This is a genomic window from Amycolatopsis anabasis (assembly GCF_009765355.1).
Lineage (GTDB): Bacteria > Actinomycetota > Actinomycetes > Mycobacteriales > Pseudonocardiaceae > Amycolatopsis > Amycolatopsis anabasis.
Genome location: NZ_VTHK01000022.1, coordinates 1 through 56290, shown reverse-complemented (window position 1 = coordinate 56290; position 56290 = coordinate 1). Strand labels below are relative to the sequence as shown.

At 69.2% G+C, this 56290-nt stretch carries 53 protein-coding genes, 2 tRNA genes, 2 pseudogenes and 1 riboswitch (1 of these 58 cut by a window edge); of the genes and pseudogenes, 29 read left to right on the top strand and 28 right to left on the bottom strand.

Features of this window, described 5'->3' with window-relative positions; genetic code table 11:
* From FXO23_RS26880 to FXO23_RS26860, 5 genes are all read right to left on the bottom strand, one after another.
* A protein-coding gene (locus FXO23_RS26880; protein ID WP_158888221.1) for a pyridoxamine 5'-phosphate oxidase family protein crosses the window boundary here: on the bottom strand, window positions 1-299 show its 5' portion. It extends 202 nt beyond the left edge of the window; only the first 299 of its 501 coding nucleotides appear in the window; its start codon is at window positions 297-299; its stop codon lies beyond the left edge, outside the window.
* A 41-nt stretch (window positions 300-340) separates the two neighbouring features.
* Complete coding sequence (locus FXO23_RS26875; protein WP_158888220.1) at window positions 341-1867, bottom strand: type 1 periplasmic-binding domain-containing protein; 1527 nt, start codon at window positions 1865-1867, stop codon at window positions 341-343.
* Window positions 1868-1878: 11 nt separating this feature from the next.
* On the bottom strand, window positions 1879-3813 hold the full coding sequence (locus tag FXO23_RS26870) for a hypothetical protein (RefSeq protein ID WP_158888218.1): 1935 nt from the start codon (window positions 3811-3813) through the stop codon (window positions 1879-1881).
* Between the two features lie 303 nt (window positions 3814-4116).
* Window positions 4117-5100, bottom strand: coding sequence for an asparaginase (locus FXO23_RS26865; protein ID WP_158888217.1), 984 nt, complete (start codon window positions 5098-5100; stop codon window positions 4117-4119).
* A complete protein-coding gene (locus FXO23_RS26860) occupies window positions 5097-5897 on the bottom strand; it encodes an alpha/beta fold hydrolase (protein ID WP_158888215.1) in 801 nt (266 codons plus the stop codon). The genes FXO23_RS26865 and FXO23_RS26860 overlap by 4 nt, the downstream gene beginning before the upstream one ends.
* Before the next feature lie 591 nt (window positions 5898-6488).
* On the opposite strand from FXO23_RS26860, the gene FXO23_RS26855 reads away from it, so the two are divergent.
* Window positions 6489-7112: a hypothetical protein gene (locus tag FXO23_RS26855; RefSeq protein WP_158888214.1), complete on the top strand. Its 624-nt coding sequence runs from the start codon at window positions 6489-6491 to the stop codon at window positions 7110-7112.
* Between the two features lie 23 nt (window positions 7113-7135).
* Here FXO23_RS26855 and FXO23_RS26850 read toward each other — a convergent pair whose 3' ends face one another.
* Complete coding sequence (locus tag FXO23_RS26850) at window positions 7136-7522, bottom strand: pentapeptide repeat-containing protein (protein ID WP_158888213.1); 387 nt, start codon at window positions 7520-7522, stop codon at window positions 7136-7138.
* 738 nt (window positions 7523-8260) lie between these two features.
* Between FXO23_RS26850 and FXO23_RS26845 the strand changes: the two genes are divergently transcribed.
* The 3 genes and pseudogenes from FXO23_RS26845 (at window position 8261) to FXO23_RS26835 (ending at window position 9959) form a co-directional block, all read left to right on the top strand.
* Window positions 8261-8662: a nuclear transport factor 2 family protein gene (locus FXO23_RS26845; RefSeq protein WP_158888212.1), complete on the top strand. Its 402-nt coding sequence runs from the start codon at window positions 8261-8263 to the stop codon at window positions 8660-8662.
* 265 nt (window positions 8663-8927) lie between these two features.
* A pseudogene (locus FXO23_RS51750) lies at window positions 8928-9162 on the top strand (MFS transporter); the annotation flags it as partial.
* A 260-nt stretch (window positions 9163-9422) separates the two neighbouring features.
* Window positions 9423-9959, top strand: a complete 537-nt coding sequence (locus FXO23_RS26835) for a DUF402 domain-containing protein (RefSeq protein ID WP_158888211.1) — start codon at window positions 9423-9425, stop codon at window positions 9957-9959.
* Window positions 9960-10070: 111 nt separating this feature from the next.
* Here FXO23_RS26835 and FXO23_RS26830 read toward each other — a convergent pair whose 3' ends face one another.
* Both FXO23_RS26830 and FXO23_RS26825 read right to left on the bottom strand, forming a co-directional pair.
* Window positions 10071-10826, bottom strand: a complete 756-nt coding sequence (locus FXO23_RS26830) for an alkylmercury lyase family protein (RefSeq protein ID WP_158888210.1) — start codon at window positions 10824-10826, stop codon at window positions 10071-10073.
* A gap of 17 nt (window positions 10827-10843) precedes the next feature.
* On the bottom strand, window positions 10844-11653 hold the full coding sequence (locus tag FXO23_RS26825) for a phytanoyl-CoA dioxygenase family protein (RefSeq protein WP_158888209.1): 810 nt from the start codon (window positions 11651-11653) through the stop codon (window positions 10844-10846).
* 130 nt (window positions 11654-11783) lie between these two features.
* Here FXO23_RS26825 and FXO23_RS26820 point away from each other — a divergent pair, with 130 nt between their 5' ends.
* The 10 genes from FXO23_RS26820 (at window position 11784) to FXO23_RS26770 (ending at window position 20963) form a co-directional block, all read left to right on the top strand.
* Window positions 11784-12209: a MerR family transcriptional regulator gene (locus FXO23_RS26820; RefSeq protein WP_158888208.1), complete on the top strand. Its 426-nt coding sequence runs from the start codon at window positions 11784-11786 to the stop codon at window positions 12207-12209.
* On the top strand, window positions 12206-12469 hold the full coding sequence (locus FXO23_RS26815; protein WP_158888207.1) for an alkylmercury lyase: 264 nt from the start codon (window positions 12206-12208) through the stop codon (window positions 12467-12469). Before FXO23_RS26820 ends, FXO23_RS26815 begins: the two co-directional genes overlap by 4 nt.
* A 541-nt stretch (window positions 12470-13010) precedes the next feature.
* Entirely contained in the window at window positions 13011-13808 is a 798-nt protein-coding gene (locus FXO23_RS26810; RefSeq protein ID WP_158888206.1) for a class I SAM-dependent DNA methyltransferase, read from the top strand.
* A 584-nt stretch (window positions 13809-14392) separates the two neighbouring features.
* Window positions 14393-15622: a cytochrome P450 gene (locus FXO23_RS26805; protein WP_158888205.1), complete on the top strand. Its 1230-nt coding sequence runs from the start codon at window positions 14393-14395 to the stop codon at window positions 15620-15622.
* A 429-nt stretch (window positions 15623-16051) separates the two neighbouring features.
* A riboswitch (ZMP/ZTP riboswitch) is annotated at window positions 16052-16132 on the top strand.
* Window positions 16133-16156: 24 nt separating this feature from the next.
* A complete protein-coding gene (locus tag FXO23_RS52540) occupies window positions 16157-16492 on the top strand; it encodes a tetrahydrofolate dehydrogenase/cyclohydrolase catalytic domain-containing protein (RefSeq protein ID WP_343034515.1) in 336 nt (111 codons plus the stop codon).
* Window positions 16493-16529: 37 nt separating this feature from the next.
* The gene (locus FXO23_RS52535; RefSeq protein WP_343034516.1) at window positions 16530-17006 is read left to right on the top strand and encodes a hypothetical protein; all 477 of its coding nucleotides are present in this window, start codon (window positions 16530-16532) and stop codon (window positions 17004-17006) included.
* A 535-nt stretch (window positions 17007-17541) separates the two neighbouring features.
* Entirely contained in the window at window positions 17542-17949 is a 408-nt protein-coding gene (locus tag FXO23_RS26790; RefSeq protein ID WP_158888203.1) for a hypothetical protein, read from the top strand.
* A gap of 390 nt (window positions 17950-18339) precedes the next feature.
* On the top strand, window positions 18340-19701 hold the full coding sequence (locus FXO23_RS26785; RefSeq protein ID WP_158888202.1) for a hypothetical protein: 1362 nt from the start codon (window positions 18340-18342) through the stop codon (window positions 19699-19701).
* Window positions 19702-19733: 32 nt separating this feature from the next.
* The gene (locus tag FXO23_RS26780) at window positions 19734-20096 is read left to right on the top strand and encodes a DNA methyltransferase (protein WP_158888201.1); all 363 of its coding nucleotides are present in this window, start codon (window positions 19734-19736) and stop codon (window positions 20094-20096) included.
* A 696-nt stretch (window positions 20097-20792) separates the two neighbouring features.
* The gene (locus tag FXO23_RS26770; protein WP_158888200.1) at window positions 20793-20963 is read left to right on the top strand and encodes a hypothetical protein; all 171 of its coding nucleotides are present in this window, start codon (window positions 20793-20795) and stop codon (window positions 20961-20963) included.
* Between the two features lie 460 nt (window positions 20964-21423).
* Here FXO23_RS26770 and FXO23_RS26765 read toward each other — a convergent pair.
* Window positions 21424-21496 (bottom strand) — tRNA-Lys (locus FXO23_RS26765).
* Window positions 21497-21683: 187 nt separating this feature from the next.
* Between FXO23_RS26765 and FXO23_RS26760 the strand changes: the two genes are divergently transcribed.
* Window positions 21684-22907, top strand: a complete 1224-nt coding sequence (locus FXO23_RS26760; protein ID WP_158888199.1) for a L,D-transpeptidase — start codon at window positions 21684-21686, stop codon at window positions 22905-22907.
* Here the strand turns inward: FXO23_RS26760 and proP are convergent, their stop codons facing one another.
* From proP to orn, 3 genes are all read right to left on the bottom strand, one after another.
* A complete protein-coding gene (proP, locus tag FXO23_RS26755) occupies window positions 22908-24320 on the bottom strand; it encodes a glycine betaine/L-proline transporter ProP (RefSeq protein WP_158888198.1) in 1413 nt (470 codons plus the stop codon). It abuts the gene before it with no gap.
* Between the two features lie 177 nt (window positions 24321-24497).
* Window positions 24498-24570, bottom strand: a tRNA-His gene (locus FXO23_RS26750).
* A 74-nt stretch (window positions 24571-24644) separates the two neighbouring features.
* The gene (orn, locus tag FXO23_RS26745) at window positions 24645-25253 is read right to left on the bottom strand and encodes an oligoribonuclease (RefSeq protein WP_158888197.1); all 609 of its coding nucleotides are present in this window, start codon (window positions 25251-25253) and stop codon (window positions 24645-24647) included.
* A 97-nt stretch (window positions 25254-25350) separates the two neighbouring features.
* On the opposite strand from orn, the gene FXO23_RS26740 reads away from it, so the two are divergent.
* Window positions 25351-26874, top strand: coding sequence for a helicase HerA-like domain-containing protein (locus FXO23_RS26740; RefSeq protein ID WP_158888196.1), 1524 nt, complete (start codon window positions 25351-25353; stop codon window positions 26872-26874).
* Between the two features lie 71 nt (window positions 26875-26945).
* The gene (locus FXO23_RS26735; protein ID WP_158888195.1) at window positions 26946-27326 is read left to right on the top strand and encodes a DUF3224 domain-containing protein; all 381 of its coding nucleotides are present in this window, start codon (window positions 26946-26948) and stop codon (window positions 27324-27326) included.
* Window positions 27327-27375: 49 nt separating this feature from the next.
* Here the strand turns inward: FXO23_RS26735 and FXO23_RS26730 are convergent, their stop codons facing one another.
* The 4 genes from FXO23_RS26730 to FXO23_RS26715 form a co-directional block, all read right to left on the bottom strand.
* Complete coding sequence (locus FXO23_RS26730) at window positions 27376-28341, bottom strand: S1C family serine protease (protein ID WP_158888194.1); 966 nt, start codon at window positions 28339-28341, stop codon at window positions 27376-27378.
* 66 nt (window positions 28342-28407) lie between these two features.
* The gene (locus FXO23_RS26725) at window positions 28408-29142 is read right to left on the bottom strand and encodes an AraC family transcriptional regulator (RefSeq protein ID WP_179956880.1); all 735 of its coding nucleotides are present in this window, start codon (window positions 29140-29142) and stop codon (window positions 28408-28410) included.
* Entirely contained in the window at window positions 29120-30451 is a 1332-nt protein-coding gene (locus FXO23_RS26720) for a M20 family metallopeptidase (protein ID WP_158888193.1), read from the bottom strand. The genes FXO23_RS26725 and FXO23_RS26720 overlap by 23 nt, the downstream gene beginning before the upstream one ends.
* Window positions 30448-31314, bottom strand: coding sequence for a ribosomal RNA small subunit methyltransferase A (locus tag FXO23_RS26715; protein ID WP_246257857.1), 867 nt, complete (start codon window positions 31312-31314; stop codon window positions 30448-30450). The genes FXO23_RS26720 and FXO23_RS26715 overlap by 4 nt, the downstream gene beginning before the upstream one ends.
* Before the next feature lie 456 nt (window positions 31315-31770).
* Here FXO23_RS26715 and FXO23_RS51740 point away from each other — a divergent pair.
* The 3 genes and pseudogenes from FXO23_RS51740 to FXO23_RS26705 form a co-directional block, all read left to right on the top strand.
* Window positions 31771-31995, top strand: a pseudogene (locus tag FXO23_RS51740) (hypothetical protein); the annotation flags it as partial.
* A 29-nt stretch (window positions 31996-32024) separates the two neighbouring features.
* Window positions 32025-32747 (top strand): M50 family metallopeptidase, encoded by a 723-nt coding sequence (locus FXO23_RS26710; protein ID WP_158888192.1) that lies wholly within the window; start codon window positions 32025-32027, stop codon window positions 32745-32747.
* Window positions 32748-32801: 54 nt separating this feature from the next.
* On the top strand, window positions 32802-34049 hold the full coding sequence (locus FXO23_RS26705) for an aldehyde dehydrogenase family protein (RefSeq protein ID WP_158888191.1): 1248 nt from the start codon (window positions 32802-32804) through the stop codon (window positions 34047-34049).
* A 295-nt stretch (window positions 34050-34344) separates the two neighbouring features.
* Here FXO23_RS26705 and FXO23_RS26700 read toward each other — a convergent pair whose 3' ends face one another.
* The 8 genes from FXO23_RS26700 to ccrA form a co-directional block, all read right to left on the bottom strand.
* On the bottom strand, window positions 34345-34965 hold the full coding sequence (locus tag FXO23_RS26700; protein WP_158888190.1) for a DUF4190 domain-containing protein: 621 nt from the start codon (window positions 34963-34965) through the stop codon (window positions 34345-34347).
* 163 nt (window positions 34966-35128) lie between these two features.
* On the bottom strand, window positions 35129-35764 hold the full coding sequence (locus FXO23_RS26695) for an HD domain-containing protein (RefSeq protein ID WP_158888323.1): 636 nt from the start codon (window positions 35762-35764) through the stop codon (window positions 35129-35131).
* Between the two features lie 156 nt (window positions 35765-35920).
* Window positions 35921-36562, bottom strand: a complete 642-nt coding sequence (locus tag FXO23_RS26690; RefSeq protein ID WP_158888189.1) for a hypothetical protein — start codon at window positions 36560-36562, stop codon at window positions 35921-35923.
* Between the two features lie 5 nt (window positions 36563-36567).
* A complete protein-coding gene (locus FXO23_RS26685) occupies window positions 36568-37506 on the bottom strand; it encodes a hypothetical protein (protein WP_246257855.1) in 939 nt (312 codons plus the stop codon).
* Between the two features lie 232 nt (window positions 37507-37738).
* Window positions 37739-38884 (bottom strand): adenylate/guanylate cyclase domain-containing protein, encoded by a 1146-nt coding sequence (locus FXO23_RS26680; RefSeq protein WP_246257853.1) that lies wholly within the window; start codon window positions 38882-38884, stop codon window positions 37739-37741.
* 3 nt (window positions 38885-38887) lie between these two features.
* On the bottom strand, window positions 38888-39337 hold the full coding sequence (locus FXO23_RS26675; protein ID WP_158888187.1) for a universal stress protein: 450 nt from the start codon (window positions 39335-39337) through the stop codon (window positions 38888-38890).
* 52 nt (window positions 39338-39389) lie between these two features.
* Window positions 39390-40541: a coiled-coil domain-containing protein gene (locus tag FXO23_RS26670; RefSeq protein WP_158888186.1), complete on the bottom strand. Its 1152-nt coding sequence runs from the start codon at window positions 40539-40541 to the stop codon at window positions 39390-39392.
* Window positions 40542-40557: 16 nt separating this feature from the next.
* Window positions 40558-41904, bottom strand: a complete 1347-nt coding sequence (ccrA, locus tag FXO23_RS26665) for a crotonyl-CoA carboxylase/reductase (protein ID WP_158888185.1) — start codon at window positions 41902-41904, stop codon at window positions 40558-40560.
* Between the two features lie 200 nt (window positions 41905-42104).
* Between ccrA and FXO23_RS26660 the strand changes: the two genes are divergently transcribed.
* Together FXO23_RS26660 and FXO23_RS26655 are read left to right on the top strand one after the other, a co-directional pair.
* Window positions 42105-42476: an SPW repeat protein gene (locus tag FXO23_RS26660; protein ID WP_158888184.1), complete on the top strand. Its 372-nt coding sequence runs from the start codon at window positions 42105-42107 to the stop codon at window positions 42474-42476.
* A gap of 73 nt (window positions 42477-42549) precedes the next feature.
* Entirely contained in the window at window positions 42550-43137 is a 588-nt protein-coding gene (locus FXO23_RS26655) for a TetR/AcrR family transcriptional regulator (RefSeq protein WP_246257851.1), read from the top strand.
* Between the two features lie 6 nt (window positions 43138-43143).
* On the opposite strand, the gene FXO23_RS26650 is transcribed toward FXO23_RS26655, so the two are convergent.
* Both FXO23_RS26650 and FXO23_RS26645 read right to left on the bottom strand, forming a co-directional pair.
* Window positions 43144-43716 carry a hypothetical protein gene (locus FXO23_RS26650; protein ID WP_158888183.1) on the bottom strand — a complete coding sequence of 191 codons (573 nt, stop codon included), beginning with the start codon at window positions 43714-43716 and terminating at the stop codon, window positions 43144-43146.
* Window positions 43717-43741: 25 nt separating this feature from the next.
* On the bottom strand, window positions 43742-47233 hold the full coding sequence (locus tag FXO23_RS26645) for an ALF repeat-containing protein (RefSeq protein WP_158888182.1): 3492 nt from the start codon (window positions 47231-47233) through the stop codon (window positions 43742-43744).
* Between the two features lie 444 nt (window positions 47234-47677).
* Here FXO23_RS26645 and FXO23_RS26640 point away from each other — a divergent pair, with 444 nt between their 5' ends.
* Together FXO23_RS26640 and FXO23_RS26635 are read left to right on the top strand one after the other, a co-directional pair.
* Window positions 47678-48142: a hypothetical protein gene (locus FXO23_RS26640; protein ID WP_158888181.1), complete on the top strand. Its 465-nt coding sequence runs from the start codon at window positions 47678-47680 to the stop codon at window positions 48140-48142.
* The gene (locus FXO23_RS26635) at window positions 48139-50109 is read left to right on the top strand and encodes an FG-GAP-like repeat-containing protein (RefSeq protein ID WP_158888180.1); all 1971 of its coding nucleotides are present in this window, start codon (window positions 48139-48141) and stop codon (window positions 50107-50109) included. The genes FXO23_RS26640 and FXO23_RS26635 overlap by 4 nt, the downstream gene beginning before the upstream one ends.
* A 47-nt stretch (window positions 50110-50156) precedes the next feature.
* Here the strand turns inward: FXO23_RS26635 and mce are convergent, their stop codons facing one another.
* Window positions 50157-50600, bottom strand: a complete 444-nt coding sequence (mce, locus tag FXO23_RS26630) for a methylmalonyl-CoA epimerase (RefSeq protein ID WP_158888179.1) — start codon at window positions 50598-50600, stop codon at window positions 50157-50159.
* A gap of 143 nt (window positions 50601-50743) precedes the next feature.
* On the opposite strand from mce, the gene FXO23_RS26625 reads away from it, so the two are divergent.
* Both FXO23_RS26625 and meaB read left to right on the top strand, forming a co-directional pair.
* On the top strand, window positions 50744-51931 hold the full coding sequence (locus FXO23_RS26625) for an acetyl-CoA C-acetyltransferase (RefSeq protein WP_158888178.1): 1188 nt from the start codon (window positions 50744-50746) through the stop codon (window positions 51929-51931).
* Window positions 51931-52896 carry a methylmalonyl Co-A mutase-associated GTPase MeaB gene (meaB, locus tag FXO23_RS26620; RefSeq protein WP_158888177.1) on the top strand — a complete coding sequence of 322 codons (966 nt, stop codon included), beginning with the start codon at window positions 51931-51933 and terminating at the stop codon, window positions 52894-52896. The genes FXO23_RS26625 and meaB overlap by 1 nt, the downstream gene beginning before the upstream one ends.
* A gap of 167 nt (window positions 52897-53063) precedes the next feature.
* Here meaB and pdxR read toward each other — a convergent pair whose 3' ends face one another.
* Entirely contained in the window at window positions 53064-54449 is a 1386-nt protein-coding gene (gene pdxR / locus FXO23_RS26615) for a MocR-like pyridoxine biosynthesis transcription factor PdxR (RefSeq protein WP_158888176.1), read from the bottom strand.
* Window positions 54450-54494: 45 nt separating this feature from the next.
* On the opposite strand from pdxR, the gene FXO23_RS26610 reads away from it, so the two are divergent.
* From FXO23_RS26610 to FXO23_RS26600, 3 genes are read left to right on the top strand one after another with little or no spacing between them, the layout of a single operon-like run.
* Window positions 54495-54962 carry a carboxymuconolactone decarboxylase family protein gene (locus FXO23_RS26610; RefSeq protein WP_158888175.1) on the top strand — a complete coding sequence of 156 codons (468 nt, stop codon included), beginning with the start codon at window positions 54495-54497 and terminating at the stop codon, window positions 54960-54962.
* The gene (locus tag FXO23_RS26605; RefSeq protein WP_158888174.1) at window positions 54959-55423 is read left to right on the top strand and encodes a carboxymuconolactone decarboxylase family protein; all 465 of its coding nucleotides are present in this window, start codon (window positions 54959-54961) and stop codon (window positions 55421-55423) included. Before FXO23_RS26610 ends, FXO23_RS26605 begins: the two co-directional genes overlap by 4 nt.
* Window positions 55420-56157 (top strand): isocitrate lyase/PEP mutase family protein, encoded by a 738-nt coding sequence (locus FXO23_RS26600; protein ID WP_158888173.1) that lies wholly within the window; start codon window positions 55420-55422, stop codon window positions 56155-56157. Before FXO23_RS26605 ends, FXO23_RS26600 begins: the two co-directional genes overlap by 4 nt.
* Window positions 56158-56290 lie beyond the last annotated feature (133 nt).

Genomic DNA, 56290 nt, shown 5'->3' with positions numbered 1-56290 from the left:
CAGTGCGTCAGGCTCACCGCGGGCTGGCGCGCGATGTGCTTGAGCCGAGCGGCGCCGGAAACCGTGGGCACGTGGAAAGCGGCGTCGTAGAAGACAGCGTCCACCGGGGTCACCCGCGGCTCGTTCCGCGCTGAGACCGTCGCCAGCGCGATCGTCCGCGGCTTGTCCAGGTAGCGGATGAGCTGCCGCGCGGTGAGCGTGCGGTCCGGTATTTCGAACGACGCGCGCAGCTGTTTCCCGGCATTCTTCGCGCTGTCGTCCAGCAATGCCTGCAGTCGTTCAATCGATTCGTCACCCATGTGGTGACGCTAGAACCTCTATCTAACTGGAGGTCAATCGGTCAGTTCGGCACGCGGTACAACGGGCCGACCTGCCGGGACGTGCTGTCCGGTGGCTTCGGGTACGCCAGCACCGGCACCGGTTTGCCCACCGGTGTACCGGCCCCCGAAGGGCTCTTGCTGAAGCTGAGCGTGCCGCTGGCTCCGCCCACCGTGTAAAGGGTGTTGATGTTCAGCAACTGCGCGCGGACATCGGCGGCGGTGGGCGCGGACGCCGAACCCTGGGGCGCCGCGATGCGCACCGCGTGGGCCGCGGTCAGCACGGCGTCGTGCATCATGATCGCGCCGCCGTCGTCGAGGTGTTCCTTGGGGAACCCGGCGGCTTCGAACGCCTGCCGGAACCCGCGGAAGTTCTTCGGCGTCCCGTCGGCCTCCTCGTTCCGCAGCCAGCCCTCGACGTCGACGGTCGCCGCGGAGACGATCTTGAGGCGGGCGTCGGTCAGCTCCTGCTCCTTGCTCTTGAGCAGCCCGCCGAGTTCCAGCCCCGCGGTCAGGATGGTCAACGGGAGCGCTTGACACGTCCGGTTCTTGAGCGATTCGATGAAGGCCCCGAGGTCGACCTCCCGCCCCGCGTAGAGGACGGCCTGCAATCCGCTCGCCGCGGAGGCGCAGATATTGGCTCGCACGTTCGCGAAAAGGTTGGGATCGGCTATCTGGGACGGGATGGACTTCCCGGTGAACTGCTGGGTGGGAAAGGTGATGAGGTCCCGCATCTGCCGCCCGAAGGCGGCTTCCAGCGTCTGGGTGTAGAGGTCCGTTCCGGAGTCCGAATTGGAATCCCGGATCATGATCGCCGAGCGGATGTTCGCGCTGTCCACGTACCGGCGAAGCGCGTCGACGTAGTGCCGGTTGCTCGGCGATGCCTTGATCAGGCCGGGGATGTGTTCGTAGTCCAGGTCGTCCGCGGTGAGCACCGCGCCGACCATGGGGATGCCGCGCTGGGACAGCTGCTCGGCCATCCGGCGCGTCCGGTCGGTGCTGACGCCCAGGCCGACCACCGCGACCAGCGGATGGGGCTCCTGGCTCAGCTCGGTAAGCCGGTCGGCCACGCGCCGCCACTGGTCGTCGGTGTCGCCGCCGTTGGCCAGGAGCAACTGGATCGCCGGCTTCGGATCACCGGCGACGGACTCGGTGTTGACCCTGCGCAACGCGGTGTACGCGCCTTCCAGGCGGTTGCGGACCTGCAGCGGCGGCAACGCGCTGTCCGCGTCGGGGAGCAGCGGATCGAGAAGTGCCACGGTGACGTATCCGGGAGATTCCGCGCGGACCCGGGCGTTCTCGGTCTCGATCCGCTGCTGCACGGCCGCCAGTTCCGGGTGGAAGACGTAGGAACCGTCCGATACGCCTACGCATTCCCCGCCGACTTCGTCCACTCCGGACCCCAGCGAGCCGCACACCGAGGAAATCGTGACCACTCCCCACACTCCGCCCGCGATGAGGAGGACCGCCGCGGCGACCAGGGCGACCCGCCTCCGGCGACGGCGCTTGCGCAGGGTCGCGGTTTCGGGCGGGATGATCTCATCGCTCACGTGTTCCTCCATCAGTCCCACCACTCGGCCTCCCGGCGGTGCTTCCGGGACGCCTCCAGGAAAACGGCGTGCGGCCCCCCGGGGCAGAGCCGCGAGACATCGGAATAGTCGTCGGCGATCTGCAGGTGCAGATCGCGCCGCCGGCTGTCGGTGAACGGGTCCCCGGCGATCTGCAGCGCCGCGACCAGCCGGGCGATCGGGATGAGTTGCTGGTCCACCTCGGCCAGCCCCGCCAGGATCCGCACCTCGTCGATGGGTGCTTCCCCGCTCCGGTGCCGCCGCGGCGCCCCGGTGGTGGCCGATTCGAGCAGCCCGAACCAGGCGGTGCTGTCGATTTCGCCCAAGCGCTGGTGCAGGTGCAGGGTGACCGGGCCCAGCTCACCGTCGGCGAGGCGGTGGTGGAGCACGCCCGCCTCGTCGCCGGCGGCGTGGCAGAGATCGCGCAGCCGGGCGTGCACGTCCGACCAGGTCGGTGTCACCCCGGGTTCCCGCCGGGCGAGGCTGCGGACCAGCAGGCGGTGGAGCAGGGTGAGCCCGGCCGATCGTTGCACCGGCCACAGGATCGGGTCCAGGATCTGCTCGTAACCGGACTGACCGCTCACCAGCAGATCGCCCTGACCGGCCAGGGAAAGCGCCTGCCCCCGATCCCGCGCGGCGGCGCAGGTCATCAGGTCGCGCAGCGTCGCGCCGGAGACGTCGGCCAGCAGGCAATCGAGCAACTGGTCTTCCGTGGTCGCCTGGGATCGGGTGCCGGGCACCGGCTGGGCGAGAATCGCCTCGGGGGCGATCCACCGCTTCGGCGAGGACCGCGCCACGACGTCCAGGACCAGCCGGGTCGATGCGGGGTGGCCGACGGTGAGCCCGTACACGATCCGGGTCAGCCGCTGGTTGTCGCCCCACGGCAGGGCCAGATCGGTGACGGCCCGGCCCACCTCGTCCTCGGTGAGATCCGGCAGCCGGTACCGCAGCCACCAGGCGCGGGACCACTCCGGGCGCCGGGTGACCTGCCCGGCCCGGACGCTGTCGGCGCCGGCCTCCGCCTGCTCCGCCGCGGGGATGTCGTCCAGCAGCGCACCCCGGCTGGTCGCCACGACGGTGAGCGGATCGGCGTCGTCCTGGTCGCCCGCGGCGCGCTGGCGGCGAGCGCGGACGAGCTGGTTCAGGAAGCGGCGGCCGAGTTCGGTGTCGGCGTTGTCCAGCAGCGCCACGCAGTTCAGGGACCGCTCGTCGGCCCGCCGCCCGCGGCCGAACTCGGCCCGGAGGTCGGCGAGGAACGCCGCCCAGAGCAGCGCGTCGATGCGCTGCCGGTTGTCCTCGTCCTGGTAGTCCGTCGCCCAGCGGTTGAGGTCGACCAGCACGTCGATGGGATCGTTGCGCAGGCCCAGATCCCGGTGGCCGTACCAGTTCTGGAACGCCCCGAGCACCAGGCGCCGCCCCCGCGTGCGCCCGGTCACCCACTCGAACCCGAGCCCCAGCAGGCGGGTGGGCGGGTTGATCGTCACCCCGGCCCCGCCGCCCACGTCCAGCAGCACATTTCCGGCGGTCTCCACCAGCACCTCGCGGATGATGTCGAGACCGCGATGCCGCTTCAGCGCGTCCACCACCTGCCGGCAGGCGTGGGAATGGTCGGTGAGATCCAATTCCAGGCGCATCACGAGCTGCCCCACGATGAACCGGGGGAAATGGAGCGCGTTGTACCGCGGATACCTCCGGCTGAGATCGAATGCGATCGCGGAAAGCACCTGCGGCACGGACGCGTGCCGATTCGTCTCCAGATCCAGGCGCGCGTGCGGCACCCGTTGATCGAGCAGATCGACCAGCGCCGACAGCAGGGCCGTCTTTCCGGTGCCGCGGAAGCCCTCGACCACCAGGACCGGAGCGTGCCGGCTCCGTAGCGAACCGCCTCGCTCCTCCCGGGTCATGAGCTCGCGAACGAGTTCGATCACGCGCTTGAGTCCGTAGACCCGATCGCTACCAGCCGCCACGGGAGCCCGCACCTCCAGCGCGGGCCATTCCGCTGTTCGAGTTCGCCGAGTTACCCGTCGCCTCTCCAGATTTGGTCCGAAAGCCTAACCAAACCGGGGCCGCGGCGGAGCCGGTTCCAGGATATTTCCACTGGCGGGAAGTGTGGACTGGACGAATTACCCACACGAATCGTAGTAGGCGATGCGAAGAACTCGGTGTTCTTTCGCCTATTTGGCGGTAGCGCTCCCGTTCGGGAGCCCTCCCATTGCTATTGGGTAACTAAATCAACCGGCCCGCGCGAAGGCCGCCCGGATCGCGGCGTGGTCGTGGCCGGTGGCCAGCAGGTGGTGCAACAGGATGCGGGCTTTGACCGGGTCGAGGAAACCGGCGGAGATCAGGCCGCGGGCCAGCAGGTCGGATTCGGATCCGGGGAAGGCGTAGGTACCGCTCAGGATCGGCCCCGCGCCGGTGCGGGACGCCAGCACCACGGGCATCCGGGCGGCGAGCCGGGTGAGCGTGTCCACCACGCGAGCGGGGACGTGGCCGACACCGAACCCCGCGACGACCAGCCCGTCGCACCCATCACCTGCCGCTTTCAGGAGCGTGCCGGTGTCACCGAGCACCATGGTCACCAGCGCCACCTCGACCGCTCGCGGCCGATCCGCCGGGGGAACCGTGAACCGGGCGACCGGGCGGTTGAGCAGCCGCGGCCGCCCTTCGACGACGTACCCCAGCGGGCCGCCGTTGGCGGAGCGGAAGGTGTGTCCGCTGGTCGAGTGGGTCTTGCGGACCCGGGCCGCGGCGTGGATCTCGTCGGCGAACACCACCAGGGTGCCGAGTTCGCGGGCGTGCGGGCTGGCCGCCGTCCGGACCGCGGCCAGGATGTTGGCGGGGCCGTCGGCACCGGCCAGGGTGGGATCGCGCATCGCCCCGGTGACCACGATCGGCTCGGGCCGGGTGTGGACGAGGTCGAGCAGGTAGGCGGTTTCCTCGATGGTGTCGGTGCCCTGGGTGATCACCACCCCGTCCGCCCCGCCGCCGAGCCGCCGCTCGATTTCGGCGGCCAGCGCGGCGAGGTCGTCGAAGCCCAGGGACGCGCCGGGAACGCGGCGGAAGTCCTCGACTTCGACGGTGACATCGGCCTCGGCCAGTCCGGGGACCGCGGCGACGAGTTGCTCGGCCGACAGCGCCGGAACGACGCCCCCGGTCTCGGTGGCGGTCATCGCGATCGTGCCGCCGAGTCCGAACACGACGACTTTCGGTGTCATCGGGTGAAAAACCGTTCGAGCACGGAGGCGAGCACCGCCGGGTCGGCGACATGGGTCTGGCCTTCGATGATCCGGCGTTCGGCGTGCGGGACCGCGGCGGCGATCGCGTCCGCGGCTTCGTCGAAGAAGCCGGGGCGCAGGCCTTTCGTGTGCGGATCAGGGGTTCCGCCGGTCGCCACCAGCACCGGTCGCGCGAGGGTCGCCAGCCGGGCGGCCGGTGGGCGCCCGTCCCCCAGGCAGGCCGCGTCGTAGGCGAGGGTGGGCGCGAGCGCCTCCAGGCCGGACCAGAACGACGAGCCGCGCGCCCCGGCGATGTCCTCGTCGGCGGAACCCGCGAGCCGCATGAACAGTTCGAGCGCGTCCGCGCGGCGGTCGTCGGCGAGTGCCGCGGTCAACTGATCGACGTACTCCGCCCAGTGCTGAGCCGCTTCCTCGTCGCTCAGATACGGGACCTCGTACACCGCGATCCGATCGACGGCGAGCCCCGCGATGGCTGCCTCGAGCGCGAGCGCCCCGCCCGACGACGCGCCGAACAGATGTGCCGACCCACCGGCCTCGCCGATCAGCGCGTCGAGATCCTCGATCTCGCGCCGCACGGCATAGGGCGGGGTGTCCCCACTGCCACCGCGACCGCGCCGGGCGTAGTTGTACACGGTGAACCGCCCGGCCAACTCGGGAACCAGCGCCGCGTTCTCCGCGCCGTCGTCGAGGCCGCCACCCACCAGGATGACCGCGGGCCCGGAACCGCTGCGTTCATACGCTATCGACGTGCCATCCTGCGATCTCACGTGATCCATCGGGCTCCCCAGACAGGTTCGTTCGCCGTGGGCACCTACCTTAGGGGTGGTCCGCTTCTACCTCGCCCGGCTACGGGCAAAGTGGCGTGCCCAATGCGCTGATGCTCCGACCCCGCCTGAACCTCGATCCCGCTGATCCGGCGAATGGCAAGTGGTGTCAATATGCCGATTATGATCTCGATGGCCAGCGTGGTAGCCACCGCTTCGGCCCAATGTCGTCGCCGTGACTTGGGCCTGTACCGCCAAAAACTGGCAGGGGGACCGTGTGAGCGGCCCGCGCCGACCTCCGCCACGCACTTGCTCGCCGCCACCGGGCACCCCACCATCCGGCGCACCCGCCGCTCCGGGCTGCACTGGGATGGCGTTCGGGGAATTGATCGTGTAGCCGCTGGCTGAGTCGGTTGTGTAGGAGCCCGGTGGCGAGGCCCTGGTCTATACCCGCCAGGTCTCGGGTACCAACCAGGTTGATGGTCACTCGATGGTGTCGTTCGCCGCGCTGTGACCTGGCGGTCGCCGCTAGGTTCGCCGGGTCGTGCCGGGTTGCCGTTCGCTAGGAGTCTTTCGAACATGACGTTCAAGCCTCGCCGGGTTGTGGTCGCCGTCGTCGTTGTTTTCGCTGCCTTGATCGGGTTCGCCGCTCCGGCGTCCGGTGCTCAGGCATTGCCACCGCTGAAAATCAAGAACGGCCAGGTGGAGTTGTGCCAGCCCACACGGGTGCACAAGGCCTTCGAGGAGGCTGGGATCGCGCTGGAGGCGATCGCCCCGGCGAAGTTGACCACCACCGGGACCGGTCGTCCCTGCGTGCACATGACGGCACAGGGCAAGGTCAACCTCGATCTCACCGACGGACTGGCCACTATGGACGGCGGGTTCATGTTCACCCACCAGGCCAGTGGCGCCCAACTGCGTTTCACCCATGTCACGAGCCGTGCGACGGGCGATGCCTGTGTCGTCACGGCCATCGTGAATGATCAGCCCTCGCCGATCGAGATCCTGACCTTCGACCTCGCCGAGGCGTCGGTGTCGCCGGTGCCGGTCCCGCCCGGTGTCGAGGCGAGGGGACCGCTGCGCGGCACCGCTGACGCGGCGGCTGCCCTGCAGGAGGCCTTCGGGGCCAGTCCGATCGAGGACGGGGCGGTCCTGTTCGACGTGACCGGCCGGGTGGAACTGCTGTCCACGGCCGTGGGCGCGGCCACCGGGCTCCTCGAGAAATAGCGCAGGACCGACATGGTGCATGGCTATCTCCGGGTGTTGGCGAGATCGACTTCGGTGAGGTCGGCGTCATGAAGGTTGGTGTTGCGGAAGTCGGCGCCGGTGACGCTGGCGTCGCAGAGATCGGCGCTGTCGAGGTTGGCTCCGCTGAGGTTTGCCTCGCGCAGGTCGGCGTCGCGCAGGATCCCCATGTCGACTACGAGAAACAACTTCCGGGCGGGCATGTGTACCGGCAGGCGATCACCAAGCTCGACGAACACAATTTCAGAAAAGACTACTTCGTCACGAAGAACGCCCAAACCGTAGCCCATCAGCGCTGCGAATTCTATATGTTCAGCGCAGAACGGGGTGAGGCGATACTGGCAGAATGCAGATTCCAGAATTCTGGGATCAGCGCAAATGGATCGCTTCACCGCTACACTCGTGCACGATAATGGCATCGCGGTCGGCCGTGAGTGGAAACCTCGTCCGTCCGCACTCCCAGGACGAACACCTCACGGCTTGGAGGGTGCGATGGCGAAGGAACAAGGCTACTACCTGCGGTCACTCGCGCTGAGCAACAAGGACGTGACCAGGACCGACCGGCCGAGACACTTCACCTTGTGCAACAGGGAATGGGACCTTCTCGACGACGTGTTCGCACCGATCTACCGCCCCCTCAACCACTGTCTCCCCGGACTTTCTCGACCTGCGTGATCCCGGGAAGTTCGGTCGGCGCTCGATGCCTGGTGGGCGGTGATGTCGTTGCTGGTCTCGGTGATCAGTGCGTCGATCTCCGGGCCGAGTCCGCGGATGATGTCCGGGGTGCCCACGTCGTTGACGAACACGTACGGAGCTTTCGCACCGGGCTGGAGCAGGGGGCACGTGGTCGACACCCCCTTCGTGCGTGAACCAACCCACGATGTGGATGTCTTCCATTCCTCGGAGGTGCAGTACCTCTACAAAAGGAGACCAGTTCACCTATCCCACTCTTCGGCGAGCAGCGCGCCGTGACGTACTCCTGGTCCCCCGATACCGTGTAGCCGACGGCCATGCTCAAGGGCTCGGCACCGGCACAGATGGTGTCAGCGAGAGACCACCTCTCCGCCTTCTGACCTGGTTGTAGGCGCATGTGTCGCCGACCAGAACCGAACGAGTGGATAGGAGCGGGTATGACCGACGATGTGGCCGGCCAAGTGATCAAGGCTGAGCAGGATCGGATCCAATGTCTCCTCGACGTGGATCGCGGCGCCTACGACCGCTTGCACGCCGCGGAGTACCGGTTGTGCAACCCGACCGGCACCGTGTGGACGAAGGCCGAATACCTGGATCTCCTCACCACCGGGCGGGTCGCCTACCGGGAACTGGGGCTGACCGGCGACGTGGACGCCATCGTCGGCACCGACGTCGTCGTCCTCCGCTACCGGTGCGTTATCGAACTCACCGTCGACGGCGCGGACATCCCGCGGCACGATGCCTGGCACACCGACGTCTACACCAATGCCAGCGGCATGTGGCGTTGTGTCTGGTCGCAAGCCACCGGCATCATGGATCTTCCGTTGGCCGCACCCTGACCCAGCACCAGGCGCGGACCCGCCGGACTTGACGTTGTGACAAATGGCAGGAACCAGAAGCGTCTGGCCTTGTGAGGGCAGTTTCGGGCGACCGGAGAAGACAGCCAGGCGGTGTCGCAGTTTACTCAGCGCGTGCGTGGCGGCTATCCGCAGTGACGGTGGCACAGGATTTCGAGCCGCCTAACAATGGCCGGTTGCTTCTGGACGCAAAGCAGTGCCACGCCGTGGAGCGCGGGATCAACCGACTCAAACGCAACCGTGCATCAGACGCACCACCGTGCGGACCCGGACCGCGCTCGTCCTGCTGGCCATCGCCGTGACGACCGCGTTGCTCGGGGTGCTCACCTCGGCGGCCGCGTTGATCGCCGCGGTGGTGGTGGCGGGCATCGCGCGGGGTGTTCACCCTGCTGCAGGTCACCGCCGTCACCGACCGCTGGGGCGCGGTGCACTACGGCTGCCTCACCGGGCTGCTCTCGGCGCCGCTGCCCCTGCCGCGGGCGAGGTCGGCGTCGGACTCGGGGTCGAGCCGGCGGTGCAGCGCCGCGATCGTCCGATCACACAGGGAAATAACCGCACCAGGGTCAGCACGGCGTGATCCACACCCAACGCACCCGCGCCGTCGACGAGCCCCGGCTGCACCTGCGCGGCTATCACCGCACTGGTCGGCTACTCGTATCCGCGCTGAGCAGGGGCCGGGGACTCCCCGGCGGGTTGGAGAGCTGTTCCTTGACTGCCACGGCCGCCGCTACGATCCGGTGGTGTGACTGGGAAACAAGCTCTTCCGGCGCAAACGAGTCCCGAGCAGGTCACCGTGCTGCGCGGTGACCTGCCCTGCCCAGGTGTCCGGGTCGGTCGGGTCGCCGCCTACGAGTTCGACATTCCCGAGGGCAGGTATGTCCGGCCGGACGCTGGGCGCCGGCAGCGCGCCTTCCTGCTGCTCGACGAGTCGGCCCAGCTCAACCAGCCGGTGGTGTTCAAGCCGGAGCGGGCCGGGTGGTGGTACGTCGATCTGGTGGACATCCGCGAAGAGCGCGGCACCATCCACGTCGTCGACCACTACGTCGACTTCATCGTCGGCCCGCCCGGGCTTCCTTACCGGATACTGGATCTGCACGAGCTCGGTGCGGCGATGACCTCCGGAAAGCTGACACCCCACCAGGTGGCGCACGTCCTGGCCGCCACCCAAGCGTTCGCGGACCGGCACCTGCAGGGCAAGAACCACCACGGTCCCGAGTGGCCGGACTTCCCACCGGCCGCGCTCGCGCCCGTGCGTGACATCGCGATACCCAGCCCCTGACCGGGAGAATCGCTCCACCTCGGCGACGAGCGGAGGACACCGCGGTTCACCGCAGCGGCATCACCGTCGCACGCGGCGCGGGCGCCACGTCATCCGGCGCGAAACCCAACCTCAGGGGCTCAAATGGCCACTCAAGCGGTTGATCTTGTGCTTGCGATGTGGCGTGGGTTCGGTTCGGGTTCTGAGCAGGTCGCCGAAGCAGCGCACGCCCGCGGCGAGTGCCCGGTCCTGGTCGAGCACGCGGCCGGTGAGGTCGGGACGGTTTTCGGCCCAGGCCAAGGCGTTGCGGTGGCTGGTGAAGAAGTTGATGTAGCCGCAGCAGGTGCCGGCCGAAGTGGTTGCGCAGCAGTCTGTTCGCGAGCCGAGGTAGACCACCGCGTCGGCAGGCTGCCAGCGGGTGGTCGTGCCGTGGTCGGTCACATCGACGGTGATCGGCTCGCCGGTCTCGGCGTCTCGTGAGGTGATCACCGCGTCGGTGCCCAGCATCGTGGGGATGCCGAGTGCGTCGATCGCGCACATCGCGTAGGGCTGCGTCCCGCCGGGTAGCCGCACGCGGTGCGCGGTCGGTCGGGTGGAGAACGGGTAGGCGTAGGCGATCTCGCCGACCTCGTCGATGCCGATGAGGTCGGCGGCGGTGAGCGCGTCCAGGGTGGCCTCGAGCCCGGCGTCGCGATTGCCGACTTGTGTGGCGAGTTGGCGGCGGGTGGGTGCTGTGCCGGTGTCCGCGAACGTGCGCAGGATCGTGCGGTGCACGGCGCGGACGGAGTGGGGCAGCGTGGTGATCCGCTTGCTGGTCACCGATCCGAGGAGGTCGTCGATGCCGGTCTCCGGCTGGTCATCGGTTCCGGGTTCGGTGCTGGTGTTCATGGCGCCCTCCGGGATGTTCATCGGATGACGCGGGGATAACGCCGGTCGGGCAAGGCTTGCCCGGCTTCGAGGTCGAGCGGGTCGTGACCGGGTAGCGGGCGGTAGGTCGCGTCGGCGTCGGTGAAGGTGAGCAGGAAGGAAACCCGCGTGGTGTCGGTGGTGTTGGCCCCGGCGGCGTGTGCGGTGCGGCTGTGGTGGAGGGTGGCGTCGCCGGCCCGCAGCGGTACGGTGACCCGCGGCGTCCACTGGAGTTCGGGCCAATGGCGGATGAGGTAGCCGTCCGGATCCCGGTACTGCTCGGCCAGGTCGACCCGTTCGGGTCCGCCGCGGGCGTGGGAGCGGGGCAGGAAGGTCAGGCAGCCGCGCTCGGTGGGGACGTCGTCCAGGGCGATCCAGGTGTTGAAGGTGAGCCGGGAGTCGAGCAGGGCGAAGGTCAGATCGTCGTGCAGGCCGGTGGCGGCGGTCTCGTGCGGGTGCTTGACCAGGACTTCGCCGCCCCACACCCGTAGCGGCATGCCGGCGACGTGTTCGGCGAGGGCGCCGATGCGGGGGTGCAGGGCGAGTTCGCGCAGTGCGGGGTGGTGTTCCCAGGCGTCGGTGGTGGCCACGATGCCGGTGCCGAAGTCCTTGTCCTTGCGGCTGCGCTGCTTGATCGCCGCCAGCGCCGCGGCGCGGAACCGGGCCACTTCCGGCCCGGTGAGCAGACCCGGGACATGCGCGAACCCCTGCTCCCGGAACTCGGTGGCGATACGACGGGAGTCGGCGTCGAACTCGGCGACGCGGCTGCCGGGCTCGCGGCTCCGCGTGCGGTCAGTCGGGGTGCTCATGGGCTCGGTCCTCTCCTGGTCGATGAGCCGGTGCACCCCACCCTCGACCCGGTACCGCACTACCGAGTCAAGGCCCGGCCCCGCTGTCCGGCTTGACCCGGTAGCCGGGTACCGGGTTTACCGTCGCGGTATGCGCACCGCACAAGTCGCCAGGCAGGCCGGGGTGAACACCCAGACCCTGCGCTACTACGAACGTCGTGGACTGCTGCCCGACCCGGGCCGGACCGGTGCCGGTTACCGGGTCTACGGCCCGGACGCCGTGCGCGTCGTGCGGTTCGTCAAGCGCGCCCAGGAACTCGGCTTCACCCTCGCCGAGATCGAGGCCCTGCTGCACCTCGCCCACGGCGGCCCGGACAACTGCGACGCCACCCGGCAGATGGCCACTGAGAAGATCACCGAGTTGGACGGCAAGATCGCCAGCCTGCACGCCATGCGCGCCTCCCTCGCCCGGCTCGTCGACACCTGCACGCAACCCCGCGCGGACCGCGACTGCCCGCTGCTGCACAGCCTCGACCCCGCCCACGACACCACGCCCGGCGAGCAGGCGCGGACATGACCCCCACCGTCGAGCTATGGCACGTACCGGACTGCCCCCTGATCGACCGGGTCCGCGCCACCCTGCACGAGTGCCTGCGGCACACCGGAATCGAGATACCGGTCCACGAACGCCAAGGGGCATTCCCCTCACCCACGCTGGTGATCAACGGCATCGACGTCGCCACCGGCGGCCCGCCCAGCACCGGCACGTGCTGCCGGCTCGACCTGCCCACCCACGACCAGATCCACACCGCGCTCACCGCCACGCCGAGAACCTGATCAATAACAAGACTCGGGCGGCTCAGCTGCCCCTGGGCGGCCCGATCGTTGCCCTGACCATCGCCGCCGTCGCGATCGAAGAAGGCCGTGACGCCTGGCGTGGCGAGCACTGCTGCTGATCCCCCTCTGGAGGCGACAGGGAATCCTCCGCAACGACGGAAAGCCGGTCCCCGGCGCTGCCCACGGGCGGAATCATCGCAGCAGCCGCCCCAACGCCGGAGCAACAAAGACCCTATTCGTGTACAGAAGTCGACTTCTGTACACGGTTTCAGCCTGTTGGGTAGTCGCCGCATCCGAAAACCGCGCCGCCGCGCAGTGCCCCAACGACACGCCGGGATTGCCGCTGCCAACGGCTGGATCGGTCGGCGCGGGGCGATTCACTGGTGGGTGAACCAGTTGGTGGTCAGGGGTTCGGGTGGGGCGCTCGAAGCGGTGATGTGGGTGTGCTCTCTGAATGGGGCGCGGAAATGTGAAGTCCGTCATGAGGTCGATGCCGGGTGGTTGTTTTACCCGAGTGGTGCGCTGATGGAAGGAGTCGCTGATGACGGTGTCGCCCGGGATCGGGGATGAGGTTCTGGCGGGCTATGAGGAGTTCGCGGGATTCTATGATCGTGACAGCGCTGGCCGCTCGTTCGAGATGTATGGCCAGTGGTTTCATGAGCTGGCGGTGCGGTACGGCACCGGGGGTCGCCGGTTGCTGGATATGGGGTGTGCCACCGGGACGAACGCGTTGGGGTTCGCCGGGCTGGGCTACGAGGTGACCGGGTGTGACAACTCCCCGGCGATGCTGGCTCTGGCCTACGGCAAAGAGGGCGCTGGGGACGTGTTGTTCGTGGAGGCGGATCTGCGGGAGTTGCCGGATCTGGGCCGGTTCGATGTGTGCTGCGCGATGACCGACACGCTGGCGCACATGCTCACCGGCGAGGATCTGGCCGCGGTGTTCGCCGGGGTGGCCAGGTCGCTGGTGCCGGGTGGGGTGTTCGTGTTCGACCGGCTCAGCCAGCGCAGCGTCCGCCGGGCGATAGCGAACCCGATCGTGCTGGATCAGCAGGAGCAGTTCGTGGTCTGGCGCATAACGCCACAGGAGCGGGTGGGGGATGGGGCGGGTTTCGAGACTCGGATCGACCGGTTCGTCACCGATCCTGATGATGAGCAACGGTGGCGGCGGATGGTGCATCGGCTGCTGTGTCGGCACCACACCACTCCCGAGTTGGAGGACAAACTCGTCGCCGCGGGGCTGAACCTGATCGCCGTGCACGGGCTGCAACGCGGCAAGCTCCGCGAAGAGGCCGACGAGCAGGCCGACGACCACCTGCTCTACGTCGCACGCCACGCCTAGACAGTGCGTTCGCACGCTGCGGCCGGGCGCCGGACCCAGCGCGGGCCCCGATGTCCAGAAACGCGTCTGCCGGGTGTGCTCGTGTGCCCTTTACCTTGCAACGCCTACACGGGTCATAAACCGGTGCGGCCGTTGATCAATCATCCCCCCCTCGGTGACACTTTCACTGTCGCGACGAGAACGAAGAACGCGTCGGACAAAGTGCAGCCAAGCGACTCGTGTCATTCTCTCGCGACAATTCAAGGTTCTCCGCCGATTCAAGGAAAGGAGTTCGTCATGGCGAAGACCATCAAGGCAGCGACCAGGCGCCTGCTGCGCCTCGACCGTAACCAGGCCCCCGGCGTCTACATCCCCGTCTGGTACTGGTGAGCAAATGGCGGGTGGGAACTGGCGGCGTACTCCAGGTCCCACCCGCCGTGCTCGGCAAGGGAGGAATCCGCGTGGCTGAACCTTCGAAGTCGACCATTCCCGGGCCCCGGGGCGGGGTCCTGGTGGGGAACGCGGTGCGTTTCGAAACCGACCCTGTCGGTTTTCTGCGCGAGTGTCAGCAACGCTATGGGGATGTTTTCCGTTACAGCCCCCATGTGGTGATCACGCTCCATCCCGAGCACATTCACACGATCCTGGCCCGCACCAACCGTGACTCGTTTCCCGATCCGGACGTGCTGGAAAACCACCGGGCGCCCACCCGGGAACACACCGAGCAGTGGATCCAGGCCCGCGCCCTGGCTTGGCGGGCACTCAAACCCCGCGCCCTGGCCCCCCACCTGCCCGCGGTCGACCGTGCTCTCGATCAGCAACTCCACGCGCTGGCCGGACGTGATGTCGACGCCGGCGTGTTGCCTACCGTGTGCACGCACGCCGCCCTGCCCGCCTGTGTGCGCACACCATCCCCGGGCCTGGGGCCGGCGGTGGTCGCCGCGTCCAGCGCGATCATCGACGTCATCGGCCTGAGCCGACGCCTGCCCCGCTGGCTGCCCAGCCGCCGCCGACGCCGCGCCTACACCACCCGCGCCCATGCCCGCCAGCACCTGGACCAGTTCGCCGCCGACCACACACCACCCCCGCCCGGATGCCCGCACACCGTCGCCGACGAAGTCCTCGACCCCCACTGCCCCGCGACCCGCGCGGTGTCCGAACGAGCCCTGGCCACCACCCTGCTCGCCTCCGCCGTCGTTCCCGGAACGGCCCTGGCCTGGCTGCTCTACGAACTCGGCCAACGCCCCCACGAACTCGCCCACCTTCGCACCGAAGCCACCACCACCGGCCTTCCCACCGCCGTCGACACGCTCGCCCGCGGCGGCGACCTCGCTACCGCCCTACCCCGCACCCACGCCTGCACGCAGGAAGTGCTGCGGATGCACCCACCCACCTGGCTCATGTACCGGCAACTCACCACCGCCATCACCCTCGACGGCCACCACATCCCCGCCGGACACACCATCGCGTTCAGCCCCTACCACGTCCACCGCGACTCCCGCTGGTGGACCAATCCCCACGACTTCCACCCGCAACGCTGGCTGCGACCCCAACCACCCCACACCCCGCACGCCTACCTCCCCTTCGGCGCCGGCCCCCGCGTCTGCTTCGGCGCCCACCTCGGCGCCATCATCCTCACCCTCACCGCCGCCCGCATCGCCACCAGCTATCACCTCCACCTCATCGATCCCCACCGCGTCACCCCCCACTTCGGCGTCCCCTACCGACCCCGCAACCTCCACTTCCGCCTCGAACCCCGCACCACCACGTGCCGAACTCGTCCAGTCCCAACGGCAGCAGCGAACCGCGAACCCGACACACCAGTAATCACTTGATGCCACGACACCGGGACGGCGAACAGCGACCACGACTCTCGCACCGCACTGGATATCTCTCCGACTGGCGAGCTTGGCCGCCAGTCACACCCGGCCCATCTCCGCCGCGCCGAGCGCCGAAACCTACTGATCAACAACGCCGGAAACACCGATCACGGGATAGACCCCGTCGGCGTAGACGTGCTCACCGAAGTGGTCAACCGCACCGGGGGCGGGGTGGGCGAGGTTGGCTTCGAGCAGGCCTGAGCGCGGGCCTTGAGCATGTGGAATCGCCGTCACGGGGGTGCGGGGGTGTGATTGTGACGATGTGAACCGACCGCGGATTTTCGTGGGTTGTGACCGCGGTGGCCGGGATGCGGGGCCGTCCTAACGGGAGAGCCATCGTCGGCTGATTCCGGCGAGCGGGCATGAGCGGGCGTGCCGGTAGCATGGGTTTCGCACGACTGGCGTCGGGTGGGCGACCACCGGGGAGTGCACGTCGAGAAGACATCGTCCGCCTGGGTGTCCCTCATTCAACACGGGTGAGGAGCACGGATGCCCGCGCAGATCATGGACGGCACGTCCGTCGCCACGACGTTGCTGGCCGAGACAGCCCGGCGCGCTGGAGATTTCGCGCTGCGGACGGGCCGCCAGCCGGTGCTGGCGACCGTCTTGGTCGGCGACGACCCTGCCTCGCACACGTACGTCAGGATGAAGCGCGCTCGGTGTGTTCGCGTCGGTATCGAGTCCCGCCGCGTCGACCTGCCCGCGAACACAACCTCGGACGAGATTGCCAGCCGAGTCCGCATGCTCTCCGCCGATCCGTCGGTGGACGGCATCCTGCTCCAGCATTCCCTACCCCAACCATGTCGACGAGCGGGCCGCGTTTGAGGCAATCGCGCCGGAAAAGGACGTTGACGGGGTGACCATGCACAGTTTCGCGGGCATGGCCTTCGGCGAGCACGGCTTCCACGCGTGCACCCCGGGCGGGATCCTTCGCCTGCTGGATTTCTATGACGTTCCGCTCGCGGGGCGCCGAGCTGTGGTGATCGGGCGTAGCCCGATCCTGGGGAAACCGGTCGGCATGCTTCTGCTCGCCCGGGACGCGACGGTCACGTACTGCCATTCCAGGACGACCGACCTCGGCGACATCGTGGGTGAGGCGGACGTCGTGGTCGCTGCGGTGGGGCGCCCGGAGCTGGTACGAGGTGAGTGGATAAAGCCCGGCGCTGTCGTGCTCGACGCCGGCTACAACCCCGGCAACGTCGGCGACGTCGAATACGACGCCGCTCGGGAACGAGCGAGCCTCATCACGCCGGTGCCGGGTGGCGTGGGGCCGATGACCATCGCTGTGTTGCTGGCGCAGACCATCCAAGCCGCAGAAGCCCGTCAACCGATCCGATAGGCAATACATCCCTTTTGGTGCGACGGTTGGCTGCGTTTGGGCTTCGCACCGCCACCTTCCGGTGGTGGAAGCCGAGAAACTCGAAGCCCTGCCTGCCTCGCGTGAGGCATCTGAGCCAGGGCGGCGTGGTCGTGTTCGAGTGCGGCGAGCCGTACTTCCAGTGCGGTGATGCGGTCGTCCGGTGTGCGGGCTGGGGCATGGGTTCCTCCTCTGTGTTCAGGCCACCGCCGGCTGGGGAACACCGCGGCGCCGCGTCAAGCGCCGGGTCATCAGCGTGATGGCCGCGATATTCAGGACCGATTCGCTGTTCTGCATGAGGCGTTCATGGTCACGGACGTTCCTGCGCGTCCGCGGCAACCAGTTGATCGTCCTCTCTTTGTCGGTCCCAGAGGATCAAGCGTGGTCAAGAGAGTGATTGGTGTCGCTCACGCGGGGGGAATAGCTTCGCGAACGGTGCGAGATGGTGCCCTGACGGCTAACGCTGTCCTTGGTAGCCGTCCGGCTACCGCCCTGAAAAACGGAAAGGTTGCCACCGATGTCGAGTTTCACCACAATCCGCCGCGGTGTGATCGCCACTGCGGTCGCGGCTGTTCTCATGCTAAGCACCAGTGGAATCGCCACGGCTGCCCCAACGTCGGCGACACCGGCCAACCCGGCGACTGTGTTGTCCCAGGACGATTCCGCCCGGATCGCGCTGGCGTGGGAATACTACTTGACCCACGCACAGACTGAGCAAGCACATGCGGCGTATAAGCTCAGCAAGGATCACGTGTGCAAGTTCCTCAAGAAACACTTCGGAGTTCTGGCCAAGTTCGCCTGCGACACGATCTACAAAGCGGCCGCGGTACTGGCGAACCCGCCGGAGAGCAACGAGTGCCTTCGGGCGTCCAGCCACGGGTCGCCGCCGGGCTTCAAGTTCCAGTACCGCACGTGCAAGTCGTGAACGACCAGAACCTGACCTTCTGATCGCGACCGGCGCCGGACGCCCTCGAACCGGGGGCACGGATCCCACTGCTCTCCCGGCACCTCAGCACAAGGACGCCAGCACGAGGTTGCTCTCACAGCAGCCACCGCGTCCTCGCCGCTAGCTCTGCCGGAAGACCAGTACACGGACTGAACTCGTTCCGGAAGGGAGGCATCGTTTCCTCCCTTCCGGAACGACGCCACATCTGTGTGGGTGATCCCCACGCGAGGAAGGGGCGTGTCGCGCTCCCTCATCGGAATGAAGTCCTGCCTAGACCGTGTCCCGTTTCCCTACCCTCGTGAAGCAGAAGCCAGGACGGCTCACGTTCTGCCTGGACAAGCCACGTCACGCATGGAACGGAGAAATCCCATGACGATCGACAGTGACGTCTCCCTGTCGGCGGACGAATTGTTGTCCGCCGGTGTGGCGTGTCCCGACGCGGAACCCAGTGAGGCTGCCGCAGGAGAAGCCAAAGTCTGGTTTGACCCCAGATGGTGGGGGTTCCACATCTGGCTCAACAGGCATGCCGTCACGTTTCTGCTGGACAACATCGGCGAACTGAAGCCGATTCTGAAAAAGGCACTCAAGAGTCATCCGCGGACCAGCGGCATCGTCCAGCTATTCATCGCAACCCGGATATTGTGGGTCAAAGCTATTGACAAGGGGACCGGGATATTGTTCACCTCGCCGTGGCTGGTGCCCGGTGCCCTGGTCCCCACCGTGTGGAACGACGGCGAGGGACGGGAAACGCCTCCCGAAGCACCTGATCGGGACACGTCCCTGTGGTGGACCGTCTGGGAACAAGGCAAAGGCTGGAGCGAGGACATGCGGTTCCCCAGCCACCACAGCGTCGCCGCGCCCGCCCTGTCGGTCACGGACAACAACACCTTCCTGTGCCTGCACCGCGGCGACCACAACGACGAACACCTGTATCTGACCGTCTACAAAAACGGCGAATGGTCCACGGACGAGAAACTGCCCGAGGAACACTGCTCACCTGCCGGGCCGGGCATGGCCTGGCACCCCAAGCATGGCTTGTTCGCCATCTACGGCAGGAAAGTCGCATCCCATCCGCTCTACTGGACCAGACGCTCCGGCGATGGCCTGGTCGGCACATGGGATACCGCCCGCGAAACCGGGAACTCGGTCAGCCTGTTCCGCCCCGCCCTGGGCGTGGCAGGCGACACACTGGTATGCGTCTACACCAACACCGGGCAACCCATCCACGATCACCACCCAATCATGTGGATGGAGATGGATCTGAACGCGCCGCACTGGAAATGGACCACGCCACGGGAAATCCACCACAGCGCGATCTCTCAGCACTCCCCATCCCTCACCGTGGTCAACAACGGTGCGCTCGTCTGCGCCTGGCAAGACCACGACAAGGTGAGATACACAACCAAGAAACCTTCAGAAGACGCCTGGCATCCCCCGCAGGAAATCCCGGGCGCGACATCGAACCGAGGTCCCGCCATCGCCCACTGCGACAACGACGGCGCGAACTTCGCGTGTGTGACCCACACCGGCGAGAACAACCTGTCTCTGGTCACAGCCCACGTGCGGGACTTCACCGACCACTCAAGCCCGAGTTACCAATGGAACGCACCGCAACAGTTGCCGAACCACTCCAGTTCCGTCTCACCAGCCCTGACATTCGACAAATATCACCTGGAAGATGGTGGTACCCGAGCCCAGATCGTTTGCGTCCACCGCGGATACTCCCCCTGACGGTCACCGCTCGGGGGACTGTGCCGTGAGCGGTGTTTTCGGCCCGGCACGCCGGAGTGATTTCCGGCGGGAATACGTCGCGAACCAGGTTGTCGCCGGGGTGGTACATCGGGGGAAAGCACCATGGCTGCCTTGTTGGCCGTCAGCACATCGAAACGGCGGTCGCGGCGGATCGAGTCCGAACAGGACACCGAGCAGTCGGTACGGTCGAGATCGCACGCCGCTGTGTCCGGCTGGGCTGTTCCCGGGGTGGTGTGGTGCTGGACCCGTTCTCCGGTAGCGGCACCACTGGGCTTGCCGCGCGTGAGCATGGATGCTCGTTCATCGGGATCGACCTCGATCCGGCCTGCCACGAGCAGGCTCTGCGCCGTCTCGGCGAGGCGAGATTGTCATGACAATCGGGCCTGCGGGTCCCGCGACGCTGACTTTGGCCGAGGCCGCGAACCTGCCCGCGGTGGTGGATCTGATGACGGCGGCGCGGGCGCTCGGGATCCGGAGGACCGCGGCGTACGCCCTGACACGCAGTGGCTCTTTGCCTTGCCCCGTCCTGCGCGTCGGTGGGGCCTATCGGGTGCCGACGGTGGGGTTGTCGCGGGTGTTGGGGATCGATCCTTCGTTCCAGTGCTTCTCAGTCGCGGGCTTCCCCGAGAGGGGTGGTCAGCGCGAGGATCTCGGGCCCGAGATCGCCTTGGTGGGTAGTCGGCGACGACAGAGGAGGTATCTCTCGATGGCCAGTGGTTCGGTGTATCGGCGCTGTTCATGCCGGGACGAGAACAAGAACTACCTCGGGAACTCGTGTCCGCGGTTGAAGAACCGGGTGGAATTGCCCGCGGACAGCACCGGCCCGCCGCCCTCGTCGCCGTGGTGGCTACGAGAGCGCCACGGACGCGCAGACCGGGCTGGCCCGGGTCCGGGACTTGCTCGGGATCGCCGAGGACGGTGACGACGAGACGCTGCGCAAGGAGACTTGCTCGCGAGAGTGAGCTCGGCCAAGCAGCCGCTGCCCGAGATCGAGGACGTGCGTCGTCTCGTCCGCGCCGGAGCGGATCGCCGAGTACCGCGCGTCCGGTGACCCGCGGAAGGTTGAGGCGGTGAAGTGGCAGCGGCCGGTCGGGGCGACCTCGCTCAACCGGATCCGGGAAACTTTGCGCGCGATTCTCAGCCTAGCGGTGAAGCAGGGGCTGCTGACGGTGAATGTCGCGAAGCTGGTCGAGTTGCCGCCGGTGATTTGGCCGAAGCCGAAGGCTGGTCCCCGGAGCTGACCGGTTCCACCTGATCGCTCACACAGGGGTGCGACGGGGCGAGGGGTGTGGGCAGCGACGCTCCGACACTCACCTGGACGCTGCTGCGTCGGCACATCGCCTGTCAGGACGCGGCCAAACGACAACTCGGAGACGCCTGGGTCGAGATCGACCCAACTGTTCACCATGCCGGATGGCAGCCCGCTGCACCCCGCGGACGTCAGCGACGAGTTCACCGAACTCATCCGCCTCGCGGGGCTGCCGCCGATCACGGTCACCATGGACCTCTACACCAACGTGCTCCAGGAAGTCGCCGCTGAGGCGGCACGGAAGCTCGCCGCGAGCCTCCCGCGACGGTCTCTGCAGTCCGCCGGCAGTCTCGGGCTCCCACCGACCACAATGGACAATCCACTGCGGAAGAAAATGTTCCGGAAAACACAAAACCCCAGGTCATCGAAGCCGACAACCTGGGGAGCGAGGGTGCGCCATCAGGGACTCGAACCCCGAACCCGCTGGTTAAGAGCCAGCTGCTCTGCCAATTGAGCTAATGGCGCAGGCTTACCGCGTCGGTTTCCCTCGGCGATGAGAAAACATTAGCACGGGGGTCCGGGACCCTCGCGCGGGGCCCCCTCGAGGGGTGGCTCGGCCGAATTGCCGAGTCCCGCACACCCGGTTGGGGGGCGTGAGGCACACTACAGGCGGACACTTGGGGCACTCTCGACACGAAACGGACGGTCATTCATGCGAGGTCGGGGCGGAGTGGGTCTACGTTCGGAATCGGCGCGCGCACGTATGGTCACGCTGCTGCTGGCCGCCGGGCTGGTCGTGGCGGGGTGTACCTCGTCGAACGGCGAACCGTCCACGGGCGGTCAGGGCGGTGGGCCGCAGGCCAGCAGCGAGCCGCCGAAGCCCGCCTCGCTCAAGCTCACCCCGGCCGGGGGCGCCGCGAACGTCGCGCCGGGCGAGCCGGTTTCGGTCGCGGTGGCGGACGGCAAGGTCACCGAGGTCAAGCTCACCGGCGCCGACGGCAAGCAGGTCCAGGGCGCGCCGAAGCCGGACGGCACCGGCTGGGAATCCACCGAGCCCCTCGGCTACGGCAAGAGCTACACGGTCAACGCGACCGCGACCGGCACCGACGGCAAGCCGGTCACCGCGACCTCCACGTTCACCACGATCGGCAAGCCCAAACGGGAGATCGGCGTCTCGATCAACGCCAACGAGGGGGAGACGGTCGGCGTCGGCATGCCGCTGATCTTCACCTTCACCGGCAAGGTCCCGGACAAGGCCGCCGCGGAGCGGGCGCTGAAGGTGGTCAGCGAACCGGCGACCGAGGGCGCGTTCCGCTGGTTCGGCGACAACTCGGTGATCTGGCGGCCCAAGGAGTACTGGAAGCCGGGCACCAAGGTGAAGGTGAACGCGGCGATCTACGGCAAGGACCTCGGCGGCGGCACCTTCGGCCGGGAGGACAAACCGGCGAACATCACCATCGGCGACAAGCTGGTGGCCATCGCCGACGGCGGCAACTTCCAGATGAAGGTGCTGATCAACGACCAGGACGTGAAGACCATGCCCATCTCGATGGGCAAGCGCGGGCACAACACCCCGAACGGTTCGTACACCGTGATGAGCGAGCACGTGGGGTACACAATGGACTCCGGGACCTACGGCGTGCCCGCGGACACCCCCGGCGGTTACCGCACCTTCGTGAAGTACGCCGTGCGGATGTCCAACAGCGGCATCTTCTACCACTCCGCGCCCTGGTCGGTCGGCTCGCAGGGCAAGCGGAACGTGAGCCACGGCTGCGTCAACCTGTCCACCGAGAACGCCAAGTGGCTGATGGACACCTCCAAGAAGGGCGACATCATCACCGTGCAGAACAGCGGCGGCAAGAACCTGGAGCCGACCGACGGCTGGAGCGTATGGCAGATGTCCTGGGACGACTGGAAGACCGGCGCCAAGAACTAGCTACCGCTCGCGCCGCCGGCGGCGGCGGGCCGATTCGCGGACGAGCGCGTGGGCCTCCTCCTCGGTGCTCACCGAGGGCCCGGAGCCCCACAGCGGCTTGTTCGCGGTCTCCCGGCTGAAGTAGACGGCGACCGCGCCGATGGCCGCGGCGATCATCATGTACCAGGCCGGCCAGTAGTCGTGCCCGGTCCCCGCGATCAGCGACTGCATGACCAGCGGGGTCGTGCCGCCGAACAGCGACACCGACACGTTGAACGCGACCGACAGGGCGCCGTAGCGGATCGCCGTGGGGAACAGCGCGGGCAGTGCCGCGGGCATGGAGATCTCGAAGGTCAGCAGCAGCAAGCCGAGGCCGAGCAGGCCGAGGAAGGTCAGCAGCACACCGCCGTCGTGCACCAGCAGCATCAGCGGGTAGGACAGCACCAGGAAACCGAGGCAGCCGGTCATCATGACCGGTTTGCGGCCGAACCGGTCCGAGGCGCGGCCGCCGATCACGATGATCAGCATCATCACGATCATCACCACGATGATCAGCAGCAGGCCGTGCGTCGCGTCCAGGTTGAGCCGTTCGGACAGGTACGTGGGCATGTAGGACAGCAGCATGTAGTCGGTGACGTTGAACGCGAGCACCAGCCCGACGCAGATCAGCAGAACGCGCCAGTATCGGGTGAACATGTGCCAGAACGGTTCGTTTTCCTCGCCGCGTTCCTCGGCCTTCTGGAACGCGGGCGTCTCCTCCAGCCGCAGCCGCAGGTACAGCCCGATGAGGCCGAGCGGCCCGGCGACCAGGAACGGCACCCGCCAGCCCCAGTCGAGCAGGGTCGCGTGCGGCACCCAGGCCTTCATCGCGGTGACCACGGCCGCGCCGAGCACGTACCCGGACAGCGTGCCGAACTCCAGCCACGAACCCATGAAGCCGCGGCGTTTGTCCGGCGAGTACTCCGCGATGAACGTGGTCGCGCCGCCGTATTCGCCGCCGGTGGAGAAGCCCTGCACCATGCGCGCGAGCACCAGCAGGATCGGCGACCACACCCCGATCGTGGCGTAGGACGGGATCAGCCCGATGCACAGCGTGCCGATCGCCATCATGATCATGGTGACGGCGAGCACCTTCTGCCGCCCGATCCGGTCGCCGAGCGGGCCGAACACCAGCCCGCCCAGGGGGCGCATCAGGAAGGCCGCGGTGAACGCGCCGAACGTGCCGATCAGCCGCACGCTGCTCGACACGTCGGGTGGGAAGAACACCTCGGAGATCGTGTCCGCGATGTACGCGTACACCCCGAAGTCGAACCACTCCATGGCATTGCCGAGCGCGGCCGCGCTCACCGCGCGCCGCAGCAGGCCCTGGTCGACGACGGTGATGTCCTCGTACTTGAGCTTCTTCTTCCGCCTCCGCCGGATCCGAGTCTCCACCCGTCCATCGTGGAACCGAGACCGCGCCGCGGCATCTCGAGCACCCACGGCCGGGTGTGTGCAGGACCTCACCGGTGCTGGTTCAGACCAAACGTGCGTCGGGGCTCGGCCCCCAGATGCAATGACGAACCCCACCGCCGGGAGGCCGCGGAGCGGCCGACCAGGGTGGGGCACTTGGGTGAGTGACGGGACTTGAACCCGCGACTTCCTGGACCACAACCAGGTGCTCTACCAACTGAGCTACACCCACCACGTGAGGGAATCGGTGACCGATTTCCTCAGCCGGGATATCGTAGCGTGCCCGTGCGCGGGGGCTGAAGCGGGTTATGGGTTGTGGCGTCGCAGCACCTCGGCGGCCGCCGCGCGGGCATGTTCGGTGCTCGGTCCGGGCTGCGGGACGAACGCGATCGCGCGGTAGTACTCGAGCTCGCCGATGGACTCCTTGATGTCCGCGAGTGCCCGGTGCGCGAGGCCCTTTTCCGGCTTGGCGTAGTAGATCCGCGGGTACCACCGGCGGATCAGCTCCTTGATCGACGACACGTCCACCATCCGGTAGTGCAGGTGCGCGTCCAGCGCGGGCATGTCGCGGGCGATGAAACCGCGGTCGGTGGCGATCGAGTTCCCGGCCAGCGGCGCGCTCCGCGGTTCGGGCACGTATTCGCGCACGTAGTCGAGGATGCGCTGCTCGGCTTCCTGCAGCGTGACCGTGGACCGGCGGACCTCCTCGGTCAGCCCGGAGTGGGCGTGCATTTCGCGGACGACGTCGGGCATGTTCGCGAGGACCTCGTCATCCGCGTGGATGACGAGGTCGAGGCCTTCGCCGAGCACGTTCAACTCGGCGTCGGTCACCAGCGCTGCGATTTCGATCAGGGCGTCCTTGGCGAGGTCCAGCCCCGTCATCTCGCAGTCGATCCAGACAAGGCGATCGGTCACCCGGCAAACCCTAACCCGACACGGGGAGTAAAGCGTCAGGACCTGCGGAATCGGCGAGGATACGCTCGACCGGGTATCCAACGTCGGGGAGGATCCAGTGGCCGAACAGAGTCCGGCGAGCGAGATCGCCAGGGGTTACGTCAGCGAAGGCGCCGCGGTGGAGTTGGGTGCGGTGGTGCTCGACGGGCAGGCGGACGCCGCGGCCGCGGTCCGGCTGCCGCTCGCCACGTTGAACCGCCACGGCCTGGTCGCGGGCGCGACCGGCACCGGGAAGACGAAGACCCTGCAACTGCTCGCCGAGCAGCTCTCGGCGGCCGGGGTGCCGGTGGTGCTCGCCGACGTGAAGGGCGATTTGTCCGGGCTGGCCGAGGCGGGCGCCGCGAACGACAAGGTGACCGGACGCGCGGAGGAACTCGGCGACGACTGGCAGCCCACCGCCTTCCCGGTCCAGTTCCTGTCCCTGGGCACCGGCGGCAAGGGGGTGCCGATCCGGGCGACGATCACCAGTTTCGGGCCGGTGCTGCTGTCGAAGGTGCTGGGCCTGAACGAGACGCAGGAGTCGACCCTCGGGCTGATCTTCCACTGGGCGGACCAGCGCGGGCTTGCGTTGCTGGACACCAAGGACCTCCGCTCGGTGATCACGCACCTCACCAGCGACGAGGGCAAGGAGGATCTGCAGGGAATCGGCGGGGTCTCCGCCGCGACCGCCGGGGTGATCCTGCGCGCGCTGTCCAATTTGGAGGCCCAGGGCGGGGAGGACTTCTTCGGCGAACCGGAACTCGACGTCACCGATCTGCGACGCCAGGTGGACGGCCGGGGCGTGGTGAGCCTGCTGGAACTGGACGAGCTGCAGTCCAAACCGGCCTTGTTCTCCACCTTCCTGATGTGGCTGCTCGCCGAGCTCTTCGAGGAGCTGCCCGAGGAGGGCGATCTGGAGAAGCCCAAGCTGGTGTTCTTCTTCGACGAGGCGCACCTGCTGTTCAGCGACGCGTCGAAGGCGTTCCTGGATCGGATCGAGCAGACCGTGAAGCTGATCCGGTCCAAGGGGGTCGGCGTGTTCTTCTGCACCCAGCTGCCCACGGACGTGCCGAACGCGGTGCTCTCCCAGCTCGGCGCGCGGGTGCAGCACGCCCTCCGCGCGTTCACCCCGGAAGACCAGAAGGCGCTCGCGAAGACCGTCAAGACGTACCCGAAAACCCCGCACTACGAACTGGACCAGGCGCTGACCTCGCTCGGCATCGGCGAGGCGATCGTCACCGTGCTGTCCGAACGCGGCGCGCCGACCCCGGTCGCGTGGACCCGGTTGCGGGCGCCGCGGTCGAAGATGGGGTCGATCGGCGCGGAGGCGATCATCGCTTCGGCGGCTTCGTCGGAGCTGCACGGGAAGTACTCGGAGACCATCGACCGGGAGTCCGCCTACGAGAAACTCGCGGCGCGGGTCGCCGAATCGCCTGCCCCGGAGGCCCCGGCCGAACCCGCTCCGGCGCCCCAGCCCGACGAGCCGGGGTTCGTGGAGAAGGCGATGGCGAATCCGGCGGTCAAATCGTTCCTCCGCTCGGCCGCGAGCGCGCTGGGCCGCGAGGTCACGCGGGGGTTGTTCGGCAACCGCCGTCGCCGCTGAAAACCTGACGCGAGCTGACAGGTATTCCTGCGAGGCTGCTGGTTGTCATCCCGATCGATTGGAGACCCCGCATGCCCGAGATCAGCGCGAGCTTCACCGTCGACAGTTGGGAGTCGGCGAACTACGACGAGGCGGAGGGCGCGGAACTCGGCCGCACCAGCCTGACCAAGACGTTCTCCGGGGCGATCGAGGGCAGCAGCGCGGTCGAGATGATCAGCGGGATCACCGGGACCTCGCGCGCCTACGCCGCGTTCGAACGCCTGTCGGTCTCGCTCGGCGGGCGCAAGGGCACCTTCGTCCTGCAGCACGCGGCCTTCGGTCCGGAGGGCGTCGATCTGCGGATCCTGCCCGGCTCCGGCACCGGCGAGCTCACCGGCATCAGCGGCACGGCGAGCATCGAGCGCCACCAGGACGGCAGCCACACGTTCACGCTTTCGTATGAACTCCCCTGAGGCGCGGGGAATGGGCCGCCCCCGATAAGCGGCCCATTCCCCGTCCCCCTCAACTCCCCGCGATCTTGTCCATGATGGTCTTGGCGTCGTTGATCGGGATCGCGAAACCGAGGCCGATGCTCCCGCCCGAGGGCGAGTAGATCAGCGTGTTGATCCCGATCACCTGCCCGGCCGCGTTCACCAGCGGGCCACCCGAGTTGCCCTGGTTGATGGCGGCGTCGGTCTGGATCGCGGTGTAGCTCGGCGCCTGGCTCTTGTCATTCGTGATCCGGCCCATCGGCGATTCCTGTTGCCGCCCGATGTCGGAGAGCTTGCGGCCGGTCGCGCTCACGATGCCGGAGGTGACCGTGTTCTGCAGGCCCGCGGGGGAACCGATGGCGACGACCTCCTCGCCGACCTTGACCGCGCCCGAGTCGCCGAGGGCGGCCGGGGTCAGGCCGCTCGCGCCGCGCGCCTGGAGCACGGCGATATCGGCCTTGCTGTCCGCGCCGAGCACCTCGGCCTGGTACTTCTTGCCGTCGGAAAGGGTGACGGTCACGTCCCCGACCGCGCCCGCGACCACGTGCGCGTTGGTGAGGATCCGCCCGTCGGCGGTGGTGATCACGCCGGAGCCGATGGCCTCACCCTCGCCGGTCCGGGCGTTGACCTGGACCACGCTCGGCAGCACCTTCGCGGCGATCCCGCTGACGTCGGAGCCGGAGTTCGACACCTGCTGCCCGTTCGCGGAGCCCAGCGCGCTGGTGTTGCTCGACGAACCGCCGCTGTCGCTCAGGCCGACGATGGCCGCGCCGCTCACCCCGCCGACGAGTGCGGCGGCGAGCGCGGTCGCGGCGACCACCACCCCGATCCGGTTGCCCTTCTTCTTCGGCGGCGCCGGGGGAACCGGCTGGAAGAGCGGATGTCCGGCGGCCGCGGGCGGCGGCTGCTGGGCGGGGTGCGGGTAGGGCTGCTGCTGGGGTTGCGGCTGCGGCGGCGGCCCACCGGCGGGGCCCTGCCGGATCTCGTTCTCGTCCATGCCTCAAGGTTCGACTCCCATGTTGTGAACAACCTGTGGAAGACCCTTGGGATTGCCTGAGAAGAATTACCTGAGAGTTTCCAGGGAGATCTCGGGAGAGGTACCCAGGAGAGCACTGGGAGTCAGGCCGAACATCGCGTGGAAGGCATCGCTGAAATGGGACGGTGAGGCGAAACCCGCCTCGGCCGCCGCCCCGGTCAGGTCCAGCCCTTTCGACACCGCGTTCGCGACGTGCAGCATGCGCGCCCACAACCGGTAGCGGCGGAACGTGGTCTGCGTCTGCGCGCTGAACAGGTGCAGGAACCGGGACACCGACAGCCCGGCCTCGGCGGCCAGTTCGTTCGCCGGATGCGCCCCGCCCGGGTCCGCGTGCAGCGCACCGAGGGCGTGCCGGATGCGGTGGTCGGCAACGGCCGGGCTCGAACCGGTCGCCACCTCGAGCAGTTCCCGGGCGCGTCCGGCATCGGGATGGACGCTCAGTTCACCGGCCCGCCGCAGCAGCTCGGCCTCGACCGCGGTCACCCGATCCCGGCAGGCGGCGGCCCGCCGCGCGTCCGGATCCAGGTAGCCGAACAGCATGCGTTCGCCGTGCGCGACGACGCGATGCGTGGTGCGCGGCGGGACGAGTGCACTGTGGACGGTCCGCGCCGTCCCGGCCACGTGCAGGGTGAACGGTCCGCCGACGCCGAGCACCAGGCAGTGCACCGAACCCGAATGCGCGTCCAGTCGCAGCGACGGGCCGAGGTACACGGCCCGTCCCGGCCACAGCCAGAGGCGGCTAATCGAAGAACGCGGGCACATCGAGCGCACCGCCCGCGTCCTCGAACTCCTGGTGCACGGCCGCGCGCAGCTCCGCGTCACCGAGGTAGTCGGCGGCGGTGAGCGCGAGCCCGAGGGCGCCGTCGACCACCGCGCGGTCACCGGCCCCGGACCCGGCGGCCTCGGCGAATTCCTTGGTGTGCAAGGCGACAGTCGGTCCGGACACCGCGATCATCGGGTGGATCGCGGGCATCCGGTAGGACAGGTTCCCCAGGTCCGTCGAACCGGTGAGGAACTCCGGCACGATCCCCGGCGGCAGCGGTTTGCGGCCGCACGGTTCCTGGTTGACCGCCCACCGCGCGGCCAGCGCGGTGTTGAACCGGATCGGCAGGTACGCCGGGAGCGAATCCCAGCTCAGCTCGACCCCGCAGCCGGTCAGCTCGGCGGCGCCGTGCGCGATCCGCGCGAGCCGATCGGCGAGGTCGCGCAGGGTCTCCGGATGCGCCGAGCGGAGGTAGAACAGCAGCGCCGCCCGCTCCGGAATCACGTTCGGCCGCGCGCCGCCGTCGGTGAACACGCCGTGCACGCGGTCGCTCGAGGGCAGGTGCTGGCGCAGCGCGGCCACCCCCTGGTAGGCGGCCACGGCCGCGTCCAGCGCGTTGCGGCCCATGAACGGCTGCGCGGCCGCGTGCGCGCTGACCCCGTGGAACACCATCTCCAGCTGGCGGCGGCCGAGGAAGGGATGCATCGCCACGTCGTGGCTGAACGGGTGCAGCATCACCACCGCGTCGACGTCGTCGAACACGCCCGCGCGAGCGAGGGTTTCCTTGCCACCACCGCCTTCCTCGGCGGGGGTGCCGATCAGCGACACCCGCCCGCCGAGCCGTTCGGCGACCGCGGCGGCGCCGAGGAACCCGCCCGCCCCGGCCGTGCAGATGATGTTGTGCCCGCAGCCGTGCCCGATACCGGGGAGCGCGTCGTATTCGGCCAGCACCGCGATATGCGGCCCGTCCTGGCCCGGTGTGCTCGCGATCAGCGCGGTCTCCAGGCCGCCGATCCCGATTCGGGCCCGGTGACCGTGCGCCTCGAGCAGATCCGCGAGCGCCCGCACCGAGCGGTGTTCGGCGAACCCCTCCTCGGGATGGGCGTGCAGATCCTGGCTGAGCCCGATCAGGTCGTCCGCGCTCGCACGGACCACGGAACTCACCCGTTCCCGGATCTCCTCGGCCGCCCCCCGGTGCGGTGACGAGATCGGGTCGGCGGCTTCGACGGCGCCCGCGGTGGCTTCGGTGAGGGAACGGAGATAGGCGTCGTCCGGTGGGACGGGGGCGCCGTGATCAGGCGTGTTCATGGTCGGATCGTATCCCCGCCCGGCCGTTCGGTCAGTGCTTTGGGCAAGCGGGGCCAGTGCAGGCTCCGGTCCTCGGCCAGGATTCGCGCGAGTTCCGCCCAGCGCCGCGGGGGCACCGTTCCGGCGGGCGCGGCCGGGTCGATGCCGCAGCCGCCGAGCACGCGGTGCGGGTTGCGGCGGTGCAACGCGAACCCGGTGACCGCGCGAACCGGACGATCCGGCGCGCGGTAGGCCGCGTCCAGCAATGTCCACAGTGCCCGGTCGCCGACCGCGCCCAGGCCGGGCTCGCGCCGAATGCCCAGATGCGCGGAATCGACCTGCGGCGCGGGGGAGAAGCAAGCGGCGGGCACCCGCCGCACCAGCCGGATGTCGAACCGCGCGGCCCACCAGGCGAGTTCGGCGTCGCGCGGCACCCGGCTCGTCACGCGTTTGGCGAAGCCCCATTCGACGACGAGCGCGGCGCGGCGCAGCCGGCTGCCCCGCGGGTTGAGCAACCTGCGGAACAACGCGGTCGACACCGCGTAGGGAATGCTGGACACGACCACGAATGCCTTGTGCGGCAAGGGAATCTTGCGGACATCCCCGGTCACCACGCGGACGTTCCCGTGCCCGGCGAAGCGTTCGCGCAACCGCCGCACGAACTCGGGGTCGCGTTCGACGGCGACGACCTTCGCGCCGGTGCGGGCCAGTGGCGCGGTGATCGCGCCGAGCCCGGCGCCGAGATCCAGTACCAGATCGTCCGTTTCGACCGGGCAGGACCGCAGCAGCCCGTCGACAATTCGGGGCGTGGCAAGGAAATGCACGCCGGAGGGATTGGGTTGTGCGGTCCTGCCGACCGCGGGGCGTCGCCCGGATGCGGGCATGATGCGGCTCCACGTCATGAGGTGGCGGAGCGTGCGCGAGAAGGCACGCCGGAACTGGTTCATGACGCAGCGAGCTGCGGAGAACGGCCGGAGCCGGAGAAGTACGCCGACGCTCAGGCGTCAGCGTGCGAAGAAATCAGGGCAGCGCCGCTGCGTTCAGGCGTGCCGCGGCCGAGGCCGGAAGTACGCCACGCAGGACCTGCACAAAGTGCCGCTCATGATCGCAAGCTAACACGGGCCGCAACCGATTTACCGCGCACCCGAAATTGTCGGTGCCCGCCGTTACGGTCGTCACAACGAGCCACCCGAGGAGGGAGTACCCGATGCACACCACGACGATCCGCCCGCAGGGGCCGTTCGACCTCGCCGCCTCCACCCGCTTCCTGGAGGGGTTCACGCCCACCGCGCGTCCGGACGCGGCCGCGGAGCCCGGAGTGCCGCGCCTGGCGTTCCCGGCGGGCGCTCGCCGCCGAGGAGGCGCTCGAGCGGCTGCGCCGGTTGCCGGGCATCGGGCCGTCCTCCGCGCGACTGTTCCTCGTGCGGGGTGCGGGCCACCCCGATGTCTTCCCGTTCCGGAGCTGGGCCGCGTTGTTGCCGCGCAGTGATCGTGATCGCCGCACCGGGGAGATCGGCGGGCGGCCGAAGAGGGAAGGAGGTGCGATCTGGGGAGGCCAACAGTGAGTAGACGCCCGATGTGGTGAAGTGGCGGCGTGGATACGCCGGACACTGACGGACTGTCGGGACTGTTCAGCGCGCAACCGGACCCCGCCGGGCCGGTGCCGCTGGTGACCGGGGGCATCGCGTTGCTGCTGGTGCTGTCCGGATCGCCGTGGCGGCTGGCGCGCAACGTGATCACCATCGTGCACGAGGCGGGGCACGCGCTGGTCGCGTTGCTGGCCGGGCGGCGCCTGCAGGGCATCCGGCTGCACTCGGACACCTCCGGGGTGACGCTGTCCAAGGGCAGGCCGTCCGGTCCGGGCATGGTGCTGACCGCGCTGGCCGGCTACACCGCTCCGGCGCTGCTCGGACTGTGCTTCGCGGGTCTGGTGTCGGCGAAGCTGACCAGCGTGCTGCTGGTGCTCGCGGCCCTGCTCCTGCTCGGGGTGCTGATCATGGTGCGCAACGCGTACGGCGTGTTCTCCGTGCTGGTCACCGCGGCGATGCTGGCCGTGGTGGGGCTGGTCGCCGGTCCCGGGCTGCAGTTCTGGCTGGTGTACCTGATCACGTGGTTCTTCCTGCTCGGCGGGGTGCGCCCGGTGTTCGAGCTGCAGGCGAAACGGCGGCGGGGCGCGGCGCGGGATTCGGACGCCGACCAGTTGGCCCGGCTCACCGGGCTGCCCGGCGGCCTGTGGGTGTTCCTGATCGGGGTGATCGCGGTCATCTGCCTGCTGGTCGGCGGCCTGCTGCTGGTCGAGCCCGCTCTGCAACCGTGAACCAGGCGTGCGGCAGACTGGTCACCTGGTGTTCCCCGGGTGGAAGGACGAGCCGTGACCGACCAGGTGGCGAAGGCGGTTGAGGAATGCGCGCGTGCGGCGAAGCGGGCGGCCCCATCGCTGGCTGCCGCGACCGACGAGGCCATTGACGCGGCGCTGACCGCGATGGCGCGCCGGCTGGTCGAGGCGCGGGAGGTCGTGCTGGAGGCCAACCGCGCCGACGTCGCGAAGGCACGCGAGGAGGGCATGAGCTCGGGGCTGCTGGACCGGCTCACCATCACCGAGGAGCGGCTGACCGGAATGGCCGAGCAGCTGAGCCTGCTCGCCGGCGCGCCGCACCAGGAGCGGTCCATTCCGGTGTCCACATTGGACGGCGGCCTGCGGCTGGTGGAGCGGCGGCGGCCGGTCGGGGTGATCGGCGCCAACTACGAGGCGCGGCCGAACGTGACGGTGGACGTGGCTTCGCAGCTGGTGAAGTCGCGCAACGCCGGGGTGCTGCGCACCGGATCGGCGGCGCTCGGATCCGCCCAGCGACTGCTGGCCGAGGTGATCGCGCCCGCGCTGGCCGAGGCGGGCATCGACGCCGACGTGGTCCAGCTGGTTCCCCGCGCCGAACGGGAGGCGGCGGCCGCGCTGGTCCGCCTGCCGGAGCTGGTGCCGCTGGTGATCCTGCGCGGCAGCGGGGAGAGCACGCGCTCGCTGGCGACCGAGGCGGCCACGCACGGGGTGCGCACGCTCGCCCATGCCGACGGCGGTGGGGTGCTCTACGTCGACGCCGCGGCCGACGTGGAGAAGGTGCGTTCGCTGGTCGGCGCGAGCCTCGATCGGCTCGGCGTGTGCAACCGGCTCAACCTGCTCCTGATTCACGCCGGGGTGCAGGACGCCGTGTGGCCGGTGGTGCGCGAGGTGCTGGCCGAGCGCGGGGTCACGGCGTCGCTCGCGCCGCACGACCACCCGATCGGATACGAGTGGGCGCTGGACTCCGATCGGGAGGCCACGGTCACGGTCGCCCAGGTCGAGGGGCTCGCCGAGGCGGTGCGCATCGCGAACGAGGAGACCTCGGGCCTCGCCGCCGGGATCGCCACCGAGGATGCCGCCGCGGCGGAAGCGTTCTTCGACGGCTACACCGGCACCGGGGTGTTCTGGAACGCCCCGACCCGGCTGCTCGACGGCTTCAAACTGCTCGCCGTACCGGAGACCGGGATCAACCTGGACAAGGTCCCCGGTCCGCGAGGCCCGGTCACCTACACCGACCTCTACGTCCGCCAATACGCCGTCCTCCCCGCGACCCCACCCAGCTGAATTCCACGTTCCGGCACGCGAGTCGCACACTCGGGCACGCGAGTTACACATTCGGGTAAGTGAGTTACACGTTCGGCCACCGGCGCCGGTGGCCTGCGCGGTGACCGTGGACGGGGAGGCGGGCTGGGTAATGGTCGACGGGGATACGGTTCGGGTTCGTTTCCGATAACTCGCGCGAACCGCTCCGGTCATCAACCGGCGAGAATGGTTCGCAATCCGATGCGAACTTGCCCGTGCTGGAAGAGAACTGCCCGCCCGCCGGTGTCCGGCGGGCGGGCAGTTTTGTGAAACGGATTCAGTTCACGGTGGCGGTGCACATCGCCGCGCCGAGCGAGTCCTGCTGTTCGGCGACCTTCTTGCCGTCGACCAGGATCGAGCAGCTGACCTTGCTGTCCCCGGTCGCCTGGGTCGTCGTCGCGGTCAGGCTGAACAGATGCGGGCCGCCCTGGTAACCGGCCTTCTGCCGCCATTCGGCGCCCGGCTGGACGATTTCCTGCTTGGTGTCGATAATGTCGCCGTAGGTCACGTTCACCGGCTGGTTTCCGGTGATCACGAACTCGACCGAGTGTCCACCAGCGACGTCCTTTCCGAACTGGAGCCGGTTGTCGGAGACCTCGCTGGCGACCTTGCCGAACACCGCTACCCACAGAACGCACACCACCAGGCCGATCGCCGAGACCGCGATCCCGGCGATGGACAGGCCCTTGTTGGTCGCCTCGCCCTTGTTGGCGCGCAGCAGTCCGATGATCGAGAAAATCAGGCCGAGAATAACGAGCGGCCAGGCGATCAAACCGATCACCGGAATGAACGAGAACAGCAGACCGACCAGGCCGAGTACGAACCCGGCGGTGCCGAGGCCGTTCTTCGGCTGGGGAACCGGCTGCGGTGCCGGCGGGTACTGCGGAACGGTGCTCATGACTGCCTTTCTTGGCGGAATTCTCTGTGGCGGCGCGGTCTGCCACCCCCAGCCCGGCGCATTACCGGGGAGCGGCAGGAAGCCGCACGACTACACGTCGCCGGTCCGCATCGGCCCGTTACGCGCCTACCCGGCGGTATTGCGGGAACGTTATCTTCCGCCCTCAGGACGCCGCCGCGTCCACCGCATTGACGGCGTCGAGGAGTTCGGTCACTTCCGCGTCGTCCACCGACTCCTGAATGCACTTCCACAGTTCCAGATTCGCCCGCGCCCAGTGCCCGTACCTGTCCGCCGCGGACCGGTTGTAGAAGTAGTAGCCGTCATCGTGAATACCGCGCTGCTCGCCGACTATCTTGTCGGCCAGTTCGCGCAGGCTCACGCCGTTTTCCTCGAGGTACCGGTGCGCGAGCATCACCGGGGTGATCGGCAGCGCCTTGAACAACGTGTCCGCGTCGCTGAGCGCTTGCGCCTCGATCGAGATGTGCCGGTGCCGGGTGCGCATTTCGGCCTCGTCGACGATCTCGTCGATCCAGCGCGCGACCTGGCCCGGCACCCCGGCCTCGGCCAGGAGATCCATCCGCAGGCCACGCCCGGCGGAGGCGGCCGAGTTGCGCCGGACCAGGTAGTTGACGTCGTGCACCAGGGCGGCGGCCTCGACGACCGAGGCGTTCGCGCCGTTGGCCCGGGCGAATCCGACCGCCTTGGCGCGCACGAAACTGACGTGGTGCCAGCCGTGGAACGGCAGCCGGTCGGCGTAGTGCAGGCACAGCGCGTGCACCCGGGCCTCGATGGCCGCCATCGCCGATTTGGCCACCGTCGCGAACTCGGGCGTTACGAGTTGACCTTCGGCGGCGGGGTTCTGCTGGACATGCATCGATCTCTCCCATCCCGACCGGGTGAACAGGCGGGTGGAAGGATCGTAAACGGCGGTAGCCGGCTCGTTGGTCCGAAAGCGCTAAATTCGCTCGGTCAGTTCCCCCAATCGTGTCTCCACCGGGACGTGACGGTGACTGGTCCGTGTCGACGGATCGAAGGAGATGCTCCACCTGTTCACCGGTCGCGACTTCACCAGGAACGTCATCGTGTTGTCGGTGGCGCTCGGGATCCGGTGGAACTCGCTGGCCAGCAGCACCCCCGAATGCCCGGTGTGGCAGACCGTCTCCCGGCGCAGGTCGACCGAGGTGATCAATCCGTTGTCCGGGTCCACCGTCGCGTTGTACCGCTCCTGCCGGTAGCTGCCGTGCAGCATGGTCGTGCAGAAGTGATACCGGTGGTTGTGAATGGAATCGGCGTAACCCTGCCGCCAATCCCGCTGCGGCTTGTACTCGTGCAGCCAGAAGGAGAACTCGTCGTCCTCCCGGTCCAGCAGGCACCAGGCGAAATGCGTGGTCGTCTCCCGAGACCGGCCGATCACCTCGGCCTCGTGCTCGGGGGACAGGCCACGCAGATGATCACGCAGCCGGGCGCGCAGCCCGGGCCGTCTCGCCCAGCGCCGGAAGGTTTCGTGCACCGAATACCAGTGATCGGCGAGGGGGTACTCGGCTTTCCTGATCTCCTCGGCGAGGTCGTCGAGCGCGGAGGTGTGCGTGATGAGCACGAATATCAACTCTCCAGTTCGGCAGCGTCCGAGAACTCCCGGCGGAAGGCGTGGAACTTCCCTTCCAGTTCCTGGTACCGCTGCACGGTCAACATGGTCCCCGTGATCTTGTGGAACAGGGCGATGAACTCGTTCGTGGTGGTGTCCGGGGTGATCTGGAAATGCCGTGCGGTGCGCGCGCGGCACACCCGGAGGAAATCGGCGCGTTCCATGTTGTAGATGAACGAGCCCTCGGAGAAGCGCAGCGTTCGGGGGAAGAGGGTGTTCGAGCCGCCGACGTCGCTGAACAGGTGGATCCAGACGCTTTCGTCGAACATTTCCAGCCGGTCCAGCGGCGGGTCGGCGACCACGCTGATGTCGACCCGGTTGCACCGGCTGCGGGCCAGGAAGAGGCCGACGAGACCGATCGAGATCTCGCTGTGCAGGCGCTCCAGGATCGTGTCGTGGTCCGCTCCGGCGTCTTCCTGCCGCAGGAGGTACCGGGCGCGCCCGCTGATCGTGGTGCTGTCCTTGGGATCGGCGATGACCGTGCGCAGTTCCCATTCGGCGTGGGAGAGCAGCAGCCGCGCGGCGGCGTGCCGGGCGGAGAAGCCGCGGAAGAAGAACTGCCGGCTCGCCCGCAGATCCCGCATCATCAGGCGGTTGAACGCGGGATTCGGCTCGGTCGTGGCTTCGAAGACGTGGGTCGGGAAGAACTCCTTGTTCAGCGAGCGGTATTCGGCGCTGAGGTCCTCCAGCGCGCGCCTGCTCTCCTCGATCACCGGGGCGACGAGCGCGCGCTGCGAGGCGGTGGCCGTGATCAGCGTCTGGCCGAAGGTGACGATCGCGGAAATGAGTGTCCCGGTGCCCAGTGCGGTGACGAGATTCTTGCCGGTGCCCGCGTCCATCGAACTGGCGATCAGCAGGGACGACCCGGAAATCACGACCAGCACGAGCAGAAGCAAACCGGTTCTGGTCCAGAAGAGCTCCTGGAGAAGGTTACCGCGGTGCCCCCTGGCGCCCGCCGACACAAGGGCCACCTCCCTGGATCACGCGCGAAGATCGAATACTGAGCGTGCTGGATTGAGTGCGGGTTGTCACTTTACGCGCGTGTCAGCTTGCGGGAAATAAGGAATTCGGGGGAAAGTACCCACCCATTTGCGACTCCGGACAGTTGCCGAGAGGCCCAGTTTCGCACTAGCGGCGACGACGCCTACGCCGAGGGGGTGTCGTCGAGTCGGGCTCGGTGTCCTCGGACGATTCGGTTTCCGGATCTTCGGTGGACGGCGGGGTGAGGCCCAGCATTTCGGCGGCGAGTTGTTGGGAGCTGGCGAACAACCCGCCCGGTTGCTCCCGGGCGCGCCGCAACGCGGCCGGGCGGAGCCGGCTGTAGCCGCGCACCGCGATCGGCCGGCGCACCCGCAGTTCGTAGCCCGGCTCGCCGTCGAGTTCGGTCGCGAGTTCCCGGTCGACCAGGATCGTGCCCGGCCGCGCCACCGAGGTCAGCCGGCTGGCCAGGTTCACCACCGATCCGTAGACGTCGCCGAACCGGTTCAGCACCCGCCCGGCCGCCAGCCCGCCCCGCACCGCGGGCAGATCCTTGTCGGCGTCGGTCCGTTCGGTCAGCGTCAGCGCGATCTCGGCCGCGTCGACCGCGGTGTCGGCGACGAACAGCACCTCGTCCCCGATCATCTTGACCACCCGGCCCCGCCGCTCGGCGATCACCTCGGTGACGACCGCCTCGAACCGGTCGAGCACCTCGCTCAGCTCGGCCTCGTCGATCCGCCTGGTCATCCGCGTGTAGCCGACCATGTCGACGAAGCCCACGCACTGGGCGCGCGTCTCCAGGTCCTCGTCCGGGGCCGCCAGCGCCCGCCCGGCATACGCGGCGAGGTGCCGCCGCCAGACGAAGTTCTGCACCTGCTCCAGTTCGGGCAGGACCGCCTCGACCAGGCGGGCGATCTGCCGCTCGTTCTGCCCGTCGACCGCGTTCTCGGTGATCAGGTTCCACAGCATGTGGACCTGCCATTCGGCCAGCCGGGACAGGTGCTGGCCGAGCACCCGCGTCACCGACAGCTCGAGGTCCGCCGGGACCACCCCGGACCGCACGAGCTGGTCGGCGATCCGGATCGCCTCGATATCGGCGTCGGTGAAGACGACCTCGTCGTCGGAGACCCCGGCGAAGCCGAGCGCCCGCCAGATGCGCCGCGACCGCTCCTCGGGGACGCCGGACTTCGCCGCCACGTCGAGGCGGGTGTACTTGCGCCGGCCGCCGAGCAGGATGCGTTCGAGCCGCTGCTGGAGCGAGTCGTAGGACAGCTCCGGTTCGGGGTCGGTGGACACGGTCTACGTGGTGTGCACGATCAGCACGTCCACGCCGGACTTGCGGGCCACCTCGGACGGCACCGAGCCGAGGATGCGCCCGGCCAGGGTGTTCAGGCCCCGGTTGCCGACCACCAGCAGGTCCGCCGCGCGCTCGTCGACCACCTTGCCCAGCGACTCGACCGGCTCGCCGACCACCGCCACGGTCTCGATCTTGGTGGCGCCGACCCGGGTTGCGCGGTCGCGCGCGCTCTGCAGGGTGTCCTCGGCGGGCGCCGAGCCGACCACCTGGTAGGCCTCGTCGCGCAGGACGTCCTGCGCCTTCTCCACGTCGTGCCGGGACGCGGGGTAGTAGGCGCAGGCGATCACCAGGGTGGCCCCGGAATCGGCGGCCACCGCGGCCGCGCGGTCCACGGCGGCGAATGACGAGTCAGAACCATCGGTACCCACGACCACGGTGTTGTAGGCGGCCATCCGAATCCTCCAGCGAAGGTGAATGTGCTGCGTGCTGTGTTGTGGGAGAAGGTTACTCGCCAGTCGGTTCGCTCGCTCCCGGGCCGCTCTGTTTGACGGTCACCCGCTGCTGAGCCGCCGGTTTCACGGTCGCGCCGCCGCGGGTGACGGCAGGTTTCGGCGCCTTCCCGCCAGCGGCCGCGCGTTCCTCGGGCAGCGGCTCCACGGCCGGTTCGGCCTCGCCGAGCACCGCGGTCGCCTCGCTGAGCACGGACCGGGCCAGTTTCACCTGCTCGGCGATCCCCGCCCGCAGCGTGCGCAGCGCCTCGACCCGGGTCGCCGCCGCGTTGATCCGCCGGTTGGATTCCTCGGTCGCCTCGCGCACCCGGCGGTGGGCCTCGTCGGAGGCCTCGGCCAGGCGGGCGTTCGCCTCGGTGGTCGACTCCTGCTTGCGACGGTTCGCGTCCTCGATCGACTCGCGCCGGCGCCGGTCGATCTCGGCCTTCGCCGCGGCCTCCTCCTCGGCGACCTTGGCGCGGATCGCGGCGGCCTCCTCGGTGGCCTCGCGGACCCGGCGCTCGGCCTCGGCCTTGCTGGTCGCCTCCTGCTCGGCGAGCACCCGCATGGCCTCGGTCCGGCGCGAGGCCATCGCGATCTCGAAGTCCTCCTCGACCTGGGTGCGCCGCTGCTCGGACTCGCGTTCGAGCCGTTCGGCCTCCTGCTTGGCCTTGGTGGTGATGGCCTCGGCCTCGGCTCGCGCGGTCTCCAGCACCGAGCGGTGCTCGGCCTCCATCTCCTTGCGCCGCGCGTCCAGTTCGGTGAGCAGCTGCTCGTAGCGGGCCCGCATCGCGCTGGCGTCGCTTTCGGCCTTCGCCCGGATGTGCCCGGCTTCGGCTTCCGCGCGCGCCCGGGTGTCGGCCGCCTCGTCCTGGGCCAGCCGCAGCATCCGCTGCAGCCGCTCGGACAATCCCTCCAGCGTGGTCGGCGGCTGGGCCAGGCGCTCCACCTGGCCGCGCAGATCGTCGATCTCGATCCGCGAAAGCTCCAGCTGCCGGGCCAGGTCCCCCGCCTGGGAGATGGCGGCGTCCCGGTCGGCGGCCATCATCTTGAGATCGCCGTCCAGCCGTTCCAAGTGCTCGTCGACCTGGGCCCGGTCGTAGCCACGCTTCGCGAGATCGAAACCGGCTCCCAGCGGTACAAGCTCCCGTTCGTCGCCAAGACTCATACGACAGAGCCTAGCCTCAGACTCCTCGGAAGGTGTTGATGCCGTCGATGTGCTGGGCCCGCAGCTCTTCGTCGCGAACGCCGAGCCCTTCCTCGGGCGCCAGGCAGAGCACGCCGACCTTGCCCTGGTGCGCGTTGCGGTGGACGTCCAGCGCCGCTTGCCCGGTCTCGGCCAGCGGATACGTCCTGGACAGCGTGGGGTGGATGAGTCCCTTGGCGATCAACCGGTTCGCCTCCCAGGACTCCCGGTAGTTCGCGAAGTGCGAGCCGATGATCCGCTTGAGGTTCATCCACAGGTACCGGTTGTCGTACTGGTGGACATACCCGGACGTCGACGCGCAGGTGACGATCGTGCCGCCGCGGCGCGCGGCGTAGACCGAGGCGCCGAAGGTCTCGCGGCCGGGGTGCTCGAACACGATGTCCGGATCCTCCCCGCCGGTGAGCTCGCGGATCTTCGCGCCGAAGCGCTGCCATTCCTTCGGGTCCTGGGTGTTCTCGTCCTTCCAGAACCGGTAACCCTCGGCGTTGCGGTCGATGACCAGTTCCGCGCCCAGCTTCCGGCAGATCTCCGCCTTCTCCGGGCTGGACACCACGCACACCGGGATCGCGCCGCCGTTGAGCGCGAACTGGGTGGCATATGAGCCGAGGCCGCCGGAGGCGCCCCAGATCAGCACCACGTCACCCTGTTTCATGTCGGCGCCGTTGCGCGAGACGAGCTGCCGGTACGCGGTCGAGTTGACCAGGCCGGGGGAGGCGGCCTCCTCCCAGGTGAGGTGGCGCGGTTTGGGCATCAGCTGGTTGGCCTTGACCAGCGAGATCTCGGCGAGCCCGCCGAAGTTGGTCTCGAAGCCCCAGATCCGCTGCTCGGAGTCGAGCATGGTGTCGTTGTGCCCGTCCGGGCCTTCCAGTTCGACGTTGAGGCAGTGCGCGACGACCTCGTCACCCGGCTTCCAGGTGTGCACGCCCGGGCCGGTGCGCAGCACCACGCCGGACAGGTCCGAGCCGACCACGTGGTAGGGCAGGTCGTGCCGTTTGGCCAGCGGCGAGAGCTTGCCGTACTTCCGGAGGAACTTGAACGTGGGGATCGGCTCGAAGATCGAGGTCCACACGGTGTTGTAGTTGATCGCGCTGGCCATCACCGCGACCAGGGCCTCGCCGGGACCGAGTTCCGGGGTCGCCACCTCGTCCAGGTGGAGCGATTTGCGGGGGTCCTTCTCCTTGGACGGCAGGCCGGCGAACATCTCGACCTCGTCCGCGCGCACGGTGACCCCGCGGTAGCTCTCCGGTACTGCCAGGGTGCCCACCGCGTCCAGGTTGTCGGAAAGGATGGCTTGCCGGATCTCACTGAGCGCCTTCTGCGGCATTGCGGCCTCCGTGACGTGGGGGTGCGGGCTCGGGAGTCGAAATTACTGGCGAGTAACGAGACGGCACAACTGTACGAGATGGGGAGCATGGTCACATCCCGGAGATGTTTGACCGGCCGGCCAACCAAGGAGGAGAATGAACGGCGAGCCCGCGGGACATCGGGTTCTGCGGGTACTCGTCCCGCATGGAGGTGATCACGATGGCCGAAGTCTCGACCAAACCCTGGACCCGTCCGCATGACTGGGCCGAGGTCGTGCTCGGAGTGGTGGCGCTGTTGTCTCCGTTGTGGCTGGACACCGACAACGCCGCGATGTGGACGATGATCGTCCTGGGCGCTCTCGTCGCCCTCGACGGGCTCGCCTCGCTGGCGATGCCAGGCATGGTCTACGGCGAAGGAATTCAGATCGTCCTCGGCGCACTGCTGTTCATTTCGCCGTGGGTGATGAGCTACACGGACATGACCGGGGCGTCCTGGACGTCCTGGATCATCGGTGCGCTGACCATCGTGGCCGGCGCTGCCGCGCTTCCGGTCGCCAACGCCGCACACGGCCGGATGGCGGGTCAGAGCTAGAGATTCGACGCAGGGTGGGCCCGCACCGGGTTAGAGTGTGGGCCCAGCCAGCGTGTGCAAAAGGGGTTCGTCAGTGGTGCGGTCGACCGGCGACGCGGACGCCTCGGCGCGGGAACGGATTCTCGTGGCCGCCGAGGAGTTGTTCGCGGAATCCGGTTTCGACGGCACGCCCACCTCGCGGATCGCCCAGCGCGCCGGGGTGCCCAAGGGCTTGGTGCACTACTACTTCCGGCGCAAGGCCGATCTGCTGACCGCACTGGTCGAGCGCCTTCCCGACGAACGGGTCGAACCGGCGCGGGTCGTGGTGCCCGGGGACATCGCGGAGAGCCTGCGCCGCCTGGTCTCCGAACTCGACCGCCGGCTCTCGGCGTCGCGCATGCTTTCCCATCTGCTGTGGCGGGAAGCGGACACGCACCGCGCGGTCCGCGAGGCGCTGCAGGACCGGTTCCAGCAACTGGTGCGGCAGGTGCGTTCGGTGATCCTCGCGGCGGGCGCGGGCGGGCTCGCGATCGCCGATGTGGACAGCGCCTCGGGCCTGCTGGCCCTCGCGGTGAGCTACCGGCATTCGGTGGCCCGGCACACCGAGGACGACCGGCCGGACGAGATGGAACGCGAGCTGACCTTCATCGCCCACGCGCTCAGCCGCCCCACTCCCGCCTAGCTCAGGTCACTGCGAGTCGCCGAGGTAGGTGCTGTGCAGGTAGACGGTCGCGGTGGCCGGGCCACGATCGACCAGGACGCGGAACACCGCTCCGGCGGGGGTGCGGAAGTCGAGGTAGTACCCGTATGTCCGCTTCGGATCGGCCACCCAGCCGTACCGGTCCATGAGTTCCCGGGGAAACGGCGGTTCGGTGGGGGAAATCGCCTTCCCGTTCACCGTGCCGGTGACCCCGCTGGGCCAGACGCTGGACGGGTCGGCGGGGTCGACGCCGTGCGCGGTGAGGTAGGAGTCCGCACAAGCGTTCGGCGCGCGGAAACTCAGGTCGAGGTAGTTCCCCTCGCTGGCATCGCGCCGCGTGGCGTAGCGCAGGTCGGTCGTCTCGCACGGCGGCAGGGCGAGCCCGATTCCGGCCATCCGGTCTTCCAGGCGCAGACCGCGCTGGCTGCCGGGATAGGCCCGTGGATCCGCCGGGGTGAACCAGTTGGTGCACCGGCTCAGCCCGAACAGGCACGCTGCGGCCACGATCACGGCGGCGGCGAGCCATCCCGCCCACCGGCGAGTCCGAGACCGTGACCGCATCGCGTTCCTCCCTAGGCTTCGCCGGTCAGCGCTGCGCCACCTGGTCGGTGGTGCCGACGACGCTGCCGTTCACAACGTAATCCCGGGCCAGCCCCCATTTCGGCAACTCGGCCAGCATGGAAACGTTGACCGGAATGATGTCCCAGACCCAGATCGGCGGTTTCCACGGGTCGAAGTTGTACTCCTTGATCATGTCGACCCGGTAGGAACCGGCCAGCCGGACCTTGCCCTCGCCCAGCACGGTGGCGGTCAGTTTCCCGCGGAGCCGGTAATCGAAGGAATGCAACGCCCAGACGTAGTCGGTCTTGTTTAGGTACTCGATGCCGAGCCAGTTGCTGTCCAGTTCGACCGGGCAGGTCGAGCCCGCCGGGCCGGTGCACTTGGCCGCGATCTCCTTGGCGTACTTGGGAAAGCGCGGATTCATGTCGTTCTGGAAGAACTGGTCGTCGACCAGGCCCTGCATCTGCGGCGCGCTGAGGTTGTAGTCCGCCCCGGAATGGCCGAGCCAGTGCTTGAACAGGGTGCACGCGAGGTCGAACTTGGCGCACATGACCGCCTGGACGGAACCGCCCAGCATGGCCAGCGAGTTGATGTAGCGGATGGACCAGATCCGCTCCCACATGGTCGGTTCGTGGTAGGCGGGGTGCCGCGGCTGATCGCTCACGTGGTCGTGGCCGTCCCCGCCGACGCGGATGACCGTGTTCGCCTGCTCCTCCCGCTGCCGGGCCTCCTCTTCCTGCCGCTTCTTCTCCAGCCAGATCCGCCTCGCGTCCGCCGCGGCCTGGGCCGCCTCGGCGGCGTCCCGGCCCGCGGCTTCGGCGGAGGCGCGGGCGCGGGCCGCGGCCGCGTACGCCTCGTCCGCATAGGCCCGGGCCTGCGCCGCCGACGCCGAGGCCCGCGCGGCCGAGTTGGCCGCGTCCCGGGCGTCCTGATGTGCGGCCGCCTCCGCTTCCCGGGCCACCTTGGCCGCCGCCGCGGCGCGGGCGGCCGATTCCTGGGCCTGCTGCGCGGAAACGCCGGCCTGGTTCGCGTATTCCCGGGCCTGGTCGGCCAGTTCGCGAGCCTGCTGCGCGTATCCGGCGGCCTCGTCCGCCGCGTTCCGGGCGATCGCGGCGACCCGGGCGGCTTCGGCCGCGTCCTGGCGCGCGGTCGCCGCGATGCGCGACGCCTCGGCCACGTACCGCCGCACCTCCGCCACGTGCCGGGCGGTGTCCAGATCCCGGTGCTGTGCCTTGAACTGCTCGATCTCGAGGAACTTGCGCAGGTACGGCACCGGTCCGGACAGGGCCACCTGCGCGGCGCCGGCCACCTCCGGCCCGCCGTTGGTCATGATCCGGGTCACCTCGATGCGGTCGTCGTGCTCCCGCGCCGCGTACTGGCCGGTGCGCAGGAAGTACTGCCGGTCGTCGTTGGTCCCGTCGAGAGCGGCGTTCGCGGCCTGCTTCATCGCCGGCCCGGCGTTCGTCAGCAACCGGGCGATCTTGATCCGGTCGTCGTCCTCCTTGCCCTGGTAGTACTGGGTGCGCAGGAATTCCAGAACGACCGGATAGGGGCCGGCGAGTGCGGCCAGGGCCGCCTGGCGCAGTTTCGCGTTGTCGGTTTCGGCGATGTAGGCGACCCGCGCCCGGTCGTCCTGTTCCGCGGCGACCGCGAGTCCGGTGTGGACGAATTCCCGGACGTCCGGTTCGGCGCCGGTGAGCGCGTCCTCCGCGGCGCGCTTGGTCCAGCTGCCCCCGGTGCGCATCAGCCGCGCGGCGACCTTGCGCCCGTTGGACACGACGACCACGGGTGCGGCGTCCGGCGCGCTCGCCTGTGCCAGCAACCGCTTGGTCTCCTCGTCCCGCCGGGCTTCCTCGGCGGCGTCCCAGGCGGTGTCGGCCTTGCGCTGGTCCTCGGCCTGCCGTTCCTCCTCGGCCTTGCGCACGGCGAGGGCGGTCTGCGCGGCGAGCCGATCCGCGTCGGCCTTGCGCGCGGTCTCTTCGACCTGACCGGCCCGGTTCGCCGCGGCGCCCGCCGCGTCGGCGGCCGCGATCGCGGCGGCGGCGTGCGCCGCGGATTCCCGGGCCGCGTTCTCCGCCTCACCGGCGTGCTCGGCCGCCTTGTCCGCCGCCGCGGCCGCGGCATCCGCGTGCGCCGCCGCGTCCAGCGCGGCCTGGCGGGCCTCCGCGGCGGCTTGCGCCGCCTCGCCGGCGAGCGCCACTGCGGCGTTGGCCGCGCGGGTCGATTCGTCCGCCGCGCGCTGGGCGTCCCGGGCGGCGCGCTTGGCCCGCTCGGCTTCCACGCCCGCGGCGTGCGCGTAACCACCGGCCTCGGCGGCCGCCTGGGCGGCCTGCGCGGCATGCACGCCGGCGTTGCTGGCCGCCTGCGCCGCGGCCCCGGCGGCCTTGGCCGCGTCCCCCGCGGCGAGTGCCGCTTCGGCGGCCAGGCGAGCGCCCGCGGCCACATCGCGCGCTTCGACCGCGGCCTGCCGGGCCCGGGCGGCCTGGTTGGCATCCGTCGCGGCCGCGGCGGCCGCCTGGTAGGCGCGCGCCGCCGCCTCCCCGGCCAGTGCCGCCGCGGTCGCCGCCCGCGCGGCCGCGTTCGCCGCGACGCGGGCGGCCCGGTTCGCCGCGTTGGCCGCGTCGATGGCCACCCGCGCGGCCTCCGCCGCCCGGTTGGCCGCGTCGGCCGCCCGGCCCGCGGCGGCCGCGGCGCGCCCGGCGGATTCCTTCGCCAAGGCGGTTTCCTCGGCGGCGCGCTGCGCGGCCTCCTTGGCCAGCTGCGCCGCGAGGATCGCGCGGTCCGAGGCTTCCCGGGCGAACTGGGTCTCCGCGGCCGCCCGCGCGCCCGCTTCCTTGGCCAGATCGACCAGGTGCGAAACGGTCGCCACTTCCTGATCGCGTTCGCGGGCCACGTGCTGGCCGATCTCCAGGAACTCCCGGCGATCGTCGGCGGAACCGTCGAGCGCGAGCTGGGCGGCCTGTTTCACGTTGGGGCCGCCGGCGGTCATGATCTGCGCGACCTGGAGCCGTTCGTCGTGCTCCCGCGCCTCGTACTGGCCGGTGCCGAGGAAGTTCGCGACGTCGGCGTCGGTGCCGTTGAGCGCCGTCTGGGCGGCCTGCTTCACCTTCGGCCCGCCGGCGCCCATGATCTGCGCGGTGAGGATCCGCTGGTCGTGCAGCCAGGGCGTCTGCCAGCCGTCCTTCAGGAAGGCCCGCAGGTTCTCCAGCGAACCGGAGATGGCCTGCTGCGCGGCCTGCTTCACGCTGGGCCCGCCGAGGGTGAGCATCTGCGCGACCTGCAGGCGGTCGTCGTGCTCGCGGGCCACCTGCTGGCCGGTCTGCAGGAACTCGCGAACGTCGTCGTCGGATCCGGTCAGCGCGGTCTCGGCGGCCTTGGCCACCGCGGTGCCACCGGTCTTCATCAGCTCGACGGCACGAGCCCGGTCGCTCGTGGTCACCCCGTCCGCGGCGGTGGCCGCGGGTACGCCGGACAACAACCCGGCCATGACGACGAGCGCGGCGGCGGCCGCGGTCACGGCACGCCCCCTGCCCCCGCCGATCGGTCTTCTTCGCATCCTCGATCGCTTCCCCTCAGGAATTAACCAACGGATTGGTGGAATACCAGGTGAAGAACTGTCAGAAGTCGATTCGGAACTGCCCCGATCGAGATTCGTACCGCAGTTCGATCAGGTTGAACAAGTATTGAACGATCTTTGACCCGTTCGGTGCAGTCCGTGCGATTTCTCCCGATTTTCCGGCTGGGGAATGGTGCTCCTTTCGGCGTAATGCCCGCGACTGAGCTGTTCGGAGCAACCGGTTTTGTCCAATGGTGAGCATTGACGCCGAATCGGTTTGCTGGCTAGCCTTTTCCTGCGCGAGAAGGCGCGACTGGGGTGAAACTCGCTGGGGGCTCATGCGCGACTCTGGTTGAGGTCGGGGTGTCCCGGTGCTTGTTCGGCATGAGTAGAAAAAGAGGTGAGGTGCCCGTGCGGGTGCTTTCTCGGCTATTGGTTCTCGGCATCGCGGGCGGTGCCGTATTCGGTTTCGGAAACGCGGTCGCTTTCGCCGATGATCCGCCGCCGATCGAAGAGGAATACGACTACCCCAACGCGGACCAGATATTCAAGGAACGCGGCATTCTCTTGAAGAAGGGGGACGGTCACATCCTGCTCGTCGAGTGCGCCGGCCGCACCGACGTGGTGCAGGTGCAGAGCAGCAGCAAGGGCAAGTTCTGCTTCCACATCAACGCGAACACCGGCTACCTGAGCCTGGAGTTGCCGGACACCTACCTCCTCAAGGGCGACGGCAAGCATTCCCTGCAGGCGACCGTGCGCATCGAGGCGAAGGTCGAAACCCGGACCGTGCCGAAGACCGAATGGATCGGCGTCGGTGAGGGCGAAGGCCGCCCCGCCGCCACGCTGCTGGAATTCCGGGCGGCGGCATGATCAGGAAGATGGGCGGCCTGTTCCTCGGCGTGCTCGCGGCCACCCTGCTGTGCACCGCCCCGGCCCACGCCGTCGCCGGCGGCAGCCCGGCGCCCGACGGCGCCCACCGGTTCGTCGCCAAGATCGACATGGCGGGGCGCAGCTGCTCCGGCGCGCTGATCGATCCGCAGTGGGTCATCACCACGAGCAGCTGCTTCGCCGAGAACGGGCAGCCGGTCACCGCCGGCCCGCCGAAGCGCCCGGCCAGGGTGACCGTCGGGCGGACCGTCCTCTCCCGCGAGGACGGGCACGTTCTCCCGGCCGTTTACCTGGCCCCGCGGGCCGACCGCAACCTCGTCCTGGTCTGGCTCGGTTCGGCCGTCAACGACGTGCCGCCGCTGCGGATCAGCGACCGGGCGCCGGCGCAGGGCGAGGTCCTGCGGGCCGCCGGATTCGGGCGCACCAAGACCGAATGGGTGCCCGACCGGCTGCAGACCGCGACCTTCTCGGTGAACGCGGTCAAGGACACCGCGTTCGACATCGTCGGGGAAAGCCCGCGCGACGCCGCCCTGTGCCAAGGGGACTCCGGCGGTCCCGCGTTCCGGGAGCTCGCGGGGGGCGGGGTCGAACTGGTCGGCCTGCACAGCGCCTCCTGGCAGAACGGCTGCCTCGGGTCGGCCGAGACGCGGCAGGGCGCGACCGAGACCCGGCTCGACGGGATCCGGGACTGGCTCGAGGAGATGCTGATCGGTTTCGCGGCGACCCCCGCGCGCAAGCACGCGATCAACCTGACCTGGATCCCGGTCTGGTCCCGCGGGGACAAGACGTTCCGGGTCTACGGGTCGACTTCGCCGGACGTGCCGCTGACCCAGGCGAACCTGCTGGGGACCACCGCGAACCCCTGGTTCACGCACGGATCCCTGCCCGCGCGCCAGACCTGGTACTACCGCGTGGTCGCGGTGAACGCCGCCGGACAGGACGCCAAACCGTCGCTCGTCCAGCGGGCCACGGTCCGGGTGAGCACGGGAACCGATTTCAACGGCGACGCCAAGGACGACGTCGGTTCGTACTTCTTCGGCATCGGTGGCCAGACCATCGCGTACTCGACCGGCAGCGGCTTCGCCAACGCGGCCGCGGCCGCCGCCAAGGGGAAGCGGGTGGCGGCGATGTCGAGCTGGGACGAGCTGCTCAGCGGCGACTTCAACGGGGACGGCAAGGCCGATCTGGTGTCGTTCAGCGCGAGCGACTCGAAGAGCGTGGAGGTCGCCCTGTCCACCGGATCCGGTTTCGCCGCGGAAACGTTGTGGCACGGTAACTTCCCGACGTCCTACCAGTACACCGCGGTCGGTGACTTCAACGGGGACGGCAAGGACGACATCGCCCGGTTCACCCGCGGGGACGCCGGCCGGGTCTACGTCTCCCTGTCCGACGGCACGAAGTTCGTGCAGACCGACTGGCAGTGGCACGGGCATTTCGCCCTGGGCGAGGAAATCCCCGCGATCGGGGACTTCAACGGGGACGGCAAGGACGACATCGCGACCTTCATCCGGGGCGGCTCCGGCCAGGTGTACGTCTCGCTGTCCAACGGTTCCCAGTTCGTCGAGGACGGCTGGCTGTGGCGCAGCGGGTTCGCGCTGGGCGAGTCGCTTCCCTCGACCGGCGACTTCGACGGCGACGGGAAGGACGACATCGTCGCCTTCTCCTGGGACTCCGCCGCGGTGGTGACCGTCGCGCGGTCCACCGGGACGAGCTTCGAACCGGGGAACTCCAGGTGGCACTCGCACTTCGCGCTGGGCGGCGAGATCCCCGGCACCGGTGATTTCGACGGGGACGGCCGGAGTGACGTGGTCACGTTCACCCGCGGGGACTCGGCCGACGTGTACGTGTCCCTTTCGGACGGCAAGCGGTTCGTGCAGGACGGCTGGAAGTGGCACGACAACTTCGCCGGCGGTGGCTACCCCGAACCGCTGCCGCGCGCGTACCGGTAGTTCACCGCGGTGCCCCGCTCGGTGCGGGCGGGGCACCGCCGGTGCGCTCAGTCGGCGGCGGGTTCCACGATCTCCAGGAGCACGCCGCCGGTGCTCTTCGGGTGCACGAAGTTGGCCTTCGAGTTCTCCGTGCCCGGTTTCGGGTTTTCGTAGAGCACCTGGAGGTTCTTGGCCCGCAGCTGGTCCGAGGCGGCCTGGGCGTCGGTGACGCGCAGCGCGAGCTGCTGGATGCCCGGGCCCTTGCGCTCGAGGAACTTGCCGATCGGGGTGTCCGGGCCCAGCGGCGCCAGCAGCTGGATCGCGGTGCCGGTGCCGTCGTCACCGGGTACGCGCATCATCGCTTCGCGGGTGCCCTGCTCTTCGTTCGTCTCGACGTGGGCGAGCTCCAGGCCGAACGTGTCGCGGTAGAACTCGATCGCCGCGTCCAGGTCCGGCACCGCCACGCCGACGTGGTCGATGGCCGTGGCGAGTCGATGCGCTTTCTCGTTCATGCCGGGCAGGGTAAGCAGAAGTTGCCGGATCGCACCCGCTGCGGAATCGTTGCAGCACGCGGTTGTGCTCCTACTCACAGGTAATATCGGTTCTCCTCGGCCACTATGGTCGTGGTGTCGTCTGACCGCGCTTGGAGGCTGTTGTGTCGGGTTCGGTGATCTTGGGTGCCGCGCGTACCCCGATCGGTCGTCTGCTGGGATCGTTGAAGGACTTTTCCGGGGCCCAGCTCGGCGGGGTCGCCATCAAGGCCGCACTGGAACGGGCCGGGGTGGCGCCGGACCAGGTGCAGTACACCATCATGGGCCAGGTGCTCACCGCGGGCGCGGGCCAGATCCCGGCGCGCCAGGCCGCGGTCCACGCCGGCATCCCGATGGACATCCCGGCGCTGACCATCAACAAGGTGTGCCTCTCCGGGCTGGACGCGATCGCGCTCGCCGACCAGCTGATCCGGGCGGGCGAGTTCGACCTGGTCGTCGCCGGCGGCCAGGAGTCGATGACCCAGGCGCCGCACCTGCTGCCGAAGTCGCGGTCCGGGTTCAAGTACGGCGACACCACGCTGGTCGACCACATGGCCTACGACGGCCTGTTCTGCGCGTTCGACCAGGTGGCGATGGGCGCCTCCACGGAGAAGTACAACAGCCGCTACGGGCTGACCCGCGAACAGCAGGACGAGTTCTCCGCCCGTTCGCACCAGCGCGCGGCCGCGGCGATCGCGGCCGGGACCTTCGCCGACGAGATCGCGCCGGTGGAGATCCCGCAGCGGAAGAAGGACCCGATCGTCTTCGACACCGACGAGGGCGTGCGCGGCGACACCACCGCCGAGGGGCTGGCCAAGCTGCGCCCGGCGTTCGCCGCGGACGGCACGATCACCGCCGGGTCGGCCTCGCAGATCTCCGACGGCGCCGCGGCGGTCGTGGTCGCCAGCAAGGCGAAGGCCGAGGAACTGGGCCTGACCCCGCTGGCCGAGATCGGCGCGCACGGCGTGGTGTCCGGGCCCGACGCGAGCCTGCACGAGCAGCCGTCCAACGCGATCAAGGCGGCCCTGGCCAAGGCGAAGCTGGAGGTCGGCGCGCTCGACCTGATCGAGATCAACGAGGCGTTCGCGGCGGTCGGCCTGGTCTCCACCGACAAGCTCGGCGTGGACCCGGAGAAGGTCAACGTCAACGGCGGCGCGATCGCGCTCGGGCACCCCATCGGCGCCTCCGGGGCGCGGCTCGCCGTGCACCTGGTGTACGAGCTCCGCCGCCGGGGCGGTGGCCTCGGCGCGGCCGCGCTGTGCGGTGGCGGCGGTCAGGGTGACGCGCTGTTGCTCAGCGTCCCGAAGTCCTAGTGCCGGTCCAGGTCGATGTCGGTGAGCTGGTCGATCGCGCGCGGGAGGGACAGCCTCGCGCGATCGCCCGGCTCATCTCGCTGGTCGAGGACGCCCACCCGCAGCTGCGCGAGGTCGCCGAGGCGCTGACCCCGCACACCGGCAACGCGCAGGTCATCGGGCTCACCGGGCCGCCGGGTGTCGGCAAGTCGACATCGACCTCCATGCTGCTTTCCGCGCTGCGCGAGGAGGGCAAGCGGATCGGCGTGCTGGCCATCGATCCGTCGTCGCCCTTCACCGGCGGCGCCCTGCTCGGCGACCGCATCCGGATGAGCGAACACGCCACCGACACCGGGGTGTTCATCCGGTCGATGGCCACCCGCGGTCATCTCGGCGGGCTCGCCTGGGCCACCCCGCAGGCGGTCCGGGTGCTGGACGCGGCCGGGTTCGACGTGGTGCTCGTCGAGACCGTCGGGGTTGGACAGTCCGAAGTGGACGTCGTACGGCTGGCCGACACGACCGTCGTGCTGCTCGCCCCGGGGATGGGCGACGGCATCCAGGCGGCGAAGGCCGGGGTGCTGGAAATCGCCGACGTGTTCGTGGTGAACAAGGCCGACCGGGACGGCGCGGAGACCACCGTGCGCGAGCTCAAGCAGATGATCTCGTTCGGGCGCAAGGAGATTCGCGGGCCGAGCTGGCGCCAGCCGATCGTGCGCACGGTCGCGGCGGCGAACGAGGGCGTGGGCGACGTCGTGCGGGCGCTGCGGGAGCACCGGGAATGGCTGGACGCGCGCGGCGAACTCGCGCGGCGCCGGATCGCGCGGGCGAGCAGCGAGGTCGAGGCGATCGCCGTGGCGCGGCTGCGGGCCGAACTGGTCGATCTGCGCGGCGGGGACCGGCTGCCCGAACTCGCCCGCCGGGTGGTCGACCGCGAACTCGATCCCTATGCCGCCGCCGAAACCCTGATCGCCGACCTCCGCGGGTAGCCGGTCTGCGCGCCGGTCGGAGGCCGGTGCACGGCGATAGCAAGGGACCTTTACTACGGTTCAACTGGAGTAAAGCTCCCTCGCTATCGATAGACCGGAGCGAAGCTCCCTTCCTGCCGCCCGTCCGTCTGGAGACCGGGAGCCCGGAAGTGGCGGCGCTTTCGGGGTCAGCGGTCGGCTTCGCGGAGGGTTTTCAGGAGGGCTTCGATCGCCGGGCCGAAGGCGTGCTTGGCCGGGGTCGCGTAGCCGATGACCAGGCCCGGCGGGCGGTCGGGCGCGCGGATCCAGTAGTCGCCGAGCGGTTCGAAGGCCACCGAGTTCCGCCGCGCCGACGCCATCACCTGCGCTTCGCTGGGACCGAATCCGGGCAGCATGAGCAGTGCCTGCAAACCGGCCGGGATGCCCTTCGGCGTGAGGTACCCGGGCAGCGCGGCCAGCAACCGGTCCCGGCGGGCGCGGTACGCGCTCCGGCACCGGCGCACCTGCCGGTCGTACTCGCCGGATTCCAGGAACTCGGCGAGCACCAGGTGTTCCAGCGTCGGCGGCCGCCAGCCGGTGGACGCGAGTTTCGCGCGGACCGGTTCCACGAGCGACCGGGGCAGGACGAGCCAGCCGACGCGCATCGCGGGCGCGAGCGTTTTGCTCGCCGTGCCGACGTACACGATCCGTTCGGGCGCGAGCGCCTGCAACGCGCCGACCTGCTGGCCGTCGAACCGGAACTCGCCGTCGTAGTCGTCCTCGATCACGATCGTGCCCTGCTCGGTCGCCAGGCGCGCGAGTGCCGTCCGGCGGTCCGGCGCGAGCGTGACGCCGATCGGGTACTGGTGCGCCGCGGTCACCACCACCGCCGGACTGTCTACTTCGGACACCCGGATGCCGTGGTCGTCCACGGGAATACCGGGGATCCGGTGCCCGGCGTCGGCCACCAGCCGCCGGAACTGCGGCAGCGACGGATCCTCGAACGCGATTTCCCCGACGCCGAGGTCGCGCAGCACCGCGGACAGCAATGCGATGCCGTGCGAGAACCCGCCGCACACCACGATCCGCTCCGGATCGGCGAGCACACCCCGGCTGCGCGCGAGGTACCGGGCGAGCGCCTCGCGCAGCACCACCGGCCCGCGGGCGTCGGAGTAGCCGAAGACCTGGGCCGGTGCGTCCTGCAGCACCCGGCGGGTCGCCGACAGCCACGCGCCGCGCGGGAACGCCGACACGTCCGGCCGGCCGGGCATCAGGTCCCAGCGCGCCTCGGGTGCGTCCGCGCGCAGCCGGGGCGGCGAGATCGGCGCGGCGCCCGCGGTGGCGACCCGGGTCGGGGCGCCCTGGCTGGTCCGCAGGTAGCCCTCGGCGGCCAGGTCCGCGTAGACCCGGGTGACGGTTCCCCTTGCCACGTCGAGGTCCTTGGCCAGCGCCCGGGTGGACGGCACCGCCGTGCCGGGCGCGAGCCGGCCGTCCCGGATCGCCTGCCGGATGGCCTCGGCGAGGCCCCGGCTGCCGCTGCTCGGCTGCCAGTCGAGGTGCACGTCCCAGCTCGAACTGGACCATGACTCCGCCATGAAACTGGACCATACCCGTGGGCCAGTTGCGGTTAGCTTGGTGTTGTGACCGATCGAATTCAAATCACCGCGGGCATTCCACGGGCCCGCAAACTGCTGATCGCCCTGTATACCGAGGTCGCCCGGTCCGCCACCGAAGCCGGGCTGGACCCCAAGCTGGTCGAACTGACCAAGATCCGGGTGTCGCAGATCAACGGGTGCGCCTACTGCACCGACCAGCACTCGCGCGACGCGCGCGAACTCGGCGAGGACGAGCGGCGCATCTTCCTGCTCCCGGCGTGGCGGGAGACCGAGCTCTACACCGAGCAGGAGCGCGCCGCGCTGGCGCTGGCCGAGGCGATGACCAGGGTGGCGGATGTCCAGGACGTGCCCGACGAGGTCTACCTGCAGGCCACCAAGGCGCTGACCGAGGACCAGTACCTCGCCACCGCCTGGATGGCGGCCGTGATGAACGCCTTCACCCGGCTGGGCGTGACCAGCCACAAACCGCTACCGGAGAAAGTGAGCGCATGAGCAAGCGAATTCCGTTGACCACGTCGTTGCCTGAGGCGTACCAGCAACTGCTGGCCCTCAACACGAGCGTCGAGAAGGCGGCGGCGAACGCGGGCCTGGACCCGAAACTGGTCGAACTCGTCAAGATTCGCGCCTCGCAGTTGAACGGCTGCGCGTTCTGCCTCGACATGCACACCCACGACACGCTCAAACAAGGCGAGGACGAGCGGCGCATCTTCGTGCTCCCGGCGTGGCGGGAGACCGAGCTCTACACCGAGCAGGAGCGTGCCGCGCTGGCGCTGACCGAGGCGATCACCAAGCTCGCGGCCACCCAGGACGTGCCGGACGACGTCTACGAAGCGGCCATGGCGGTGTTCACCGAGGAGCAGGTGGTGACCGTGGTGTGGGCGGCGACCGTGATCAACGCGTTCAACCGGCTGTCGGTCACCGCGCGCAAACCCCTGCCGAAGGTCAAGCGATGACCGCGGCGAAGCTTCGCGAACTCCAGGTGCCCGGCAAGCCGCTGGTGCTGCCGAACGCCTGGGACGCCGACTCCGCGCGGCAGATCGAGGCGGCGGGTTTCCCGGCGCTGGCCACGACTTCCTACGCCGTCGCCGAGGTGCTCGGCTACCGGGACGGGGAGGATGCCCCGGCCGGGGAGATGATCGCCGCGTCCGCCCGGATCGCCCGGTCGGTGTCGATTCCGGTCAGCATGGACGCGGAGGCGGGGTACGGGCTACCGGCGACGGAACTCGCCGATCGGCTGCTCGACGCCGGCGTCGTCGGCTGCAACCTCGAGGACAAGCCGCCGAGCGGGTTGCGGCCGATCGCGGAACAGGCCGGGTACCTGGCCGCCGTCCGGCAGGCCGCCGGGGACGATCTGGTGATCAACGCCCGGGTGGACGTGTTCCTCGATGCCGAGGACCCGGCCGCGGTGCTGCCCGAGGCGATCGAACGGGCCAAGGCGTACCTGGACGCCGGGGCGGACTCGGTGTTCCCGATCTTCCTGCGCTCGACCGAACTCCTCGCCTCCTTCGTCGAGGCGGTGCGCCCGGCCGCGGTGGCGGCGCTGTACGTACCGGGCGGCCCCGACCTCGACGAGCTGACGAAACTGGGGGTGGCGAGGATTTCCTTCGGCGGCGGCCTCTGGCGGGTCGCCCGCTCGGCGGTGGAAGAAAAGCTCGCCGCCCTGGCCGAAGGTCGGACCCCCTATTGACCCGGGGCAGGCCGATGTCATGAGGGGACCCCTCCAGACAGATTTTGTCTGGAGGGGTCCCCTCATGGAAGTGGGGTCAGTGGGTGGTGGCTTTTTCGGCTCCGGCTCCGGTGAGGGAGCGGACTTCCATTTC

Bases quoted from the DNA above. Each gene is read 5' to 3' on its own strand.
- FXO23_RS26865 (WP_158888217.1), bottom strand. From the start codon at position 5,100: ATGACACCGAAAGTCGTCGTGTTCGGACTCGGCGGCACGATCGCGATG.
- FXO23_RS26860 (WP_158888215.1), bottom strand. From the start codon at position 5,897: ATGGATCACGTGAGATCGCAGGATGGCACGTCGATAGCGTATGAACGC.
- FXO23_RS26845 (WP_158888212.1), top strand. From the start codon at position 8,261: ATGACCGACGATGTGGCCGGCCAAGTGATCAAGGCTGAGCAGGATCGG.
- FXO23_RS26830 (WP_158888210.1), bottom strand. From the start codon at position 10,826: ATGAACACCAGCACCGAACCCGGAACCGATGACCAGCCGGAGACCGGC.
- FXO23_RS26825 (WP_158888209.1), bottom strand. From the start codon at position 11,653: ATGAGCACCCCGACTGACCGCACGCGGAGCCGCGAGCCCGGCAGCCGC.
- FXO23_RS26820 (WP_158888208.1), top strand. From the start codon at position 11,784: ATGCGCACCGCACAAGTCGCCAGGCAGGCCGGGGTGAACACCCAGACC.
- FXO23_RS26815 (WP_158888207.1), top strand. From the start codon at position 12,206: ATGACCCCCACCGTCGAGCTATGGCACGTACCGGACTGCCCCCTGATC.
- FXO23_RS26810 (WP_158888206.1), top strand. From the start codon at position 13,011: ATGACGGTGTCGCCCGGGATCGGGGATGAGGTTCTGGCGGGCTATGAG.
- FXO23_RS52540 (WP_343034515.1), top strand. From the start codon at position 16,157: ATGCCCGCGCAGATCATGGACGGCACGTCCGTCGCCACGACGTTGCTG.
- FXO23_RS52535 (WP_343034516.1), top strand. From the start codon at position 16,530: ATGCACAGTTTCGCGGGCATGGCCTTCGGCGAGCACGGCTTCCACGCG.
- FXO23_RS26790 (WP_158888203.1), top strand. From the start codon at position 17,542: ATGTCGAGTTTCACCACAATCCGCCGCGGTGTGATCGCCACTGCGGTC.
- FXO23_RS26785 (WP_158888202.1), top strand. From the start codon at position 18,340: ATGACGATCGACAGTGACGTCTCCCTGTCGGCGGACGAATTGTTGTCC.
- FXO23_RS26760 (WP_158888199.1), top strand. From the start codon at position 21,684: ATGCGAGGTCGGGGCGGAGTGGGTCTACGTTCGGAATCGGCGCGCGCA.
- FXO23_RS26735 (WP_158888195.1), top strand. From the start codon at position 26,946: ATGCCCGAGATCAGCGCGAGCTTCACCGTCGACAGTTGGGAGTCGGCG.
- FXO23_RS26730 (WP_158888194.1), bottom strand. From the start codon at position 28,341: ATGGACGAGAACGAGATCCGGCAGGGCCCCGCCGGTGGGCCGCCGCCG.
- FXO23_RS26725 (WP_179956880.1), bottom strand. From the start codon at position 29,142: ATGTGCCCGCGTTCTTCGATTAGCCGCCTCTGGCTGTGGCCGGGACGG.
- FXO23_RS26720 (WP_158888193.1), bottom strand. From the start codon at position 30,451: ATGAACACGCCTGATCACGGCGCCCCCGTCCCACCGGACGACGCCTAT.
- FXO23_RS26715 (WP_246257857.1), bottom strand. From the start codon at position 31,314: ATGCCCGCATCCGGGCGACGCCCCGCGGTCGGCAGGACCGCACAACCC.
- FXO23_RS26700 (WP_158888190.1), bottom strand. From the start codon at position 34,965: ATGAGCACCGTTCCGCAGTACCCGCCGGCACCGCAGCCGGTTCCCCAG.
- FXO23_RS26695 (WP_158888323.1), bottom strand. From the start codon at position 35,764: ATGGCGGCCATCGAGGCCCGGGTGCACGCGCTGTGCCTGCACTACGCC.
- FXO23_RS26675 (WP_158888187.1), bottom strand. From the start codon at position 39,337: ATGGCCGCCTACAACACCGTGGTCGTGGGTACCGATGGTTCTGACTCG.
- FXO23_RS26670 (WP_158888186.1), bottom strand. From the start codon at position 40,541: ATGAGTCTTGGCGACGAACGGGAGCTTGTACCGCTGGGAGCCGGTTTC.
- ccrA (WP_158888185.1), bottom strand. From the start codon at position 41,904: ATGCCGCAGAAGGCGCTCAGTGAGATCCGGCAAGCCATCCTTTCCGAC.
- FXO23_RS26660 (WP_158888184.1), top strand. From the start codon at position 42,105: ATGGCCGAAGTCTCGACCAAACCCTGGACCCGTCCGCATGACTGGGCC.
- FXO23_RS26650 (WP_158888183.1), bottom strand. From the start codon at position 43,716: ATGCGGTCACGGTCTCGGACTCGCCGGTGGGCGGGATGGCTCGCCGCC.
- FXO23_RS26635 (WP_158888180.1), top strand. From the start codon at position 48,139: ATGATCAGGAAGATGGGCGGCCTGTTCCTCGGCGTGCTCGCGGCCACC.
- mce (WP_158888179.1), bottom strand. From the start codon at position 50,600: ATGAACGAGAAAGCGCATCGACTCGCCACGGCCATCGACCACGTCGGC.
- pdxR (WP_158888176.1), bottom strand. From the start codon at position 54,449: ATGGCGGAGTCATGGTCCAGTTCGAGCTGGGACGTGCACCTCGACTGG.
- FXO23_RS26605 (WP_158888174.1), top strand. From the start codon at position 54,959: ATGAGCAAGCGAATTCCGTTGACCACGTCGTTGCCTGAGGCGTACCAG.
- FXO23_RS26600 (WP_158888173.1), top strand. From the start codon at position 55,420: ATGACCGCGGCGAAGCTTCGCGAACTCCAGGTGCCCGGCAAGCCGCTG.